Annotated in this window: 51 protein-coding genes (1 of these 51 running past the window's edge); 18 read left to right on the top strand and 33 right to left on the bottom strand. The window is 64.1% G+C overall.

Annotation, left to right across the window (positions count from 1 at the left end; genetic code table 11):
- The 3 genes in view from ACTHJ1_RS06790 to dsbG are tightly spaced (at most 19 nt apart) and all read left to right on the top strand, a layout consistent with a single transcriptional unit that may run on beyond the window.
- Positions 1-1,150, top strand: partial view of an ATP-binding protein gene (locus tag ACTHJ1_RS06790; RefSeq protein ID WP_440189610.1) — the 3' portion only. Its footprint begins 224 nt before the window's first position; 1,150 of the gene's 1,374 nt are visible here — the last part of the coding sequence; its start codon lies beyond the left edge, outside the window; the stop codon is at positions 1,148-1,150.
- Positions 1,147-2,418: an arsenic transporter gene (locus ACTHJ1_RS06785; RefSeq protein ID WP_440189607.1), complete on the top strand. Its 1,272-nt coding sequence runs from the start codon at positions 1,147-1,149 to the stop codon at positions 2,416-2,418. Before ACTHJ1_RS06790 ends, ACTHJ1_RS06785 begins: the two co-directional genes overlap by 4 nt.
- Positions 2,419-2,437: 19 nt before the next feature.
- Complete coding sequence (gene dsbG / locus ACTHJ1_RS06780) at positions 2,438-3,223, top strand: thiol:disulfide interchange protein DsbG (RefSeq protein ID WP_440189604.1); 786 nt, start codon at positions 2,438-2,440, stop codon at positions 3,221-3,223.
- 36 nt (positions 3,224-3,259) lie between these two features.
- On the opposite strand, the gene ACTHJ1_RS06775 is transcribed toward dsbG, so the two are convergent.
- From ACTHJ1_RS06775 to ACTHJ1_RS06765, 3 genes are read right to left on the bottom strand one after another with little or no spacing between them, the layout of a single operon-like run.
- A complete protein-coding gene (locus ACTHJ1_RS06775) occupies positions 3,260-3,862 on the bottom strand; it encodes a phosphatase PAP2 family protein (RefSeq protein WP_440189601.1) in 603 nt (200 codons plus the stop codon).
- A gap of 26 nt (positions 3,863-3,888) precedes the next feature.
- Positions 3,889-5,094, bottom strand: coding sequence for an MFS transporter (locus tag ACTHJ1_RS06770; protein WP_440189598.1), 1,206 nt, complete (start codon positions 5,092-5,094; stop codon positions 3,889-3,891).
- Between the two features lie 21 nt (positions 5,095-5,115).
- Complete coding sequence (locus ACTHJ1_RS06765) at positions 5,116-5,625, bottom strand: DUF2127 domain-containing protein (protein WP_440189595.1); 510 nt, start codon at positions 5,623-5,625, stop codon at positions 5,116-5,118.
- A gap of 257 nt (positions 5,626-5,882) precedes the next feature.
- Here ACTHJ1_RS06765 and ACTHJ1_RS06760 point away from each other — a divergent pair, with 257 nt between their 5' ends.
- Positions 5,883-6,452 (top strand): class I SAM-dependent methyltransferase, encoded by a 570-nt coding sequence (locus ACTHJ1_RS06760; protein WP_440189592.1) that lies wholly within the window; start codon positions 5,883-5,885, stop codon positions 6,450-6,452.
- On the opposite strand, the gene ACTHJ1_RS06755 is transcribed toward ACTHJ1_RS06760, so the two are convergent.
- The 4 genes from ACTHJ1_RS06755 to chrA all read right to left on the bottom strand — a co-directional run bounded on the left by ACTHJ1_RS06755 (position 6,437) and on the right by chrA (position 12,006).
- Positions 6,437-7,351, bottom strand: coding sequence for a bestrophin family protein (locus ACTHJ1_RS06755; RefSeq protein WP_440189590.1), 915 nt, complete (start codon positions 7,349-7,351; stop codon positions 6,437-6,439). The two genes, ACTHJ1_RS06760 and ACTHJ1_RS06755, sit on opposite strands and share 16 nt — an antisense overlap.
- Positions 7,352-7,373: 22 nt before the next feature.
- Positions 7,374-9,668 (bottom strand): FdhF/YdeP family oxidoreductase, encoded by a 2,295-nt coding sequence (locus ACTHJ1_RS06750; RefSeq protein WP_440189587.1) that lies wholly within the window; start codon positions 9,666-9,668, stop codon positions 7,374-7,376.
- Positions 9,669-9,770: 102 nt separating this feature from the next.
- Positions 9,771-10,685, bottom strand: a complete 915-nt coding sequence (locus ACTHJ1_RS06745) for a LysR family transcriptional regulator (protein ID WP_440189584.1) — start codon at positions 10,683-10,685, stop codon at positions 9,771-9,773.
- Between the two features lie 94 nt (positions 10,686-10,779).
- Complete coding sequence (chrA, locus tag ACTHJ1_RS06740; protein ID WP_440189581.1) at positions 10,780-12,006, bottom strand: chromate efflux transporter; 1,227 nt, start codon at positions 12,004-12,006, stop codon at positions 10,780-10,782.
- A gap of 156 nt (positions 12,007-12,162) precedes the next feature.
- Here chrA and ACTHJ1_RS06735 point away from each other — a divergent pair, with 156 nt between their 5' ends.
- On the top strand, positions 12,163-12,642 hold the full coding sequence (locus tag ACTHJ1_RS06735; RefSeq protein WP_440189578.1) for an SgcJ/EcaC family oxidoreductase: 480 nt from the start codon (positions 12,163-12,165) through the stop codon (positions 12,640-12,642).
- Between the two features lies 1 nt (position 12,643).
- Here the strand turns inward: ACTHJ1_RS06735 and pntB are convergent, their stop codons facing one another.
- From pntB to ACTHJ1_RS06685, 10 genes are all read right to left on the bottom strand, one after another.
- The gene (gene pntB / locus ACTHJ1_RS06730; RefSeq protein WP_440189575.1) at positions 12,644-14,065 is read right to left on the bottom strand and encodes a Re/Si-specific NAD(P)(+) transhydrogenase subunit beta; all 1,422 of its coding nucleotides are present in this window, start codon (positions 14,063-14,065) and stop codon (positions 12,644-12,646) included.
- Positions 14,066-14,085: 20 nt separating this feature from the next.
- Entirely contained in the window at positions 14,086-15,753 is a 1,668-nt protein-coding gene (locus ACTHJ1_RS06725; protein WP_440189572.1) for a Re/Si-specific NAD(P)(+) transhydrogenase subunit alpha, read from the bottom strand.
- Between the two features lie 130 nt (positions 15,754-15,883).
- Positions 15,884-17,236, bottom strand: coding sequence for a TRAP transporter large permease (locus ACTHJ1_RS06720; protein ID WP_440189569.1), 1,353 nt, complete (start codon positions 17,234-17,236; stop codon positions 15,884-15,886).
- Positions 17,237-17,242: 6 nt separating this feature from the next.
- Positions 17,243-17,713, bottom strand: coding sequence for a TRAP transporter small permease (locus tag ACTHJ1_RS06715; protein WP_440189820.1), 471 nt, complete (start codon positions 17,711-17,713; stop codon positions 17,243-17,245).
- Between the two features lie 74 nt (positions 17,714-17,787).
- On the bottom strand, positions 17,788-18,780 hold the full coding sequence (locus tag ACTHJ1_RS06710) for a TRAP transporter substrate-binding protein (protein ID WP_440189566.1): 993 nt from the start codon (positions 18,778-18,780) through the stop codon (positions 17,788-17,790).
- A 35-nt stretch (positions 18,781-18,815) separates the two neighbouring features.
- Positions 18,816-19,697, bottom strand: a complete 882-nt coding sequence (locus ACTHJ1_RS06705; RefSeq protein WP_440189563.1) for an SMP-30/gluconolactonase/LRE family protein — start codon at positions 19,695-19,697, stop codon at positions 18,816-18,818.
- Between the two features lie 7 nt (positions 19,698-19,704).
- Entirely contained in the window at positions 19,705-20,532 is an 828-nt protein-coding gene (locus tag ACTHJ1_RS06700; RefSeq protein WP_440189560.1) for an NAD-dependent epimerase/dehydratase family protein, read from the bottom strand.
- A 19-nt stretch (positions 20,533-20,551) separates the two neighbouring features.
- Entirely contained in the window at positions 20,552-21,475 is a 924-nt protein-coding gene (gene kdgD, locus ACTHJ1_RS06695; protein WP_440189557.1) for a 5-dehydro-4-deoxyglucarate dehydratase, read from the bottom strand.
- Positions 21,476-21,537: 62 nt separating this feature from the next.
- Positions 21,538-23,106, bottom strand: coding sequence for a galactarate dehydratase (gene garD / locus ACTHJ1_RS06690; RefSeq protein ID WP_440189554.1), 1,569 nt, complete (start codon positions 23,104-23,106; stop codon positions 21,538-21,540).
- Between the two features lie 24 nt (positions 23,107-23,130).
- Positions 23,131-24,090, bottom strand: coding sequence for a Bug family tripartite tricarboxylate transporter substrate binding protein (locus ACTHJ1_RS06685; RefSeq protein ID WP_440189551.1), 960 nt, complete (start codon positions 24,088-24,090; stop codon positions 23,131-23,133).
- A 173-nt stretch (positions 24,091-24,263) separates the two neighbouring features.
- Here ACTHJ1_RS06685 and ACTHJ1_RS06680 point away from each other — a divergent pair, with 173 nt between their 5' ends.
- The gene (locus ACTHJ1_RS06680; protein WP_440189548.1) at positions 24,264-25,274 is read left to right on the top strand and encodes a LacI family DNA-binding transcriptional regulator; all 1,011 of its coding nucleotides are present in this window, start codon (positions 24,264-24,266) and stop codon (positions 25,272-25,274) included.
- Positions 25,275-25,347: 73 nt separating this feature from the next.
- Here ACTHJ1_RS06680 and ACTHJ1_RS06675 read toward each other — a convergent pair whose 3' ends face one another.
- The 4 genes from ACTHJ1_RS06675 to ACTHJ1_RS06660 form a co-directional block, all read right to left on the bottom strand.
- Positions 25,348-26,301, bottom strand: a complete 954-nt coding sequence (locus ACTHJ1_RS06675) for a sensor domain-containing diguanylate cyclase (protein ID WP_440189545.1) — start codon at positions 26,299-26,301, stop codon at positions 25,348-25,350.
- Positions 26,298-26,921, bottom strand: coding sequence for a chemotaxis protein CheC (locus tag ACTHJ1_RS06670; RefSeq protein ID WP_440189542.1), 624 nt, complete (start codon positions 26,919-26,921; stop codon positions 26,298-26,300). The genes ACTHJ1_RS06675 and ACTHJ1_RS06670 overlap by 4 nt, the downstream gene beginning before the upstream one ends.
- Complete coding sequence (locus tag ACTHJ1_RS06665; RefSeq protein ID WP_440189539.1) at positions 26,914-27,282, bottom strand: response regulator; 369 nt, start codon at positions 27,280-27,282, stop codon at positions 26,914-26,916. The genes ACTHJ1_RS06670 and ACTHJ1_RS06665 overlap by 8 nt, the downstream gene beginning before the upstream one ends.
- A gap of 270 nt (positions 27,283-27,552) precedes the next feature.
- A complete protein-coding gene (locus ACTHJ1_RS06660) occupies positions 27,553-30,696 on the bottom strand; it encodes a diguanylate cyclase domain-containing protein (RefSeq protein WP_440189536.1) in 3,144 nt (1,047 codons plus the stop codon).
- Positions 30,697-30,949: 253 nt separating this feature from the next.
- Between ACTHJ1_RS06660 and ACTHJ1_RS06655 the strand changes: the two genes are divergently transcribed.
- The 4 genes from ACTHJ1_RS06655 to ACTHJ1_RS06640 all read left to right on the top strand — a co-directional run bounded on the left by ACTHJ1_RS06655 (position 30,950) and on the right by ACTHJ1_RS06640 (position 33,347).
- Positions 30,950-31,627, top strand: a complete 678-nt coding sequence (locus ACTHJ1_RS06655; protein WP_440189534.1) for a peptidoglycan DD-metalloendopeptidase family protein — start codon at positions 30,950-30,952, stop codon at positions 31,625-31,627.
- 55 nt (positions 31,628-31,682) lie between these two features.
- Positions 31,683-32,165: a YajQ family cyclic di-GMP-binding protein gene (locus ACTHJ1_RS06650; protein ID WP_440189531.1), complete on the top strand. Its 483-nt coding sequence runs from the start codon at positions 31,683-31,685 to the stop codon at positions 32,163-32,165.
- Between the two features lie 82 nt (positions 32,166-32,247).
- Positions 32,248-32,820 (top strand): chromate transporter, encoded by a 573-nt coding sequence (locus tag ACTHJ1_RS06645; protein WP_440189528.1) that lies wholly within the window; start codon positions 32,248-32,250, stop codon positions 32,818-32,820.
- Positions 32,817-33,347, top strand: a complete 531-nt coding sequence (locus tag ACTHJ1_RS06640; protein WP_440189525.1) for a chromate transporter — start codon at positions 32,817-32,819, stop codon at positions 33,345-33,347. The genes ACTHJ1_RS06645 and ACTHJ1_RS06640 overlap by 4 nt, the downstream gene beginning before the upstream one ends.
- Positions 33,348-33,369: 22 nt before the next feature.
- On the opposite strand, the gene ACTHJ1_RS06635 is transcribed toward ACTHJ1_RS06640, so the two are convergent.
- Positions 33,370-34,512 (bottom strand): glycerate kinase, encoded by a 1,143-nt coding sequence (locus ACTHJ1_RS06635; protein ID WP_440189818.1) that lies wholly within the window; start codon positions 34,510-34,512, stop codon positions 33,370-33,372.
- A gap of 118 nt (positions 34,513-34,630) precedes the next feature.
- On the opposite strand from ACTHJ1_RS06635, the gene ACTHJ1_RS06630 reads away from it, so the two are divergent.
- Complete coding sequence (locus ACTHJ1_RS06630; protein ID WP_440189522.1) at positions 34,631-35,326, top strand: TIGR00266 family protein; 696 nt, start codon at positions 34,631-34,633, stop codon at positions 35,324-35,326.
- A 90-nt stretch (positions 35,327-35,416) separates the two neighbouring features.
- Here the strand turns inward: ACTHJ1_RS06630 and def are convergent, their stop codons facing one another.
- The 3 genes from def to ACTHJ1_RS06615 all read right to left on the bottom strand — a co-directional run bounded on the left by def (position 35,417) and on the right by ACTHJ1_RS06615 (position 37,319).
- Positions 35,417-35,950 (bottom strand): peptide deformylase, encoded by a 534-nt coding sequence (gene def / locus ACTHJ1_RS06625; protein WP_440189519.1) that lies wholly within the window; start codon positions 35,948-35,950, stop codon positions 35,417-35,419.
- A gap of 26 nt (positions 35,951-35,976) precedes the next feature.
- Complete coding sequence (gloA, locus tag ACTHJ1_RS06620) at positions 35,977-36,372, bottom strand: lactoylglutathione lyase (RefSeq protein WP_440189516.1); 396 nt, start codon at positions 36,370-36,372, stop codon at positions 35,977-35,979.
- Between the two features lie 62 nt (positions 36,373-36,434).
- A complete protein-coding gene (locus ACTHJ1_RS06615) occupies positions 36,435-37,319 on the bottom strand; it encodes a LysR family transcriptional regulator (protein WP_440189513.1) in 885 nt (294 codons plus the stop codon).
- Between the two features lie 102 nt (positions 37,320-37,421).
- On the opposite strand from ACTHJ1_RS06615, the gene ACTHJ1_RS06610 reads away from it, so the two are divergent.
- Complete coding sequence (locus tag ACTHJ1_RS06610; protein WP_440189510.1) at positions 37,422-38,210, top strand: enoyl-CoA hydratase; 789 nt, start codon at positions 37,422-37,424, stop codon at positions 38,208-38,210.
- 116 nt (positions 38,211-38,326) lie between these two features.
- Entirely contained in the window at positions 38,327-39,247 is a 921-nt protein-coding gene (gene argC, locus ACTHJ1_RS06605; RefSeq protein WP_440189507.1) for an N-acetyl-gamma-glutamyl-phosphate reductase, read from the top strand.
- A 19-nt stretch (positions 39,248-39,266) separates the two neighbouring features.
- Here the strand turns inward: argC and ACTHJ1_RS06600 are convergent, their stop codons facing one another.
- From ACTHJ1_RS06600 to ACTHJ1_RS06575, 6 genes are all read right to left on the bottom strand, one after another.
- Positions 39,267-40,208: a M48 family metallopeptidase gene (locus tag ACTHJ1_RS06600; protein WP_440189504.1), complete on the bottom strand. Its 942-nt coding sequence runs from the start codon at positions 40,206-40,208 to the stop codon at positions 39,267-39,269.
- On the bottom strand, positions 40,195-40,923 hold the full coding sequence (locus tag ACTHJ1_RS06595) for a lysophospholipid acyltransferase family protein (protein WP_440189501.1): 729 nt from the start codon (positions 40,921-40,923) through the stop codon (positions 40,195-40,197). The genes ACTHJ1_RS06600 and ACTHJ1_RS06595 overlap by 14 nt, the downstream gene beginning before the upstream one ends.
- A 5-nt stretch (positions 40,924-40,928) precedes the next feature.
- Positions 40,929-41,495: a D-glycero-beta-D-manno-heptose 1,7-bisphosphate 7-phosphatase gene (gene gmhB, locus ACTHJ1_RS06590; protein ID WP_440189498.1), complete on the bottom strand. Its 567-nt coding sequence runs from the start codon at positions 41,493-41,495 to the stop codon at positions 40,929-40,931.
- Between the two features lie 17 nt (positions 41,496-41,512).
- Positions 41,513-43,618, bottom strand: a complete 2,106-nt coding sequence (glyS, locus tag ACTHJ1_RS06585) for a glycine--tRNA ligase subunit beta (protein WP_440189495.1) — start codon at positions 43,616-43,618, stop codon at positions 41,513-41,515.
- 8 nt (positions 43,619-43,626) lie between these two features.
- Positions 43,627-44,544: a glycine--tRNA ligase subunit alpha gene (gene glyQ, locus ACTHJ1_RS06580; protein WP_440189492.1), complete on the bottom strand. Its 918-nt coding sequence runs from the start codon at positions 44,542-44,544 to the stop codon at positions 43,627-43,629.
- 466 nt (positions 44,545-45,010) lie between these two features.
- Positions 45,011-45,592 (bottom strand): NADPH-dependent FMN reductase, encoded by a 582-nt coding sequence (locus ACTHJ1_RS06575; protein ID WP_440189489.1) that lies wholly within the window; start codon positions 45,590-45,592, stop codon positions 45,011-45,013.
- 269 nt (positions 45,593-45,861) lie between these two features.
- Between ACTHJ1_RS06575 and ACTHJ1_RS06570 the strand changes: the two genes are divergently transcribed.
- Positions 45,862-46,899 (top strand): VPS10 domain-containing protein, encoded by a 1,038-nt coding sequence (locus tag ACTHJ1_RS06570; RefSeq protein ID WP_440189486.1) that lies wholly within the window; start codon positions 45,862-45,864, stop codon positions 46,897-46,899.
- A 321-nt stretch (positions 46,900-47,220) separates the two neighbouring features.
- On the opposite strand, the gene ACTHJ1_RS06565 is transcribed toward ACTHJ1_RS06570, so the two are convergent.
- Entirely contained in the window at positions 47,221-47,445 is a 225-nt protein-coding gene (locus tag ACTHJ1_RS06565; protein WP_440189823.1) for a hypothetical protein, read from the bottom strand.
- Here ACTHJ1_RS06565 and ACTHJ1_RS06560 point away from each other — a divergent pair.
- From ACTHJ1_RS06560 to ACTHJ1_RS06550, 3 genes are read left to right on the top strand one after another with little or no spacing between them, the layout of a single operon-like run.
- Complete coding sequence (locus ACTHJ1_RS06560) at positions 47,381-48,442, top strand: ABC transporter substrate-binding protein (protein WP_440189815.1); 1,062 nt, start codon at positions 47,381-47,383, stop codon at positions 48,440-48,442. The two genes, ACTHJ1_RS06565 and ACTHJ1_RS06560, sit on opposite strands and share 65 nt — an antisense overlap.
- 46 nt (positions 48,443-48,488) lie before the next feature.
- Positions 48,489-51,371 carry an ABC transporter permease subunit gene (locus tag ACTHJ1_RS06555; RefSeq protein ID WP_440189483.1) on the top strand — a complete coding sequence of 961 codons (2,883 nt, stop codon included), beginning with the start codon at positions 48,489-48,491 and terminating at the stop codon, positions 51,369-51,371.
- Positions 51,368-52,105 carry an ABC transporter ATP-binding protein gene (locus ACTHJ1_RS06550; RefSeq protein WP_440189480.1) on the top strand — a complete coding sequence of 246 codons (738 nt, stop codon included), beginning with the start codon at positions 51,368-51,370 and terminating at the stop codon, positions 52,103-52,105. The genes ACTHJ1_RS06555 and ACTHJ1_RS06550 overlap by 4 nt, the downstream gene beginning before the upstream one ends.
- 107 nt (positions 52,106-52,212) lie before the next feature.
- Here ACTHJ1_RS06550 and ACTHJ1_RS06545 read toward each other — a convergent pair whose 3' ends face one another.
- Positions 52,213-52,947, bottom strand: coding sequence for an IclR family transcriptional regulator (locus tag ACTHJ1_RS06545; protein ID WP_440189477.1), 735 nt, complete (start codon positions 52,945-52,947; stop codon positions 52,213-52,215).
- A 213-nt stretch (positions 52,948-53,160) separates the two neighbouring features.
- Between ACTHJ1_RS06545 and ACTHJ1_RS06540 the strand changes: the two genes are divergently transcribed.
- On the top strand, positions 53,161-54,723 hold the full coding sequence (locus tag ACTHJ1_RS06540) for an acetolactate synthase large subunit (RefSeq protein WP_440189474.1): 1,563 nt from the start codon (positions 53,161-53,163) through the stop codon (positions 54,721-54,723).
- Positions 54,724-54,737: the final 14 nt, after the last annotated feature.

Genomic DNA, 54,737 nt, shown 5'->3' with positions numbered 1-54,737 from the left:
ATCGCGCGTGATCGTCCAGCGGCTGGGCGCGGGCCTGCACTCGTCCGTGGGCGTGGATGCCGGCGGGCCCGTCGCGTTGCCGCTCACGCTGCCCGACGGCCTGCAAACCCTGCGGGTCGGCAACGAGACTTTCCGCGTCCTGGTCGAGACGACGTCCGCGGGCGACCGGATCGCGGTGGCCCAGGAGTCCGGATTCCGCGACGAAATCGCCCGCGGCAGCGCGCTGCGCACTGTGACGCCGTTCCTGATTCTGGTGCCGGTGCTGCTGTGGATCGTCGCCGATCTGGTACGCAAGATGTTCAGGCCTATTGTCTCGCTGTCGCTGGAAATCGATCGGCGCTCGGAGCAGGAGCTTCATCCCATCGAGGACGAACGGGTGCCCGGCGAGATACGTCCGTTCGTGGTGGCGATCAACCGCCTGCTGGCCCGCGTGTCCCGTTCGATGGAGAGCCAGCGCCGTTTTGTCGCGGACGCGGCGCACGAGCTGCGCTCGCCGTTGACGGCCTTGTCGCTGCAGGCGGAACGGCTGGCGGATGCCGACATGTCCGGTCTGGCGTGCGAGCGGCTGGCGATGCTGCGTCAGGGAATAGAGCGCGGCCGAAAGCTGCTCGATCAACTGTTGAGTCTGGCACGGGCGCAGGCGGCCACGGCGCCGGCATTGCCGATATCCGTCCAGAGCGTTTATCGCCGCGTGCTGGAAGATCTCATGCCTCTGGCACAGGCCAAAAGCATCGACATCGGCGTCGAGGGCGAGCAGGACGCCCAGGTATGCTGCAGCGAATTGGATATGATCGCCCTGGTCAGGAATCTGGTCGACAATGCCATTCGCTATACGCCGGAGGGCGGCCGGGTCGATCTGTCGGTGCGCCGGTCGCGAGAATGCGCCGTGCTGCGCATCCAGGACACGGGGCCGGGCATCGCGCCGCACGAGCGAGAGCGCGTATTCGACTCTTTCTATCGCGCGCTCGGCAGCGAACAGCTGGGCTCGGGCCTGGGTCTGGCGATCGTCAAGGCGATAATCGACCGTGTCGGCGCGCAGGTCCGGCTCGAATTCTCCGACGAGACGAAGCAGACCGGACTGCGTGTCGAGATCCGGATGCCGCTCGCCGACAGATCCGCAACCAAGCAAACCTACGACATTACCGAATGAACGCTGTCTTCAATTCTGCATTTCCGGTCTGGGCCATTGCGGCCCTTGCCGCCCTGGGCGTCATTGCGCGGCCGTTCCGCCTGCCGGAGGCAGTCTGGGCCGTGCTCGGCGCGCTGCTGCTTTGCGTCCTGGGCGAGCTGCCGTGGGTGCAGGCGCTGCATGCGGTGGGCAAGGGCACCGATGTTTATCTGTTTCTGGCCGGCATGATGCTGGCCTCGGAACTCGCACGCAAGGAAGGACTGTTCGACTATATGGCGGTGCTCGCGGCGCGCCGGGCCGACGGCTCGGCGCGCCGGCTGTTCTTTCTGCTGTATTGCGTCGGCACCGTCGTGACCATCACGATGTCCAACGACGCGACCGCCGTGGTGCTGACGCCGGCCGTGCTGGCCGTGGCGCGCGCGGTCAAGGCCAAGCAGCCCCTGCCGTATCTGTATGCCTGCGCGTTCGTGGCGAACGCGGCAAGTTTCGTGCTGCCCATTTCCAATCCTGCGAACCTGGTCATTTTCGGCGAGCATATGCCGACATTGAGCCAGTGGCTCGCGCGCTTTTTGCTGCCTTCGGCGCTGTCCATCGTCCTGACCTATCTGATCTTGCGTGTTCTGCAGCGCGACGCGCTGGCTCAGAAGATCGAAAAGGAGGCGGAAATTCCCGTGCTGTCCGCTGCGGGCAAGGCGACGGGTTGGGGCATAGCCCTGATGGCCGTCGTGATGCTGACCGCCTCGGCGTTGGGCATCTCTCTCGGATGGCCGACTTTCGCGGCGGGCCTGGCCGTCTTTTTGGGTCTTTGCATGCAGAAGCGGCGGTTCCTTTGGCATTATCTCGCCGAGATTTCTTGGTCGGTGCTGCCGCTGGTCGCCGGCCTCTTCGTCCTGGTCGAAGGCCTCGCGCGCATAGGCGTCATAGATCGTCTCGCCCATGCGGTGAGCGAACTGTCGGCGCACTCGGCGTCGCATGCGGGCCTGTTGTCCGGGGTGTCGGTCGCGCTTGCTAGCAATCTGATCAACAACCTGCCGGCCGGCCTGATCGCAGGCAATACGGTCGCCGCGGCGCATGCGCCTGCCCAGGTATTGAACGCGGTGCTGGTGGGCATCGACCTGGGGCCCAATCTGTCGGTGACCGGATCGCTGGCCACCATACTCTGGCTGGCGGCGCTGAGGCGGGAAGGGATCGAGGTCAAGGCGGTCGCGTTTCTCAAGTTGGGTATTGCGACCATGCTTCCGACTTTGCTGGTTGCGTTGGCCGCGTTGGCGGTTACGGGCGCATATTGAACGTTCATGGAGTTCTGAAATGAAGACAATTTACCGGGCCCTGCGGGTGGCAAACACCGCCATGCTGGCCGCTGCCCTCATGTCGGCCACGGGTCTGGCGCGGGCCGATGATGCGGCCCGGCCGCCGGTCATCAAGGCGCTGGAAAGCCGCGGGCTGATGATTACGAAAGAGTTCAAGGTCGGAGGCGGCCTGCGCGCATTCGCCGGCATCGCGAACAATCAACCGGTCGCGGCCTACGTGACCGCCGACGGCAACGCCATCATCGGAATACGCGTCGGCCCCGACGGCAAGCCGCTCGACGAGGCAGCGCTGCACGCATCGGCCGCCAAGCCGGTCAGCGACAAGGAATGGTCGCAATTGGCGGCGACGACCTGGGTGCTGGACGGCAAAGCGCAAGCGCCGCGCATCGTCTACGTGTTCGCCGACGCCGACTGCGTCTACTGCCATCGCTTCTGGGAGGCCGCCCGCCCCTGGGTGGATTCGGGCAAGGTGCAGATGCGGGACATTCTCGTGGGCATCATCGACAAAGACAGCCCGGCGAAGGCCGCTGCGATCCTCGGCGCGGCCGACCCCTCTGCAGCCCTGCTGGAAAATGAAAAGAACTTCGGTCAGGGCGGAATCGCGCCCGCCAAGCGCGTTCCGGCCGACGTGGAAAAGATGCTGGCCGGCAATCTGAAACTCATGCTGTCGATGGGGTTCCAGGGCACGCCGGGCATCGTTGTTCTCGACGAAAACGGCCTGGTCAAGAAATACAACGGCATGCCGCAGCAAAGCGCATTGGCCGAGGTGCTGGGCCCGCGCTGATCCGATGGATGTCGGCGGCCCGGCGTCGCTCGAATGCTAGGGCCTGAGCCATCCGCGCTTGATCGGCAGCATCAGCAGCCTGCGATACAGCGCGATCGACGCCTGAGTTACGAGGGGGCCGCCGACCGCCCAGAGCGGCTTTACCAGCATGCCGGCGAGCCACGCGATGATCGCTCCGCCGAGCATGTCGAAGGGAAAATGCACGCCGATGAAGACGCGGGCCCAGGCGACGGCCAGGTCCACGATCAGCACGAACAGGCCCAGCAGTCTCCTTCCGCCGTAGAAAAACGTGAACGAGAGCGCCGAAAGCAGGGTGGCGTGATCGCTCGGGAACGACGAATCGGGCACGTGCGCGAGAAAGGTGTGGCCCAGCCCGATGGCGAAGGGACGCGGGTGATACCAGGCCAGACCGATCAGCTGGTTGATGCCCAGGGCCAGAAAGCCGACGGCACACGCCCTCAGAGCCAGCTCCCGCCGCGTGTCGCCGCCCATCAGCCATAGGCAGACCAGCACGATCGGAGCGAGCAGAATGGCGTCGTTTGCGATGAACAGGCTGGCGGCGACAAGGCCGTGCGGGGTTTCGGGCGTGGCATTGATGGCGAGAAAAAGGGCTCGATTGATGGCTTCGATTGCTTGCATGAAATGCTTTCCGTGGAAGGAGTCTGTCAGTGTTTTTGCTTTGCCAAGCGTGGCGCGAAGCGGCACATGGCCAGCGGTATGACGGCCAGGACGGCGCCGGCATAAAAGGTGGCCGGCGCACCGTGGCGGTCCCACAGCCAGCCTGCGATCACGCTGGCGAGCAGCATGAAGACGCCGCTGAATAGGTTGAAGAGGCCGAATGCATTGCCGCGCAGTGTCTGCGGCGCCGTTTCGGCAACCATCGCGGCGAGAATGCCCTGCGTGAATCCCATGTGCAGGCCCCATAAAGCTACGCCGGCAAGCACCGAGACGACCGAGGTGCTTGCGCCCAGCATCAAATCCGATGCGATCAGGATGATCAGCCCCAGGGCGAGGAGAACCCTGCGGTCGACGCGGTCGGACAGCACGCCGACGGGGTAGGCGGACAGCGAGTAGACAACACTCATGATCGCCATGGCGCCGGGAATCCACGCGATGTTCATTCCTGTCTGCTGCGCGCGCAAGACCAGAAATGCCTCGCTGAAGCGGGTCAGCGTGACAACGGCGCCGAGCACGACCACAAACCAGTAGCGCGCGGGGAACTCGCGCAGCGTCCGCCAGGCCAGCGGCGAACGGAAAGTGCCCGGCGAGCTCGCGCCGGCCGGCTCTTTGACGCCGAATGCGATCAGACCCACCGAGATGAACGCGGGCACGACGGCGAACCACAGCACGGCGCGAATGCTGTCTTGAAACCAGAACATCAGGGCAATCGCCGCGAGCGGTCCGGCGAACGCGCCGACCGTGTCCATCGATTGCCTGAGTCCGAAGCAGGCGCCGCGTATCGACGGCGGAGCCACGTCCGCAACGAGGGCATCGCGCGGCGCGCCGCGGATGCCCTTGCCCAGGCGGTCCACGAGCCTGGCGGCGATCACCACCGCGGGCGTGCCCGCAAGCGGAAATAGCGGCTTGGAAAGCGCGGCCACGCCGTAGCCCGCCAGCAAGAGCGCCTTGCGCCTGCCCAGCCAATCGCTGAGACTGCCGGAAAAAATCTTGACGATCATCGCGGTCGCCTCTGCCGCACCCTCGAGCACGCCCAGCGCGCTCACGCTCATGCCCATCGTCGTGACGAGGAAAATGGGCAGTAGCGCATGAATCAGTTCGGAGGAGAGATCCATGAAGAGGCTGACGAATCCGAGCATCCAGACGGTGCGGGGGATGCGGATCGGATCTGGGCCCGAGGCCTTGGACGTCATGATTCGTTTCCTTCGGTTCGATCAGGAGTGCAGCAGCGGCGTCTTGCGCACGTCACGAAGATATCGGTATTCGTTCCAGGTGACGGCGATGATGACGACGTCCAACGCCGTAATCAGCAGCAGCCAGACCGAGTGCGTAAAGGTGTAGCGATAGGCCTGATACACGATGAACAGGCCGAAGACCGCGATCGACAGAGGGAAATACCAAAGTCTTTCCCGCAGAAGGCCGACGCTGAGCCACAGCTTGACCACCCCGTGCGCGAGCAGATAGACGGCCGCGAACTTCTGCGCGCTGACGGACATGTTTTGCGCAGTATGCAGCAGAAAATTGGCGACGAGATCGTGTGGATCTTCGGCGAACTCTTTCTTCGTGACCCAAAGCACGAAGGTCAGAAAGAGCTGCTGCGGGACGAAGTAGGTGGCCAGCCCGGCAGCAATTTCCGATAGCGCGAAAATCGCTTTCAGCCATAGACTCCATTCGAACGCCAGGTGAATATATTTATGGTCGAGTAGTTTCTTCAGATCGGTCACGGAAATTGCTCCATGGTTCGCAGCGCAATTCGTGTTGGGCTCGTTTTCCCGCGGTAAGAGTGTATTCGCCGGATCATTAACGCACGGTTAAGGCAGAAGACCGGCTGCGATGCCTTGCGCCTTCATGCTGCCTTTAGCCTGGGATTCGTAGACTGCTTTGCATCGCGGCCGCTGCGCCGCTCGCTTCCACAAGGAGAACCCATGAGCAATCAAATCGAGGTCTGTAACGTGAAGGTGACCCGATAATGGAAACGTTCATGCATAGATCCCGCCTGTTTGCGCGGGAATGGGCCATTGCCCCCCGATCCGTCGGCGCCATCTGCCCCAGCTCGCGGCGGCTTTCCGCGCAGCTTGCGCGCGAGGTGCCTGCGGGCCACGGGGCTGTCATCGAGCTGGGCGGCGGGACAGGCGCGGTCACGCAGGCGCTGCTGGAAAACGGCGTGTCGTCCGGGCGGCTGATCGTAGTCGAACGTTCCGCGGCTTTTGTCCGGCATCTGCGCGTGCGTTTCTCGGATGTGCCGGTAATGCATGCCGACGCGGCTCACCTGGCGTACAGCCTGCCGCTGGATCTGCGCGTCGACGCCATCGTTTCTTGCCTGCCCTTGCGCTCGCTGCCGCGGGGGGAGGTCGAGGCGATCGTCGGCCAGTGGCGGCATGTCTTGCGCCCGGGGGGCGTCGTCATCCAGTTCTCTTACGACATTCGGCCCAATCTGGGCGCGGCCGACCCGGGAGGCGATTTTACGCTGCTGTCGAGCCGGATCGTCTGGGCGAATCTGCCGCCGGCCCGGATCGTGACCTTGCAGCGGCAGGGTCAGCGCAGCACGTAATCGCGGGAGGTCAGCGATGGCGGCAGGGGCCGCACGCCCAGGCCGTCGAGCAGGTCGATCTCGATGGTGCGCACGATGGCTCGCAGCGGCAGGCTGTTGTCCGACAGGCCGAAGGGTTCCTGCAGTTCATCGCCCAGCGCATCCAGGCCGAAGAAGGTGTAGGCCACGATGATCACCACCAGAGGCATGAACAGGCCCAGCGCGCCAACCAGCCCGAAGGGCAGCAGCAGGCAGAACAGCCAGGCCGTGCGGTGCAGCAGCAGGGAATAGGCAAACGGTGCGGGTGTGTTGTGGATGCGCTCGCATGCGGCCTGTACCGCCGCGCAATGGGCGACGTGCTGCAGCAGGCCTTGATAGACGATGTCGCTCAGCAGGCCTCGGCGTAGCGCGTCGGCCAGGTCCGCGTTGATGGCGCGCAGCAGCGCATCCGAAACATTGGCCCGTTCGCCCAGCGCGCGTCCTTCGTCGGCGTCGACCCAGGGGCGGGCGGCAGCGGTCTCGTCTTCTGCGCGCAGCCGCGCCAGCAGCGCGTGCGCGAAACCGATGCAGCGGCGCGTCAGCGTTGCATGCAGCGCCGGTTCGGCCGCCAGCGCCGCCTGCGATTCGCGCGCCAGATTGCGCATCAGATAGAGCAGTTCGCCCCACTGCTTGCGCGCTTCCCACCAGCGGTCGTAGCAGATGTTGTTGCGAAAACCCAGGAACACCGAGAGCGCTAGGCCGAACAGCGAGAACGGCACTGCGTTCAGGTGCGTGCCCGCGAACCAGCCTCGCTGGTGCAGCCAGGCCACCGCGCAGGACAGCAGCAGGATGACGATCAACCGGCCCGCGATCAAGGGCACGATCGAGCCGCGCATGATGTAGAACAGGCCCAGGATGCCGGGACGAGGACGTACGATCATGATGTATGCGTGGCAGGTCGATTTATCGGTCGGCCGGGGCGCCTGCCTGGGCCGCTTTGCGGATGCGCACCGGAATCGACTTGTAGGAAGGCGTGCCGCACTCCTTGTCGATATAGTCCAGCGGAACCAGCACGTTGGCCTCGGGATAATAGGCCGCCACGGAGCCGCGGGCGATCTGGTATCGGATCGCAGTGATGTTCTCCAGACGCAGATTGCGGGTCGACGAGACCGTTTCGATGTCGATCAGGTCGCCGTGCTCGAGGCCGTGCGCAGCCAGATCTTGCGGGTGCATGAAGAGCACGTCGCGACGGCCGAACACGCCCCGGTACCGGTCGTCCAGGCCGTAGATGGTCGTGTTGTACTGGTCGTGGCTGCGGATCGTCACCAGCCGCAGCATATCGTCGGGCCAGGGTTCGTAGCGTTCGCGCACGCCCGGAAACACCGAAAACATGGCCTTGCCGGACGGCGTGTTCCATCTGCGCTCGGTAGGGGGCAGCGGCATGCGAAAGCCCCCAGGCACGCGAATGCGCCGGTTGTAGTCGTCGAAGCCCGGGATCGTGAGCTCGATCAGGTCGCGGATGCGGTCGTAGTCGGCCGCCAGCCCTGCCCAGTCCGTCGTGCTGTCGATCAGCGCCGCCCGGGCCATGCCGGCGACGATGGCCACTTCCGAACGCAGGTGCGTCGAGGCCGGCTTGAGCCGGCCAGCCGAGGCATGCACCATGGACATCGAATCTTCTACGGTGATCGATTGCGGTCCGTTCGCCTGAACGTCGATCTCGGTGCGACCCAGCACCGGCAAGAGAAAAGTCTCCTGGCCGACCAGCAGGTGCGAGCGGTTGAGTTTGGTGCCCAGATGCACGCTCAGACGCAGGTTTTTCATCGCCGCGAAGCAGAGCGCCGGGTCGGGCAAAGCCACGGCGAAATTGCCGCCCAGGCAGATCAAGGCCTTGGATTTTCCCTCGACCATGGCCTGCATGGCGTTGACTGCGTCATGGCCGTGATCTTGCGGCGGCGTGAAGCCGAACACCTGCTCCAGGCGCTTGAGGAAGTCCTCCGATGGCTTCTCGGTGATGCCAACCGTGCGGTTGCCCTGCACGTTGGAGTGACCTCGCAGCGGGCAGATGCCGGCGCCGGGTTTGCCGATATTGCCCCGCATGAGCAACAGGTCTGCGATCAGCCTCACATTGGCCGTGCCGGTGTTGTGCTGCGTGATGCCCATGCCGTACGTGACGATGGCTGCCCTGGATTTGGCATAGACTTGCGCCACGTGTTCCAGGTCGACGCGCGCCAGGCCGCTTTCCTGCTCGATGTCGGCCCAGCCGGTGGCTTGCAGATCGTCGGCCAGCGCCTCGAAGCCCTGCGTGTGCTCGGCGATGAAGTCGCGATCCAGAACGTTGCCGCGTTCGGCGTCGAGTTCCAGCAACGCCTTCATGATGCCTTTAAGCGCGGCCGCGTCGCCGCCGGCCCGTACCTGATAGTAGGTCGAGGCGATATTGGTCGAGCCGTAGGTCGCTATTTCCACGATGTTCTGAGGGTCGGCAAAGCGCTCCAGCGCCCGCTCGCGCATGGGGTTGAGCACGATGATGGGGACTTTGCGGCGCGCCACTTCGTGCAGCGTGCCCATCATGCGCGGATGGTTGGTACCCGGGTTGTGGCCGATGGAAAGCACGAAATCGGTCTGGTCGAAATCTTCCAACGCGACCGTGCCCTTGCCGATACCGATCGACTGAGGCAGGCCGACGCTGGTTGCCTCGTGGCACATGTTGGAGCAGTCGGGGAAATTGTTGGTGCCGAATTCGCGCGCGAAAAGCTGAAACAGATAAGCCGCTTCGTTGGAGGCGCGTCCGGACGTATAGAACTCGACTTCGTCCGGCGAGGCCAGGGCGCCCAGCGCCGCGCCGATGCGCGCGAAGGCCGCCTCCCATTCGATGGGAACGAATTTGTCTGTCGTCGCGTCATAGATCATCGGATGCGTCAGGCGGCCGAAATCCTCCAACTCGTAATCCGACAGCGCCAACAGCGACGATACCGTGTGCTGCGCGAAGAACTCGGGCGTCACGCGCTTGCTCGTCGCCTCCCAGGTGACGGCCTTGGCGCCGTTCTCGCAAAACTGGAAAGTGGAGCGGTGCTCTTTGTCGGGCCAGGCGCAGCCGGGGCAATCGAAACCCGCCGGCTGATTGGTGCGCAGAAGCACGACGGGCGCTTCGGTGAACTCCATCTGCTGCCGCACGGCCTGGGCTGTGGCCTTCAAGGCCCCCCAGCCGCCCGCCGGGCCGTCATAGGGGCGTATGCCGGGCACGTCGCGTTGTTCAGTCATGATCGGGTTCCTTGAGAGGCTTCAAGACACTGAGAGCAGGATGGCGCAGGTGACCCGGATCGGTCCAATCGTTTACTCGAAACTATTGATAACCTATATTTATCAAACTTTTTTGGCCGGAAGCGGGTTGAGAATCTCTTCCAGGTCCATCTGGCCTGCAATCTGCCAGGCGGCCTCGGACAAGGCGGTTTGTGCCTCGCGGCGCAGCCGCACCAGACACACATCCTCGGAATGCTCGGGCACGATCGGGTGAGCGGTCAGACCGGCGCCTTCGTATTGGGTCGGCAGTGCGCTCAGGGGCATGATGCTGAACGCACGCCCGCTCAGGCACTCGACAAGCAGCACGCGCAGGTCGTTGGTCTGCAGCACCACGCGCGGCGTTGCCTCGAGCTTCCTGAAAATCCCGTCCAGGGTCTGGCGGTTCTGCATGTCCCGGCTGAGCAGGCATAGCGGCAGTCCGGCGACCTCGCCCCAGTCGAGCTGATGCGGCAGGGCTGCCTGCTCGCTGGCGATCAGCACGTAGCGTTCGCAGAACAGGGGCAGCACATCATAGGCGTCGTCGTCGGCGATCGACCGGTCGTAGAGCATGCCGAGCTGAATCTCCTGCGACTTCAGGCGCTGGAGTATGTCGGGGGTGCTCAGCGAAGTGACCTCCAGCGTCAGCTGGGGCAGGATTTCGCGATATTGCGCGCTGAGCAGCGTGGCGGCATGGTTCGCCGTCGGAATCACGCCGATGGCCAGGTGACCGCGCGGCACGCTGCGGACCAGGTCGGCTTCCTGCTGCAGGCCTTCGAGCGAAGCGAGTACCTGGCGCACCCACTGGATGACCCTCTCGCCCTCGGGTGTGATGCCTTCGAACGTGCGGTTGCGCTTGACGATGGTGATGCCGAGCTCGCGTTCCAGTTCGCGTATCCCGTTGGACAGGGCCGGCTGCGAGACGTGGCAGCTCTCCGCCGCCCGCCTGAAATGCCGATGCTTGTCCAGCGCGATGAGATAGTTGAACTGGCGGATGAACATTCGGAGTCCTTCGCTGCGTGGCGGCCTAGACAGGCACGGCGCCGTCCGCCGAACATACCGCCGGCCAGGGCGCGATGTCCAATCGGGCGCATTCTTATGCGTGCGCGACGACGATTTCGGCCATGCCGGCGAGGGCGCAAAGCACGACCACCCAAAGCGGCGGGATTTTCCAACGCGTCAGCAGGAAGAAACCCACCGTCGCGATCGTGAAATCGACGCTCGAGCGAACTGCGCTGGTCCAGACCGGCGAATAGAGCGCGGCCGCAAGCAGGCCCACCACGGCGGCGTTCACGCCGGAGAGAATCGCAGCCATCGATGGGCGCGCGCGCAAAGCCTGCCAGAAAGGCAGCGTAGCCAGCACGAGCAGCAACCCGGGCAGAAAGATGCCTACGAGAGCCAGCAGCGCGCCGGCCCAATGACTCGGCACTTGAGTCATCCAGCCGAGAAAGGCGGCAAAGGTGAACAGCGGGCCCGGCACCGCCTGGGCAGCGCCGTACCCTGCCAGAAAATCGCCGGGTGCAACCCAACCCGTGGCGACGGTCTGCTGCTGCAAAAGCGGCAGCACCACATGCCCGCCGCCGAAGACGAGCGCTCCGGATCGGTAGAAGCCGTCGAAGACCTGGACGGCCTGGTTATTTGTGAGCTGCTCCAGAATCGGCAGCCCGAAGAGCAGGGCGCAGAAAAGCGCCAATGCGATCACGCCCACAATGCGCGGCACACGGAATTCATGGGCCGGCTGCGTCGTGCCGATCGTGCGTTCGGGCAGCTGCGCACGGCAATAGATCGAGCCCAGCACGGCGCCGCACGCAATCACGATGAGCTGCGCATAGACTGTGGTGAGGACGGCGAGGGCAGCCATGGCGGCAAGAGCGATTGCCGCGCGGCGGCGATCCGGGCAAAGGCGCCGCGCCATGTCCCAGACGGCCTGGGACACTACCGCAACCGCGACCAGCTTGAGGCCGTGAATCAGGCCGGCGCCGACCGGCCCGTCGAGATTCGGGGCGATAACGGCGAAAACGAGCAGGAGCAGGGCCGAAGGCAGCGTGAATCCGCACCAGGCCGCAAGCCCGCCCAGCCATCCGCCGCGGAGCAGTCCGATCGAAAAGCCGGTTTGGCTGCTCGCCGGGCCGGGCAGGAACTGGCACAACCCCACCAGGTCGGTAAACGCCGCGTCGTCCAGCCAGCGCCGCCGCTCGACGAATTCGCGCCGAAAATAGCCGATGTGAGCGACGGGGCCGCCGAAGCTGGTCAGCCCCAGCCTGAGAAAGATTGCAAAAACTTCGCAGGTGGCGCGGATTCTGGGCGAGAGCGTCGAGGGCATGATCAGGGCGAAAAGATTTCGGTGCGGGAGCGGCGACAACCCCGGGAGCATACGACGCGGGGCGCCGCCGCGCTATGATCGTCTCGTCCGGCAAAGGCCGGAGGGGGAAGTTGAAGACGACGAAGCAGTGCCAACAGCAAGCAAGGGAGACATGCCATGAAGAAGCATCTTGAAGCTGTATTGTTGTCGATCGCCGCGGCAGGCGTGCTGTCTGCTGCCGTGCCGGCCGGCGCGCAGACGGCCACCTCGGAGACCTGCCAGCCGATCACCAAACAGCAGGTCGCCGCCCTATTTACGCAGTGGAACGACGACCTGCGTACGGGCAATCCCGACAAGATCGCGGCCGATTACGCGCCGGACGCGGTGCTGCTGGCCACGGTGTCGAACAAGCCGCGGACCACGCCTGCCGAAATCCGCGATTATTTCGTCCATTTCATGGCGGGCAAGCCCAGCGGAACCATCGACCGCAGCTACATCCGAATCGGCTGCAATACCGCGCAGAACGTCGGTACCTACACCTTCAAGTTCGGCGACGGCAAGGTGGTGCACGCGCGCTACACCTACGTGTACCAATGGGAGAACGGCAAGTGGCTCATCGTCCACCACCATTCTTCCGCCATGCCGCAGAAGCATTGAATCAGCCTCTGAGCGCGCTCAGCACCTCGTCGAGCATTTTTTTGGCATCGCCGAACAGCATGCGGTTGTTGTCCTTGTAGAAAAGCGGGTTGTCGACGCCGGCGTAGCCCGAGGCCATGGAGCGTTTCATCACGATCGAGGTTCTGGATTTCCAGACCTCGAGCACCGGCATGCCCGCGATGGGGCTGGTCGGATCCTCGGCGGCGCTGGGGTTCACGATGTCGTTGGCGCCGATCACCATGGCCACATCGGTGTCGGGGAAGTCGGCGTTGATCTCGTCCATTTCCATCACGATGTCGTAGGGCACTTTGGCCTCGGCCAGCAGCACGTTCATGTGGCCGGGCATGCGGCCCGCCACCGGGTGGATGGCGAAGCGCACGTTCACGCCTTTTTCGCGCAGGGTCTTGGTGATCTCGAACACAGTGTGCTGAGCCTGCGCCACCGCCATGCCGTAGCCCGGCACGATGATCACGCTCTTGGCTTCGCGCAGCAGCTCGGCGGTTTCGGCAGCGCTGATGGGCGCCACCTCGCCTTGGGGCTGCGCCGCGGCGTCGGCCGCCGCGCCATCGCCTTTCTTGGCGGCGCCGGAGCCGAAGCCGCCAGCGATCACGCTGATGAAATTGCGGTTCATCGCGCTGCACATGATGTACGAGAGAATGGCGCCCGACGAGCCTACCAGCGCGCCGGTGACGATCAGCAGGTCGTTGTTGAGCATGAAACCCGTGGCCGCTGCGGCCCAGCCCGAGTAGCTGTTGAGCATGGAGATCACCACGGGCATGTCGGCGCCGCCGATTGCCATGACCATATGCACGCCGAAGAGCAGGGCGATCACGGTCATGACGACGAGCGCCGTCATGCCGGCGCCGCCGTCGTGCGCGTGCATGAACCGGCCGCCGAACCAGATCACCACCAGGAGCGCGACCAGGTTGAGCCAGTGGCGGGCGGGCAGCAACAGAGGTTTGCCGCCGATTTTTCCGCTGAGCTTGCCGAAGGCGATGAGCGAACCCGAGAAGGTGACCGCGCCGATCAGGATGCCGACGTAGATTTCCACCAGATGGATGGTTTCTTCCGTGCCCTGGAACTGCACCGAAGGATCCACGTAGCTGGCAAAGCCCACCAGGCAGGCTGCCAGGCCCACCAGGCTGTGCATGAGCGCGACCAGCTCGGGCATCTGGGTCATTTTGACGGTCTTGGCCGCGTACAGGCCGATGCCTGCGCCGACCGCCAGGGCCGCGACGATCCAGGCGATGCCTGCGGCGCCCACGCGCGGCCCGAAGATCGTGGCCAGCACGGCCAGCGCCATGCCCACCATGCCGAGCAGATTGCCCCGGCGCGAGGTTTCGGGATTGGACAGGCCGCCCAGGCTGAGGATGAAGAGAATGGCGGCGCCGAGATAGGCTGCCGTGGCGAGGCTTTGGGTCATGATGCGGTTTCCTCTTCTTCTTATTTACGGAACATGGCCAGCATGCGGCGCGTGACGGCGAAGCCGCCGAACATATTGATGCCGGTGAGCGCGATGGCGGCGATCGCCAGCCAGCGAATCAGCACTTCGGGCCGGCCCCCTGCCGCGGCGACCGACGCGGCAACTTCAGGCGGCGCGATCTGTACCAGAGCGCCGATGGCGATGATGCTGGAGATGGCGTTGGTGACGCTCATGAGCGGCGTGTGCAGCGCGGGCGTGACGTTCCACACCACCATGTAGCCGATGAAGCAGGCCAGCACGAACACGGTGAAGTGGCCGAGGAAGGCTGAGGGGGCATAAGCCCCGATGAACCAGAACACCACCGCGGCGACGGCGAACAGGATCGCCATCGTCCTGGCAGGCATCGGCGCACCGCCGCCATGGCCATGGCCGTTCTTTTTTTCCGCTGCGGGGGCGGCGGCAGGCTTGGGCGCGGGCGCTGCCGCGGGCTTGAGCGGCGGCGCGGGCCAGGTGACGGCACCGTCCTTGATCACCGTCAGGCCGCGCAGGGCGTCGTCTTCCATGTTGACGACGGCCATGCCGTCCTTGGCTTTGCACAATTCTTCCGCCAGGCGCAGCAGGTTGGTGGCGTATAGCGTGGAGGACTGTTTGGCCAGACGCGAGACCAGGTCGGTATAGCCGATGATGGTCACGCCGTGGCGTACTACGGCTTCGCCCGGCACGGTCAGCTCGCAGTTGCCGCCCTGTTCGCCGGCCATGTCCACGATCACGCTGCCCGGCTTCATGGACTGGACCATCTCGGCGGTAATGAGCTTGGGCGCCGGCTTGCCGGGAATCAGCGCGGTGGTGATGATGATGTCTGCATCCTTGGCCTGCTGCGCGTACATGGCGCGCTGCGCGGCCTGGAAGCCTTCGCTCATGACCTTGGCATAACCGCCGCCGCCCGAGCCTTCTTCTTCGTAGTCGACCTTGACGAACTCGCCGCCCAGGGACTTGACCTGGTCGGCGACCTCGGCGCGCGTATCGTTGGCGCGCACGACGGCGCCCAGGCCGGCGGCGGTGCCGATGGCCGCCAGGCCCGCCACGCCGGCGCCGGCGATGAACACTTTGGCGGGCGGCACCTTGCCTGCCGCCGTGATCTGTCCGTTGAAGTAGCGGCCGAAGGCGTTGGCGGCCTCGATGACGGCGCGGTAGCCGCTGACGCCGGCCATGGAGGTCAGCGCGTCCATCTTCTGCGCGCGGCTCAAGGTGCGCGGCAGGCAGTCGATGGCAAGCACCGTGGCCTTTTTCGCAGCGAGCTGCTGCATCAGGTCGGGATTCTGCGCCGGCCAGATGAAGCCGACCAAAATGCCGCCTTCGCGCATCAGCGCCACCTCTTGCGCGCTGGGCGGCCGCGCCTTGAAGACCAGGTCGGACGTGGCCCACAGGGTTGCGGCACTGTCCACGATATCGGCCCCGGCGGCGCGATAGGCGTCGTCGCTGAAATTGGCGGCATCGCCCGCGCCGGATTCGACGGCGACCGAAAAACCCAGCTTGACGAGCTTTTCGACGACATCGGGTACGGTGGCCACGCGCTTTTCGCCGGGAAAGGTTTCCCGCGGGACGCCGATGCGTTGGGTGCCATTGCGCGGTGCGTCGCCGTGCCGGGCGTCATCACTCGGGGCTGGCGAGGTGGAACTGGTTTGCATGAGATCTCCTGGGAGGCGTAATTGTTATACGAAGCCTTATTACCGCGCTACGAGGCCTTATAACGCAACGGCCCGCAAGTGCGCCACTTTGGCGTGCTTGCGGGCCGCGGCACGGCGGGTATCTTGCGCGCTAGAACACGGGATGTCCGCCGATCAGGCTGGGCAGCCAGGTGGAGAACGACGGCACGTAGGTGACGATATTGATCGCGCTGAAGATGGCCAGGTAATACGGCCAGGCTATCTTGGTCGTTTCCCCGATCGACACCTCGCCGATGGCGCAGCCGACGAACTGCACCGAGCCGATGGGCGGGTGCACCAGGCCGAGCGAGCAGTTCAGCAGAAGCATGATGCCGAATTGCACGGGGCCCACGCCATAGTGCATGGCCATCGGCAAAAATAGCGGCGTGGTGATCAGGATATGCGCCGCCATGTCGACGAAGGTGCCCAGGAACACCTGGATGACGTTGATGTACAGCAGCATCAGCCAGGGTATGGTCGTGGCGTCGCGCAGCATGTGCTCGATGGTGTCGGGAATCTCCAGGTAGGCCATCTGGAAGCGCAGCATGTTCGACACGCCGATCAGCAGCAGCACCACGCCGGTGGTCTTGACCGCGCGGGCCAGCGCCGTGAACAGTTTTTCGAACGTCATGCTGCGATAGACGATCGTGGTCAGCACCAGCGAGTAGCCCACCGCGATGGCGGCTGCCTCGGTCGCCGTGGCGACGCCTTTTGCCACGCAGCCCAGGATAATGAGGATGACGAACAGGCCCGGCAGCGCGCCGACGAAGGAGCGCGCCACGGCATACCAGCCGGGGAACTTCGTGACCGCGGTCGTGCCGTCGGCATGCTTGGGAAAGCCGAACTTTACGGCCTGCCAATAGGCGGCCACCAGCACCAGGCCCAGTACCCAGAGCACCGGGATCAGCCCCGAGAACAGCAGATCGCCGATGGACACGCCGTTGACCGAATGACCATGCACGGTGCCCGCAATGCCCTGCGCCGCGAGCGCGTAGATGATCATATTGGTCGAGGTGGGCATGAGCGCCCCGGCCAGCGACGAGTGCGTGGTGACGTTGACGGCGTAGGCCGCGCTGTAGCCTTCGCGCTTCATGAGCGGAATGACCACGCCGCCCATGGCCGAGGTATCGGCCGTGGGCGAGCCGGAAACGCCGCCGAACAGCGTGCAGGCCACGGCGTTGGCCAGACCCAGGCCGCCGCGGAAGTGGCCCACGGCGTTCTGAGCAAAGCGCAGAATGCGGTCGGCGATGCCGCCGTGCAGCATCAACTCGCCCGACAGGATGAAAAAGGGCACCGCGAGGAAGGAGAACGCGTTGATGCCGGACACCATGGACTGCATGGCCGTGGCGACGGGCAGACCTTCGTAGAAATAGGTCAGCACGCAGGACAGGCCCAGCGCGAACGAGACCGGAACCCCGAACGCCAGGAGGGCAAGAAAGCTTACGGTGAGAAGGGCGAGTTCCATGGATTCTTAGTCTTGTTTGTGGAAGAACATGTCCAGCAGGTGTTCCAGGCAGAACAGCACGATGCAGACGAAGGCCACGGCGGGAATGATGTAGCGTATGCCTTCGGACAGGCCGATGATGGGTATCGTGTCGCCCAGGGTGATCTGGGCCATCTGCACGCAACCGCTCAGGGCCGCCAGCGCAAAGACGATCAGGCACAGCTGCTGGAAGGCCTCCATGGCCAGCTTGCCTTTGGGCGGCAGGCGTTCGACCAGCGAGTCCAGCCCGATGTGGCCGCCGTCGCGCACGCGCAGCGCGGCGCCGAAGAAAGCAATGACCAGAACCATCAGCAAGGCGATGGGCTCGACGAAGTCGGCGGCACTATCGAAGATGTAGCGCATGATCACGCCGTAGAGCACGATCACGCACAGAATGACGAGGCTGATGGCCGAGACCCAGCTCATCGCGCCGGCGATGAATTTGTTGGGCAATTTCATGAAATTCATGATGGGCATCCCTAGCAGCGCCGGCGGCTGGGCCGCCGGCGCGATGGGTGATTCAGGCAGGGATCTTAGTGGACGGCTTCGATGTCGTCGACGATCTTTTTCATCGCCGGCGTCGACTCGTACTTGGCCCACACGGGCTGCATGGCCTTGACGAAAGCGGCACGATCGACTTCCTTGGCCGGGATCACCGTGGCGCCGTGCGCGAGGACGTACTGCTTGGCCTTCTCTTCCTGGGCGGTCCAGAGCTTCACGTAGTCGTCCTGGGACGCCTTGGCGGCCTTCTTGATGGCGGCTTGCTCTTCAGGCTTGAGCTTGTCCCAGATCTTCTTGGAGAAGAGCAGGACTTCCGGAACCATGGCGTGCTGGGTTTCCGAGTAGACCGTCGCGACTTCGTAGTGCTTGGTCTCGGCGTAGGACGAGTAGTTGTTCTCGGCCGCGTCGATCAGGCCGGTCTTCAGGCCGGTGTACACCTCGGCGAAGTCCATCGGCGTCGGGCTGCCGCCCATGGCCTTGATTTCGTCGGACATCAGATCGGAAGGCTGCACGCGCACCTTGACGCCCTTCATGTCTTCCGGCGAACGGATGGGCTTCTTGGCGTACATCGAACGGGTGCCGCTTTCGTAGAAAGTCAGAGCGACCATGCCCTTTTCCTGGAACAGGTCGAGCAGCTTCTGGCCTTCAGGACCGTACATGACCTTGCGGAAATGATCGACGTCGCGGAACAGGAAGGGCAGCGACGGGATCACCGATTCGGGCACGATGTTGTTCAGGGGGGCGGTGCTGACCCAGGCCATGTCGAGCGCGCCGGCGCGGACCTGGTTGATGGTGTCGTTCTCCGAACCCAGCATGCTGTTGCCGAAAACCTTGATCGTGTCCTTGCCGCCGGTTTCCTTGGACAGCTGCTCGCCCATGTACTTGAGCGCCAGTACGGTCGGGTAAGTGTCGTTGTGCACGTTGGCCACGCGGAAGGTGCGCGCCTGGACGTTGGCGGCGCCGAATGCGAGCAGAGTCGACGCTAGCAGCAGCGATATGCGGGGCAGGGCTTGTTTGACTTGCATGGTGTCTCCTTGGGGTGGTGGTGCTTTGTGAACGCTTATCCGACGTAAGTTGGCTCTTGCAGGCCGCGGATGCCGGGGCGTAGGGCGTACACCGCGCCGTCCTGCGCGTCGGGCGAGCAGGACGGTGGGCGGATCGTGGTGATGAAAAGCGTATCGAGGTCGGCGCCGCCGAAAGCGCACATGGCCGGCTTGGCCACGGGCAGCGCGATGCTGCGGTCCAGTCGGCCCGCAGGCGTGTAGCGGTAGAGCATGCCGGCGTCGTTGCCGCAGATCCAGTAGCAGCCGTCGGCGTCGACCGCTGCGCCGTCGGGACGGCCGGCGGGCAGCTTTTCGACAAAGACCCGCCGGCGCTCGGGCCGGCCGGCATCGACGTCGTAGTCGCAGGCCCAGACGATCTGGCGCGAGGGGTGGGAATCGGACAGGTACATGGTGCGCCCGTCGGGGCTGAAGCCCATGCCGTTGGGCGTGATGAACTCGCCGATGGCCGATGCGCGAAGCTCGCCTTGGGCGTAGCGGTAGAGGCGTCCTGCTGACCGAGCCAGCGACATGTCCTGCACCATGGTGCCGGCCCAGAAGCGGCCTTGCCGGTCGCAGCGACCGTCGTTAAAGCGCATACCCGGTTCGGCATGCTCCACGGCGGCCGCCAGGATCGGGTCGGCCGATTCGCCGGCGTCGGGCAGGCGGTCGAGCACGCCGATACCTCGTTCCATGGCCAGCAGCAGGCCGCCGGCGCGGCGCATGGCCAGACAACCGGCTTGTTCGGGCAAAGCCCAGCTCGCGGCCTTGCCGTCCGACGGATTCCAGCGCCACAGCATGCGCGCGGGGATGTCTGTCCAGTAGAGGGCTTGTTCGGCGGGATGCCAGACGGGGCTCTCGCCCACGCCGCACAGCATGGCGCCGATGCGTTCGATTTCCATGGGGGGATCAGTCGTTGAAAGGACCCGCTTTGACGAAACCGCCGCCCTGATATCGATTGGCGGGATCGGTCGGATCGGGTTCGGGCTGAGTTTCGACCTTGGCGCGGAACTGCTCGGAGCTGTCCTTGGGAGCGAAGCCCAGGTGCGTGGCACGGTTGTTGTCCCACCAGCTGTCGCGGTTGTCCGAAGCGCCGTAGACGATGGTGTGGCCGACGTTGGGCGTGAACAGCCCGCGCACGACGAGCTGCTCGAGATCGTCGTAGCTCAGCCAGGTGACCAGCATGCGGCGGTCTTTCGCTTCGGGAAAGGACGAGCCGATGCGTATGCACACGGTCTCGATGCCGTAGCGGTCGAAGTAGAAGCGCGAGAGGTTCTCGCCGAATACCTTGCTCAGCCCGTAGTAGCCGTCGGGGCGCGGCAGCACGTCCGCATCGATGACCTGGTTCTGGCGGTAGAAGCCGATGGTGTGGTTTGAGCTGGCGAAGATGACGCGGCGCACGCCGTGGCGGCGCGCGGCTTCGTACACGTTGTAGACGCCCTGGATATTGGCGGGCAGGATTTCCTCGAACGGACGTTCGACGGAGACGCCGCCCAAGTGGACGATGGCGTCGCAGCCTTGCACCAGCGTATCGACCGCGCCGTTGTCGGCCAGATCGCAGACCACGACCTCCTCGCCTGCTTGCGCGGAGTCCATGGCGCCGATGTCGGAAACGCGCAGCACATCCGCATAGGCCTTGAGACGAGGACGCAGGACTTTGCCCAGTCCGCCGGCAGCGCCGGTCAGCAGCAGCCTGCGGGCGCGGCCCTGGGGTAGGGGAGTCGGTGAAGTCGGCATGATCTTCGTCGGGTTCCGATCAGAGTTCTTGCGAGCCGAGTTGCTCGATGAGGGCGCGCAGGGCCTGGACTTCGTCGGGCTTGAGGTCGCTCAGGGGCGGGCGCACAGGGCCGGCGCTGTGGCCGACGACGGTCGCGCCTGCCTTGACGATGCTGACCGCATAGCCGGCGCTCTTGTTGCGGATGTCCAGGTAGGGCATGAAGAAGTTCTTGAGCAGTTCGTGCTGGGTCTTCATGTCGTCGTCGCGCACGGCTTCATAGAACTTCATCGCGGTCTTGGGAATGAAGTTGAAGACGGCCGAGGAATAGACCGGGGTGCCCAGCGCCTTGTAGGCCGCGGCATAGACTTCGGCGGTGGGCAGGCCGCCCAGGTAGCTGAAGCGGTCGCCCATTTTCTGGTAGACCGAGACCATGTATTCGATGTCGCCCACGCCGTCTTTGAAGCCGACGAGATTGGGGCAGCGCTCGGCCAGGCGGGCCAGGGTGTCGGGCTTGTACTTGGCCTGGGCGCGGTTGTAGACGATGACGCCGAAGTTGACGCTCTTGCAGATGGCCTCGACGTGCGCCGCCAGGCCTTCCTGGCTCGCTTCGGTGAGGTAGTGCGGCATCAGCAGAATGCCGTGCGCGCCGGCCTTTTCGGCGGCTTGCGCGTAAGCGATGGTCTGCCGGGTGGAGCCGCCGGCGCCGGCGCGGTTGGGTACCGTGCCGCGGCACACGTCCACGGCGGTCTTGATGATGTCGGGATATTCCTCAGGCGAGAGGGAGAAGAATTCGCCCGTGCCGCCGGCGGCGAACAGCGCGCTGGCGCCGTAGGGGGCGAGCCACTCCAGGCGCTTTGCGTAGCCCTTCTGATCGAACTCGAGATTGGTGCCGAAATCGGTCAGCGGGAACGAAAGCAGGCCGTCGCTGACGATGGTCTTGAGTTCCTGGGGGGTGTAGCTCATGGCGTGTCCTTGATAGAAAGCGGATGTGTGCGTAGGGGAATGGCGGTCTGGCCTGGCTTGCGTCAGGTCACCGGCGCGGGATTGAACAGCGTGAGCGAGTTGTGCAGCTTCCAGTGCTCTGCCCAGGTTTTCTTGCGGCCGCTGGCGACGTCCAGCATGAACTGGAACAGCTCCCAGCCCACGTCGGCGATGGTTTTCTCGCCGGTGGCGATAGTGCCGGCGTTGATGTCCATCAGATCGTGCCAGCGCTTGGCCAGATCGTCGCGGGTGGCGACCTTGATGACGGGCACGGCTGCCAGGCCGTAGGGTGTGCCGCGGCCGGTGGTGAAGACGTGCAGATTCATGCCGGCGGCCAGCTGCAGCGTGCCGCAGATGAAATCGCTGGCGGGGGTGGCGGCGTAGATCAGGCCTTTTCGCGTGAGCTTTTCGCCCGGCGAGAGCACGCCCGAGATGGGAGAGCTGCCCGACTTGACGATCGAACCCATGGCTTTTTCGACAATGTTGGACAGCCCGCCTTTTTTGTTGCCCGGCGTGGTGTTGGCGCTGCGGTCGACCTGGCCTCGTTTGAGATAGGCGTCGTACCAGGCCATTTCGCGGATCATGTCCTGCGCGACGTCGGACGTCGCCGCGCGCGATGTGAGCTGGTCGATGCCGTCGCGCACTTCGGTGACTTCGGAGAACATGACCGTGGCGCCGGCGCGCACCAGCAAGTCGGTGCAAAAGCCCACCGCCGGGTTGGCGGTGACGCCGCTGAAAGCATCGCTGCCGCCGCACTGCACGCCCACCACCAGTTCGCTGGCGGGCACCGTGACGCGCTGGCGCGCGTTCAGGCGCGCCAGGTGCGTTTCGGCCTGGCGCATGATGCTGTCTATCATCGACATGAAACCCACGTGCGCGGCATCTTGCAGGCACACGACGTCCAGCGCTGAACCGGCTTCGCGTTCGTCGGCGATGGCGATGCTGCCCGGAGGCAGCAGACGCTCGGGCTGCAGTTTTTCGCAGCCCAGGCTGACCACCATCACTTCGCCGCCGAAATTGGGGTTCATGCTGATGTTGCGCAGGGTGCGTATGGGCACGATGGCGTCGGGCGCATCGATGGCCACGCCGCAGCCGTAGGTGTGTTCCAGCGCGACCACATCGTCGACGTTGGGGTACTTGGGCAGCAGTTCGGATTTGATGCGTTGCACCGCGAATTCGGTCACGCCGGCTACGCACTGCACGGTTTGCGTAATGGCCAGGATGTTGCGGGTCCCCACCGAGCCGTCGGCGTTGCGATAGCCCTCGAAGGTGTAACCCTCGAGCGCCGGCTGGGCCGCGGGCTTGACCGTGGCGATGGGCAGACCTTCGAGTTCGCGCGCCGGCGGCATGCGCAGCAGCCCTTCATGCACCCAGCTGCCGGCGGGAATGGTCTTGAGCGCATAACCGATGGGCACGTTGTAGCGCCGGATGGCGTCGCCTTCGGCGAAGTCGACCAGGGCCACCTTGTGCGCCTGAGGCACTTTGTCCGTCAGCGTGATGCCGCCGTCGATCTGGGTGCCCGCGGGCAGGCCGCCATCGTTGGCGACGATGGCGACGTTGTCCAGCTCGTGCATCTTGATGAGCAAGGGCTTGGCGGCGATGGTCTCGGTCATGAGGCTTGCGTTCCGGGCAGGTGATTAGTGAATGGTGATGTGGCCGGCCTCGATCACGCTTTTCCAGCGCGCCGAGTCCTGCTGCATGAACGTGGTGAACTGGTCGGGCGTATCGGCGATGAGGTCGTAGCCCACCGATGTGAAGGGCGTCTTGACTTTGGGATCGTTCAAGGCCTTGACGAAGGCGGCGGCCACTTCGTCGCGCAGGCCCTTGGGCATGCCCTTGGGCGCGACGACGGCTTGCCAGGACGTGACGACCATGTTCTTGACGCCGGCTTCGGCCATGGTGGGGACGTCGGGCAGCAGGGGCGCGCGCGCGGCGCTGGTGATGCCCAGGGCGTGCATGCGTCCGGCCTGGATGTACGGCAGTACGGTGTTCAAATTCTGGAACGAAGCGTCGACCTGCCCGCCCATGAGATCGGTCTGGGCCGGCCCGCCGCCCTGATAGGGGACGTGGATGCCGGTCGTGCCGCTGCGCTGCCAGAACAGGGCGGCCGAGAGGTGGTCGCTCGACCCCACGCCCGACGAGGCGAAGGTCACCCGGTTCGGGTGGGCTTTTTCGTAGGCGACGATGTCGGCCACACTCTTGAACTTCGAGTTGCCGGGCACGACCAGCACGTTGGGCGAAGATACGGCGACCGTGATCGGCGTGAAGTCTTTCAGAGGATCGAAAGGCAGGTTCTTCATCAGGTGCGGCACGATCACCAGCGGGCCGAGCGAGGTCACCAGGAAGGTGTAGCCGTCGGGCTTGGCGCGCGCGACGAAGCCTGCGCCGATGGTGCCGGTGGCTCCTGCGCGGTTTTCGACAATGAAGTTCTGATGGAGCTTTTGCCCCATGTCGGCCGCCAGCGCGCGTGCCACTTGGTCGGTGGAGCCGCCGGGCGGGAAGGGGACGATGAGCGTGACGGGCCTATCGGGCCAAGCGGCGGCATGCGCGCTCAGGCTCACCACACCCAGGATCAGGGCTAGCAGCGTTTTCTTCATTTTTGTCTCCATCAAAATGATACCGTTATCATTTTTAAGCGAATTACATCGCTTTTTTAGTTTTACAGGGGAAAACCCTGGCCTTTCTTGAAATATGTCGCGCTGGAATTTTTAGAATGATATCGTTATCAAATTCCAAGTCAATATAATTCAAGCAAGGGAAAACCCCAATCTTGAAGCAGAAACCCGCAACTCTACGCGACGTCTCCCGGGCGGCCGGCGTGTCTTTGATCACGGCGTCGCGCGCCCTGAGCAATCCGGACATCGTGTCCGCCAAGTCCCGGGAAAAAGTCCAGCAGGCCGTCGAGGCGACGGGCTACATCCCCAATATGCTTGCTGGCGGCCTGAAGTCCAAGCGCAGTTTGACGATAGCCGGCGTGTTCCCCGCGCTGGCCGTGACGGAATTCCTGCCGATCATGCAGGCCCTGTCGTCGACACTCGCTCGCGAAGGCTATCAACTGCTCCTGGGTGAAACCGGATACGACCCCGCGCGAGAAGCGGCGGTGCTCGACACCATGATCAGTCGCCAGCCCGACGGCATCGTGGTGGTGGGCCTGGTGCAGACCCAGCGCGCCCGCGACAGGCTGCGCCGCAGCGGCCTGCCCGTGGTGGAGCTATGGGAGCTGAGCGATCGGCCCGTGGATATGTCCGTGGGTTTTTCCCATTTGAAGGTCGGCAGCACGCTGGGAGGATATTTCCTCTCCAAGGGCTGGAAGCATGTCGGCGCGGTGACCGGGGCCGACCCTCGGGCCAGGCTGCGTACCGACGGCTTCAGAACCACGTATGGCGGCGACGTACCGATCGCCGTGGTGCAGCCGCCGAGCAATCTGGAGCGCGGGCGGCGGGCGCTGACCGAGCTGCTGGAAAAATCTCCCAAGCTGGAAGCGGTGTGCTGCACGTCGGACATGCTGGCCAACGGTGTGCTGACGGAGGCGCGGGCGCGTGGAATGCGCGTACCGGAAGATCTGGCGGTGTGCGGGTTCGGCAACACCGACTTCAGCGAGTACACGGTCCCTTCGATCACGACGGTGCACGTGGACGGTTCGGGTATGGGGCGGCTGGCCGCCCAGCTCATCATGGATCGATGCCGCGGCAAAGTGGAGGAGCAGTCGATCATCGATGTCGGTTTTCGCCTGATCGAACGCGAGTCGACGGGCGCCGCCACATCCGGCCGGTCGAGCTAGGGTTCGACGATAAGACATCGGCCGCGAATGCGCTGTCGTCGCGCGGCTGCCGTCGACGGGTCGCAGACGCAGATCAGGCGAACCGCACCGAGCGATTGCGCCCCTCGCGCTTGGCGGCATAGAGCGCGGCGTCCGCGTCGTTGACCAGCGATACGCAGTCGTCGTTTTGCGCGCGTGCCGCCGCGGCGCCGCAGCTGGCCGTCACTGCAATGCGCACGCCGTCGACCTCTACCGGATCGGCGCCGATGGTGAGCCGCACCTTCTCGGCGACGATCATGGCTTCGTCGAGCGTGGTGGCGGGCAGCAGCAGCGCGAATTCCTCGCCGCCGAAGCGTCCGAAAGTGTATTCCGGGCAGATTACGGCCGATACCCGCTGCGCTGTGGCGCGCAGCACGGCATCGCCCGCCACATGGCCGAACTCGTCGTTGATTTTCTTGAAGTGGTCCAGGTCGAACAGCAACATCGACAGTTCGCCGCCTTGGCGCTGCCAGCGCTTGAACTCGTCGCGCATCCGCGCTTCGAAGTAGCGCCGGTTGGTAATGCCGGTCAAACCGTCGTGATTCGCGTATTCACGCAGTTTGGCAAGCGCCTCTTCGCGCTCGCGCTGCACGATGCTCACGTCTGTCGCGTCGGTGATCGTCACGCACACCGCCACCACTTCGCGGCCGCGCGTCAGCGGCATGAACGTGCAGTTTTGCTGCATGTAGTCGATTCCGCCGGTAATCGGCCGGTCGTGCTCGAAACGGAAAAGGTAGGGCCGCTGTTCCCATGAGCTGAACGCGAAGCTGCCGAGCACAAAAACGCTTTTCACCTTGCGCGTCAACCACTCGCGGGGCAGATCGGGGAAACTGTCGAAGAGCGATCGCCCGATGACCTGCTGTGCGGACAGCCCGCTGTGCTCGTGCATGAAGCGGTTCCACATCTGCACGTTCAGATCGCGGTCGACGACGAAGATGCCCAGGCCTACTCGTTCCACTACCAACTCGGACAGCGACGGATCCAATGCCTGTCCTGCCGTATCGTTCATGTCTCGCCCAGCAGCGCGTCCAGCGCGTCGCGCACGATGCGGATCGACTCCTGTGCCATGAGCATGACCAGGTGCACGCGGAAATTCCGGTCTTCGAGCGAGAAATTGACTTCGAGCAGCAGCGCCATGTCCCAGGTCAGCACGTCGGGCCGAAATACTTCATCGAGGGACATGCCACCGCCGATCAGACCCGGCGGCGAGAACACGGGCGTCGTGCCGAGCTGGTCGAGGATCGACGACACGCAGGCGCCCGTGACCACGTTGGCGATGTCGAACACCAGTTCGTTTTCGCCCATCGTTTCGTGCGAGGACTCTCCATCCAGGCTTTGCGCAAGCATCGCGAGATCGGCGATCTCGCCGCTGCGGCAGATGACGAGTGCCTCGCCCTTGATGCCGGAGCGAAAGCTTTGCCGCACCGCGGTGACGGCGCCGTCCAGGCCCGTCATCTCGCGCAGCGCGTGCGCAGCCTCGCCGATCGCAACGCTGCGCACGCGCGGTACTGACAGTTCGATGAACGCGTCAAGCAGTTCGGACAGCCCTTTCGCCGCAGTCCCCATCGCGAGATTGGAGATTTCCTGCAGCGCGTCGCGCTGCATCTCGGTGAAAAAAGACTCAGTCATACAGCCCGTGTTCCTTGAGAACCGGCAGCAGCGTCTCGGGCATGACGGGCTTTGCGATGAACTCCAATGCGCCGAGCGCAAGCACGCGCTCGCGCGCGATCGGCTGTACGTCGGCTGACACGACGATGACGGACGAATTCAGGTCTTCTTGCTGCATGGCTTCGAGCACCTGGAATCCGGTCATGTCGGGCATGGTGAGATCCAGAAACATGACCGAGGCCTTGCCCGCCCGGCAGGCATCGAGCGCCTCGCGCCCGTTGGTCGCATAGGTAATTTCTATATCCCAGCCCGACGGCAACGCTTTGGTCATGACTTTGCGGGCCAGCAACGAATCATCAGCAATAACAACGGGCAAAGGCATAGTCGGGTGGATATTCGGGAGGTTTGCGGTGTCGAAAAACGCCAGCCTGAGCGAGGCTCATGAAGTGGGCCGCAGGCTCGGGCGCGGCGGGAGGTATCCGGCAAGTGCAACAGCCGCCAGGGCAAGAAATGACGTATCGATCGCGCTCCAGGCTGTGCGGGGCATTTTCAGTTGCAGCAACGGCTTATTGGTCGCGTAATTTTCGAAGCAAATGCAAGAAATTGCAATCTGCTTATAAGCAAAAAAGAGGAATCGAACGCTTGTTAGCAATCAAAGTTTTATTCCGCGCGCCTGATCCCGCATCAACAGCGCCACCATGCGCTCGCGCGCCGCGAGATACTCCCTGTCGTGCAGACCGCTGCGCTGGGCGTATTGAACGAGATCGGCGCGCAGAAAGCGCTCTTCCGGAGACGAGGCGGGCTTGTTCAGCATACCGGCGTACATTTCTTCCAGCATGGCCGCCTTGGCGGCGAAGTCCGGGATTTCCTTGTGAATCACGTGCAAGCCTTCTTCCCAGATCAGCGCGTCGGCCAGGCGGGACAGCGCATCACTCTCGCTTGGCGCAAGAGGCGCCGCGTAATGCCACTCGCCGAGCCATTGCGGAAACATCGAAGCGGGCATCGGCTTGGCAATGGCGAATCCTTGAACATAGTTGGGCCCTAACTGCGCCACCGCGTCCAACAGCGCGGCATCTTCCACGCCCTCGACGATGACCTGCTTGCCCAGGCTGTGTCCGAGCCGGGTCAGCTGGTAGACAAAGCGCAGGGTGTTGTAGGGGTCTTTGTCGGCCTGGCTGATGATGCTGCGGTCGATCTTGATGAAATCGAAAGGCATTTCACGCAGGCGCGTCAGCGTGCTGTAGCCCGATCCCAGATCGTCTTCCGCCAGGCAGACGCCCAGTTGCTTATAGGCTTCCAGGGCGCCCAGCAGGTCGATGCTGGGCGAGATCTCCTCGGTTTCCAGCAATTCCAGGGTAAGCGTGCCGGGCGGGCAGCCGTGCAGGCTCAAGGCCTGCTTCGCGGCTTCGACATAGCGCGGGTTGCCCAGGGCGGAGGTGGGCAGGTTGAGCGTGATATCCAGTTGGATTTTGTTCTGCGCGATCCACTCGGCGCGTTGCCGCAGCGCCTGGTTCAGGCCCTGCTCGAAAATGATGTAGAAATCTTCGGACGACAGGGCCGGGAAGAAGTCGCCGGGCGCGAGGACTCTGTCGCCGTCGCACAGCCGGGCAAGCGCCTCGACTTTTTTGACTTGCCGGGTGTGCGGATTGACGATGGGCTGGTAATACATCTGCAGCCCTCCGTTGCGCAGCAGGTCCTGCCAGCGCTTTCGGGTCGAATGGGGGATCGAGATGGCCGAGCCCTTGAAGGCTTCGAGCTTGCTGATGCCGAAGGTGAGCAGGGTCTTGATCTGGATGAAGAAGGCATCTTGCTCGAGCGAGGAAAAGCCGCCGGGCAGCGCGCTGTAGATGACGAGCACGGCCGTGGGGTCGCGGCCGTTGATCGGCACCAGCGGCAGGTTGATGTTGGACCGGTAGCCCGCCTGCATGGCCGATTCCCGCCAGGCCGCGACTTTCGGGTCGGTGGTGTAGTTCAGGCAGCGTTCGATGTGGCCGCTTTTCCAGGCCGACACCGTAGAGCCCGGCTGCATGGGCTCCTTGCCTTCCTGGATCCATTTTTTTTGCAGGGCTTCCCCGCGCGCGAGCAGGTTGGCCACTTCCGCTCCGGCCAGGGCCTCGGCCCTGAGAATGCCGTGCGCATCCGGGCGCATGAAGACGCATCCGGCAATGCCGTCCAGTTCGATCAGCAGATCGGCGGTCTTGGTGATGAGGTCGGTGTAGTTCTCGGCGTTCCAGCACAGGTCGCTGATCTTGAGCAGAATCTTGTGGCGCGCAAGCTGCAGAGATTGCGCGGCGGCCATCTGCCATGCCAGGTCGCGAATCAGGCGCCGGGCCAGCACTGCCAGCGCTGCGCCGTGCCGCGCGGCGTCCACGTGTTCGCGCAAAATGGTGTAGAGGATGTCGTAGCTGGTGATGACCTGTTCGCTCGACAGGCCGGTGACGGCATGAATGCGACCGGTCTTGAGTGCCATATCCTCGTGCTGCTCGTCGGTCAGGTCGGGTGAGCACAGTTCCGTCAGATTTCGCACCTGCTGCCGCTTCAGATGCCGCCGTTCGTCGGGAGACAGGCAATTGATCAGATGCTTGTGACCCGGCAATACGACGATCTGATCGTAGAACTGATCGACGATGCTATCGATGACTGAAGGAATGTCTCGCGACAAGGCCGCCATGTCGGCGTTTACCGACGGGCCGTAGCGCGTGTCCTGCGCGTTGCCGCCGGCGGCCAGGATGGCCGCGGGGGCGGCGTCTGCATTTGCCGGGGCCTGCATGCGCGGCGCGGTGGGCGTCTGGAAGAACGAGGCGAGGTTTTTGCCTGCGTTCTTGGACTTGTACATCGCCGTGTCGGCGTTGTTCAGCAGCGTATCGATGTCGCGGCCGTCTTTGGGATAAAAGCTCACCCCCAGACTGGCCGAAATCTGGACGATGGCGGCGTGTTCGCCGGTGATGGCCAGGGGCTTGTGCAGCAATGCCAGAATGCGCTGGACGATGGCGTTGACCTGGCTCGAGTCGCCGTCGTGGATGACCGCCAGGAACTCGTCGCCGCCCAGCCGCCCCACGAGATCCTGCTCGCGCGTGCAGTCCTGCAGCCGGCGGGCGGTCTGGCAGAGAACTTCGTCGCCGGCAAGATGGCCGTGGTTGTCGTTGACCTCTTTGAAGTTGTCCAGGTCGATGAACACCAGGGCGAAAGAGGCGGCGGCGCGCTGCGCGTCCGACAGCATGCGCTTGAGTTCCCTGCGCAGCATCGTGCGGTTGGGCAGGCCGGTCAGCGTGTCGAAATAGGCGAGCTTCTGAATGTTGTGCTGCGCTTCTTCGTGCTCGAAGGCAAGGGTGCACAGATTGAGGCTGACCTTGGCCAGCGACTCATGAAATTCCGAGGGCCGGGTGGGTTCCCTGAAGTAGAAGGCCAGGCTCCCCAGAACCCGTCCGTCGCGGCGCGTGATGGGGTTGGACCAGCATGCGCGCAGTTGCAGCGGCTCGACGGCGTACCGGTATTCGGTCCAGTTCGGATCCTGCTCGATATCGTAGGTCAGGTGCGGCCTGGCATAGGTCATGGCCACGCCGCACGTGCCGACGGTAGGGGAATTGGGCAGCCCCTCCAGCGCCTGGCTGTAGTGGTCCGGCAGGCTGGGCGATGCCAGCGGACGTATCCGCTTGTTTTCGTCCAGGGCCAGGATGCAGGCGACGATCTCGGGCGCGACGCGCTCGATTTCGCGGCACAGCGAATCCATGATCTTGCCGAGCGGCGCATCGCTGCTGAGCGCGGACAGCAAGTCTTGCAGGGCCAGGAGTGACATGATTTGGCGAGGCTATTGTTGGGGCGCAACGTCAGAGAAAGTACCAGATTGAGTCAAGATAATCCTAAATTCAACCTGTTCCGGGCCGTCGGACGACTTTCCAGTGCGGACTTCCTGCTACTCTTAGCCCGCTTCCCGTTAACGAAAACTCTCTGTGCCCGCCATTACGCTTCGACTCTCGCCACGCCTTCTTTTCAAGGCACGCCCCTGGATTCTATGGGGACGGCGCGCCATCGGCGCCGCCTTACTCGTCATGCTGGCCGCCTGCGCCGCAACGTTCAACTCGACTGCGCCGGCCAACTCCGCCGCGTACTACCGGGTGAAGGAGGGCGATACGCTGCTGCATATCTCGCGCCGCTTCGGACAGAGCACCTACGACCTGATCCGCTGGAACAAGCTCTCCAATGCCAACGAAATCTCGGCTGGCATGCTCCTGCGGGTGCAGCCCCCGTTTCACGACGCCAGCACCAAGGGCCGCGAAGCCCCCTCGCACGGCGACAATCGCGGCGTGGCAAAGCCTGCGCCCTACATAGGCGCAGCCGCATCGGCCTCGGCGCCGGTGCATGGCATTTCGCTGATCTGGCCGGCCCGGGGCAAGCTGTTGGCGAGCTACAACGGCTCCAGTTCCCGCGGACTGGTCATCACGGGTGAAACCGGTTCGCCCGTGATGGCGGCGGCGGCCGGCACCGTGGCCTATGCCAACAGCGGGCTGCGCGGTTACGGCAAGATGGTGATCATTCGGCACGATCGCGATTTCCTGACCATCTACGCGCACAACAGCAAGCTGTTGGTCAAGCAGGGCGAGCACGTCAGGCAGGGGCAGCGTATCGCCGAAATGGGCAATACGGACGCGCGCCGGGTGGAGCTGTATTTCGAGTTGCGCCACGGCGGGCAGCCGGTCAATCCCTTGGGCGTGCTGCCCCGGCGGTGAACGCGGCGGGGCGGTTAAACTTGTTTCTCCGCCATTTGCCATCAGGATTTGCGCCATGCCCAGCTTCGACGTCGTGTCCGAGGTCGATAAACACGAACTGACCAATGCGGTAGACCAGGCCAATCGCGAGCTGGCCACGCGCTTCGATTTCAAGGGCGTGCAGGCCAGCTTCGAGCTCGAGGGCTACGTGGTCACCCTCGTGGCCGCCTCCGCTTTCCAGGTCAAGCAGATGCTCGACATCCTGCGCGGGCGCCTGTCGGCCCGCAGCATCGACGTGCGCTGCGTGGATCCGGGCGAGATGCTCGAGAATCTGGGCGGCGCCCGCCAGAAGGTCACCATCAAGCAGGGCATCGAGCAGGCCGTGGCCAAAAAGCTGGTGGCCGCGATCAAAGGCAGCAAAATCAAGGTGGAAAGCCAGATCAACGGCGACAAGCTGCGGGTCACGGGCAAAAAGCGCGACGATCTGCAGGCGGCCATCGCTTTGTTGCGCAAGACCGACGTGGAACTGCCCCTGCAGTTCCAGAATTTCCGCGATTGACCCGGAAAGATCGACATAAGTCTTATATAAGAGTAGCCTGACGCTGATTCGTGTAAACCCGAATACAGCGAGTGCCTACTCCATGGCTTCTGTCGTCGCATCCACCGCGCTGGATTCCGCGCGCCGGCCTACCAGCCGCGAAATTTTCATGGGCTTTTTCCGCCTGGGCATGATCTCGTTCGGCGGCGCACTGCCTCTGTCGCGCCGCATGCTGGTCGAGCGCGAGGGCTGGCTCACCGGCGAGGAGTTCACCGAGCTGCTCGGCTTGTGCCAGTTCCTGCCGGGCGGCAACATCATCAACATGTCGGTAGCGGTGGGCATGAAGTTCCGCGGCCCCAGGGGCGCCCTGGCGGGGCTCCTGGGCATGATCACGATGCCTGCGATCGTGGTGGTCTTTCTGGGCATGATCTACGACCATTTCCGTGACGACGCTCATGTGCAGCACCTGTTCGCCGGCTTGGCCGCAGCGGCTTCCGGGCTGATGATCGCGATGGGCATCAAGGTCGCCAGGCCGCTGCTTCGCGACAGGCCGGCCCTGGGCATGGCCTGCCTGAGTTTCGTCGTGATCGCTCTGGCGCGGGTTCCCCTGCTGTACGGCATGGCGGGCCTGACATTGGCGAGCGCCGTCCTGGTGATCTGGCGGAGGATCAAATGACCGGTATCCTCGCAACCCTGCTCGGGATCTTTGCGCAGTTGTCGGTGCTGGCTTTCGGGGGCGGCAATACCATTCTGCCCGAGATGCAGCGCCAGGTCGTTTCGGTGCATCACTGGATGTCGGCGGCGGATTTCAACGCGCTGTTCGCGCTGAGTCAGGCCGCGCCCGGACCGAACATGATGATCGTTGCGCTATTGGGCTGGCATGTTGCCGGGCTGCCGGGACTGCTTGCGTCGGTCGTCGGCATGTTCCTGCCCTCTTATTGCATCACCTTGATCGCCATGGGGCTTTGGGAGCGCTTCAAGGACAGGCCCTGGCGCAGCGTGGTGCAGTCGGCCCTGATTCCCGTGACGGCCGGCCTGTTCATCGCCAGCGCCTGGCTGATCACCAAGGTGGCGGCGCACGGTTTCGTTCTGGCGTGCATTGTGCTTGCTGCAGCGTCGATATCGGTATTCGCCAAGAAAGTGCATCCGCTGTGGATACTGTTCGGCGGCGCGGCGATCGGATTGGTGTCGGGCTTTTTCTAGGCCGGCCTGCAAGATTCGGCCTCTAGAGCCGCCGCTTACCCGCCGCCAGCCAAAGGCGGGTCGCATCGCAGGCGCGCTGGGCCAGCAGGGTCGGCGCCTGCCTGACGGCGTCGGCCAGGCTGATCGGGCCGCCGGCCAGGCTGAAGGCGGCGGTGATGCCGATATCGTGCAGGGCTTCGTAGCCTTCGCCCAGCGAGCCGGCCAGGGCTACGACGGGCACGCCCAACTTGCGCGCGATGCGCGCCACGCCGGCTGGCGTCTTGCCGTGCAGAGTCTGTGCGTCCATGCGACCCTCGCCGGTATAGGCCAGGGCCGCGCCCTCCAGAGCCTGTTCCAATCCGCTGATTTCGGCCACCAGTTCCACGCCGGGATGGAAGCGCGCGCCGAGAAAGGCCAGCGCCGCATAGCCCAGGCCGCCGGCCGCGCCGGCCCCGGGCAGATCGCGCGCATCATGCGGCAGATGGCGCGCGCAGACATCGGCGTAGTGCGACAGATTGCGGTCGAGTTCCGACACCTGTTCGGGCGTGGCGCCTTTCTGGGGTCCGAAAATGTGCGCGGCGCCCTTGGGGCCGCACAATGGATTGTCGACGTCGCAGGCAACGTCGAAGCGCGTCTGCTTCAGGCGCGGATCCAGGCCCGATAGATCCAGCGAGGCCAGCGCGCCCAGCGCGCCGCCCCCGCCGGCAAGCTCACGGCCCTGCGCGTCGAGCAGGCGCGCGCCCAGCGCCGCGAGCATGCCGGCGCCGCCGTCGTTGGTGGACGAGCCGCCCAGGCCCAGAATGATGCGGGTGGCGCCCGCGTCGAGCGCGGCGCGCACCAGCTGGCCCACGCCGTAGCTGCTGGCGCGCAGGGGCCGGCGTTCATCGGGCGCGATGAGCTCCAGGCCGGCGGCCGTGGCCATTTCGATGACGGCGCTGCCCGCGCCCAGCCAGCCCCAGCCGGCCTGGCGCGGTTCGTCCAGCGCGCCACGCACTTCGGTTTCGCGCCACTGCCCGCCGGTGGCGGCCAGCACGGCCTGCACCGTGCCTTCGCCGCCGTCGGCCATGGGCACGCAAACGACCTGCGCGTGCGGCGCGGCCTTGAGCACGCCTTGCGCGATGGCTTGCGCCACGGCGGGTGCGGTCAGGCTTTCTTTGAACGAGTCGGGAGCGATGACGATTTTCACGTGGACGTCTTCAGGGTGCGTTATAAGTCCGGGAACCGCCGGCGAGGGCAGGGCCGTTCGATGATACATGCTGGCGCCGGCGATACGTATCGCCCCATCCGCTTCAAAGGAGGTAGCCATGCAAGCCGAAATCTCCGGCAGCACCATGCCGGTTCTGCAACTGACCCTGGAGCCGGGCGAACAGATCATCTCCGAGCCCGCGCAGTTTTCCTGGATGTCCGCCAATGTCGAGCTGCAGACCAAGATGGGGGCCGGCGGCGCCAAGGGCATTTTCGGCGCGATCGGACGCGCCTTGTCGGGCGGCGGGCTGTTCCTCAATACCTACGAGGCGTCGTCGGGTCAGGGCATGGTGGCTTTCGCTTCCAAGATGCCGGGCCAGATCGTGCAGGTCGAGTTGAATCCGCAGTCCAACTACATGGTGCATCGCCACGGCTTTCTGTGCGGCACGCGGGATGTCGAGCTGTCGATCGGATTCCAGCGGTCGCTGGGCGCCGGGATTTTCGGCGGGGAAGGCTTCATCATGCAGAAACTGGGCGGCAGCGGGCAGGCCTGGGTGGAGCTGGGCGGAGACGTGGTTTTCTACGATCTGGCGCCGGGCGAGTCGCTGCGCGTGCATCCGGGGCATATCGGGATGTTCGAGGCCGGCGTGGGCTTCGACATGACGCTGATGAAGGGCATCAAGAACGTGCTCTTCGGCGGGGACGGCTTGTTCGTGGCGAATCTGTCGGGGCCGGGGAAGGTGTGGCTGCAAAGCCTGGCCGTGCCGAATATTGCACACGCCATCATTCCTTATCTGCCGGCGCCGCAGAAGTAAGGGCGATTGTTTTCGAGCTCTTGCCGGCATGCTCGCGGCGGGGTGCAGGCCCTCTCGGGATTGAACAGCGATCGAACACGGATTGATTGATCAATCGTCGCTATTCGGATCCATGCCGGGAAAGAGCACCTCGGTAAAGCCGAAGCGCGCGAAGTCGCGGATGCGGGAGGGGTAGAGGCGGCCGATCAGGTGGTCGCATTCGTGCTGCACCACGCGCGCGTGAAAGCCTTCGGCTTCGCGTTCGATGGGCTTGCCCTGGGGGTCGACGCCGCTGTAGCGGATGCGGCGGTAGCGCGGGACTTCGCCGCGCATGCCGGGCACCGAGAGGCAGCCTTCCCAGCCGTCTTCCGTCTCGTCGGACAGGGGCGTGATGACGGGGTTGCATAGCACCGTGAGCGGAACGGCGGGCGCGTCGGGGTAGCGCTCGTTGTGCTCGAAGCCGAAGATCACCAGTTGCTGGTCCACGCCGATCTGCGGCGCGGCCAGGCCTACGCCATGGGCGGCGACCATGGTCTCGAACATGTCGGCGATCAGCGCTTCGAGCTCGGGCGAACCGAAGTTGTCGACGGGGGCGGCCACGCGCAGCAGTCGCGGATCGCCCATTTTGAGGATGGGGTGAATCATGGATGGGGTCTTCGTGCGAGAGGGGTTCAGCTCTGCTGCGTCTTGCGCTGGATGAACTCGATCTTGTAGCCGTCGGGGTCTTCGACGAAGGCGATGACGGTGGTGCCGTGCTTCATGGGGCCGGCTTCGCGCGTGACCTTGCCGCCCTTGGCCTTGACCTTGGCGCAGGCATCGTAGGCGTCGTCGACCTGCAGGGCGATGTGGCCATAGCCCGTGCCCAGGTCGTACTTGTCGGTGTCCCAGTTGTGGGTGAGCTCGATGACGGCGCCTTCGCTCTCTTCCTGGTAGCCGACGAAGGCCAGGGTGAATTTGCCTTCGGGGTAGTCGTTGCGGCGCAGGACGCGCATGCCCAGGACGTTGGTGTAGAAATCGATGGATTTGTCGAGATTGCCGACGCGCAGCATGGTGTGCAGCAGACGCATGATGATCTTCCTTGCAGGCAGAGATAATCGTCAATCGTAGCAAGAAATAGTCGCCGGGCTTTTTATTGTGCGGCCATGCCGCGCAGCACCTCCAGTACGTGCCGCGTTGCCCGCTCGACGTCGCCCGCGCGATGAGCGACGCCCAACTGGCGCCACAAGGCCGGGCGCAGGGGGCGCATGGCGACCCGCGGTCCGGGTTCGGGGGCTGCCGCCTCGTGCGGCAGCAGGGCCGCGCCGTAGCCGGCCGCCACCAGGCTCTTGATGGCGTCGTTGTAATTGAGCTCGATGCGCGGTTCGGGGTGCGCGCCCGCCGCGGCGAACCATTCCATGGTCTGGCGCGAAAGCCGTGTGCTGGCGTCGTTGAGAATGAGCGGCTGCTGCGCCAGCCAGCGCGGCGTGATGCGGGCAGGGCTCGACCAGTGCGACGGCAGGAAAGCCATGACCGGATCGCGCCGCCAGGCCTGGATGCGCAGTCCGGCCACCGGCGGCTGCGGCATGGCGATCAGGCCCACGTCCAGTGTGCCCTGGCGCAGTCCGGAAAGTGTTTCCTGCGAGGTCAGCACGGCAACCTGGACATCGATGCCGGGGTGGTCGCGCCTGAGCGTTTCCAGGGCCTGAGGCAGCAGATGCGCGATGGCGCCGGTGGAGGCGCCCAGCCGCACGCGGCCCGAAAGGCCCTGCACCTGGCGGTGCACGTCGTCCAGCGCCTGGCTGGCGTCGATCAGGAGGCGCCGCGCTCGCTCGATCAGCGCCTCGCCGATGGCGGTGGGCCGCACCTGGCCGCGCTTGCGCGTCAGAAGGGGCGCGCCGACGCGGGCTTCGAGTTCGGCGATGTGCAGGCTGACGGTGGGCGGCGCCAGGTGCAGCAGGCGCGCGGCCTCGGCGAAAGAACCGTGATCGGCGATGCTGACGAGGGTGCGCAGGCGGTCCAGGCTGATTTCACGCATTGGTTTCTTACGCCTTTTATCCGTTTTTCTACGTATTCTTGAGCTCGGCTACTTTAATCTCTACCGTTGCGGGTTTGGCACTTTTAGCTAGGGAGCAAGACGATGACCACAGAAATTTCCTCCGCTGTTCTGCTCAGGGAAGACATGGGCGGCGTGGTGGCGTTGCACCTGAACCGGCCGCAGCAGTTCAATGCCTTGTCCGACGAGCTGCTCGATGCCCTGCAGCGCGAATTCGCCGCGATCAGCATGGATGCGCAGGCGCGTTGCGTGGTGCTGTCGGGCGCCGGCAAGGCCTTTTGCGCCGGGCACGACCTGCGCGAGATGCGCGGCAGGCCTCGCCTGGACTACTACCGGGAGTTGTTCGCCAAATGCGGCCGCGTGATGCAGGCGATCCAGGCTTTGCCCATACCCGTGATCGCGCGCGTTCACGGCGTGGCCACGGCGGCGGGCTGCCAGCTCGTGGCCAGCTGCGATCTAGCGATCGCGGCGGAGTCGGCGCGCTTTGCCGTCTCGGGCATCAATGTGGGACTGTTCTGTTCGACGCCGGCCGTGGCTCTGTCGCGCAACGTCTCGGCCAAGCGGGCCTTCGACATGCTTGCAACCGGGCGCTTCATCGACGCGGCCACGGCGGCCGATTGGGGGCTGGTCAACGAGGCGGTGCCCGACGACGATCTGGACGACGCCGTGACGCGCAAGACGGCCGAGATTCTGCGCAAGAGCCCCGTGGCCATACGTTACGGCAAGGCCATGTTCTACAAGCAGAAGCAAATGGCTCTGGCCGATGCCTATGTTTACGCGGGCGACGTCATGGCGCACAACATGATGGAGGAGGATGCCTGCGAGGGCATCGACGCTTTCATCGAAAAGCGTCAACCTCAATGGAAACCGTAGTAGTTTCAACATTCATGAAAACTGAATCATGAAGTCATAAGATTCAACTTTTCATATCTTGTCTTTGGGCCGAAGATGACGACTCGCGCCATTCACATCGAGAGTCGGAAATCATCATGTCGGCACCCATAGTCTTCATCGACGGCGACCAGGGCACCACCGGTCTGCAGATCCACGAACGCCTGCAGGGACGCACGGACATCCGCGTCGTCACTCTGGCCGCCGCCGAGCGCAAGAACGCCGAGCGCCGCGCAGCGGCCATCAACGATTGCGACATCGCCATTCTGTGCCTGCCCGACGCGGCCGCGCGCGAGGCGGCGCAGTCGGTCGTCAACCCGGCGGTGCGTGTGATCGACGCCAGTTCGGCGCACCGCACCGTGCCGGGTTGGGTCTACGGCTTTCCCGAGATGACGCAGGGGCAGGGCGAACGCGTCGCAGCCGCCAGGCGGGTGACCAATCCCGGTTGCTATCCCACCGGCGCGATCGGTCTGCTGCGGCCTTTGCGCGAGGCGGGCCTGCTGCCCGGCGACTATCCGGTGACCGTTCACGCGGTGTCGGGTTACTCGGGCGGCGGCCGCGCCGGGGTCGATCAATACGAAGGCCCGGACGCGGCGACAGCGCCAGCCTTCCAGGTCTATGGCCTGGGTCTGGCGCACAAACATGTGCCCGAGATGCAGGCCCACATCGGGCTATCGCGCCGGCCTTTCTTCATGCCGGCCTACGGCGCCTACCGGCAGGGCATCGTGTTGACGGTGCCGCTGGATCTGAAGTCGCTGGGCGCGAACGCCGAAACCCTGCACACCTGCCTGGCCCGTCACTACGCCGGTTCCCGCCACGTGCAGGTGCTGCCGCTGGGGCAGACGAGCGTCATGGGCAGCCTCGATCCCGAGGTGCTCAACGGCACCAACGATATGTGGCTGGGCGTGTTCCACAACGCCGAGCATGGCCAGGCCGTGCTGGCGGCGGTGTTCGACAATCTGGGCAAGGGCGCTTCGGGCGCGGCGGTGCAGAACCTGGATCTGATGCTGGCGGCCTGACCCGCGGGTGCCGTGGCTGTCAGGGCAGGCTTGCCGGATCGTGGCGGCGCAGCGCCTGCTTGGCCTGTTCGAAGTCGGGCAGTATGTGGCCGACTTCGGCCCAGAAGTCGTGGCTGTGGTTCATTTCGCGCAGATGCGCGAGCTCGTGCGCGATGACGTAGTCGATGATGTCGGGCGCGAAGTGGATCAGGCGCCAGTTGAGCATGATGGTGCCGTCGCTGGTGCAGGAGCCCCAGCGCGTGGCGGCCGACGACAGGCGCCAGCGGCGAATGGTGAGGCCGGTGCGCTGCAGAAAGTGCGCCAGGCGCGCACCGAAGCGGTCGCTGGCGCGCTGTTGCAGCCAGGCCTGCGCGGCATCTCGTACGCGGGTCTGATCGGCGCTGGGCGCCAACGGCAGCCAGAGCGTGTCGCTGTCCTGCGGGGCCTGGGCCTGACCCGAGAAAAAGGCCTGCCGACGGTCGGCGGCCAGGCCCAGCACAATGCGCTTGCCCAGATACGGCAGCTCGCCGCCGTCGACCCAGCGCGTACCGCCGAGCGCGAGTTTTTCTTTGCGTTCTTGCCATTCGCGCAGCTTGGCCAGGATCCACTTGGCCTTCTCGCGCACGGCGTCGTCGACTTGCCCCAGGGTGACCCAGTTGGGCGCGGTGATGCGCAGGCCGTCGTCGGCGATGACGAAGCCGATGCTGCGCCGGCGCGAGCGCTGCAGCACGAAGCCTATGGTCTGTTGGGGCGTTTCGACCTCGCGCCAGCGCGAGCCTTCGGGCAGCTGGGCGGGGCGGGGTATGGGTACGCGAGCGTCGGGCGCGGCCTGCGCTGGCGTGAGAACCAGCGTGGGCGCATCATCCGGTGCGATGCGCGCCGGCGCCGGAGCGGCAACGGCAGGCGTTGCGACAGCATGGCTGCCGTCCGGTTCGGACGGGCCGAAATCGAACGACAGCGCAAGCTGATCAGGTGGTGCCATAGCGTTCCGGGTTGAGGACGCGCATTTCGCGGTCTATCCAGTCGTATGCCTTGGCGTTGAGTTCGTCGCCGGTCAGGCCTTTGGATTCTATCGCCGGGCCGATCGACACGGTGATGAGGCCAGGGCGCTTGACGAAGGCGTTGCGGCGCCAGCATTCGCCCGAGTTGAGCGCGATCGGGATTACCGGCGTCTCGGTGCGCACGGCCAGCATGGCGCCACCTGCCTTGAAGCGTCCCATCTTGCCGGGCGCCACCCGCGTGCCTTCGGGAAACACCATGGGCCATCGGCCTTCGTCCAGACGCTGCCTGCCCACGCTCACGACTTGGTCAAAGGCGTCGCGCCCCTTGCTGCGGTCGATGGGAATCATGGAAAGCAGAGCCAGTCCCCAGCCGAAAAAGGGCACGCGATGCAGCTCGCGTTTGTAGATGAAGCAGAGCTGGCGCGGCATGTGCGACGGCAGGAACAGCGTTTCCCAGGCGGACTGGTGTTTGGCCAGCAGCACGGCGGGACCGTCGGGCAGGTTCTCCCAGCCCTTGACCTGCCAGCGTATGCCGCAGATGACGCGCGCACCCCAGACAGCCAGGCGCGGCCAACCCACAGTGAGCCGATAGCGCCACGTCGCCGGCAGGGGAGCCCAGAGCAGACAGGCGAAAGCGTAGGGAATGACGGTGACGATCAGGAAGACGGCATAGATGAAAGATCGTAGCCAGGCCATGTTCTTCATGCTCCGGTGTTGCGTGCGGTTCTGCCGTCGCTGGCCAGCAGTATGTCGACGAAGGCGGGAAGGTCGTCGCAGATCTGCGTGCCGGGCGGCAAACCGCCTCGTTCGAGCGTCTTGATGCCGTTGCCGGTGAGCGCCAGCCAGGGCGAACAGCCCGCAGCGTGGGCGGCCTGCAGATCGCGCAGCGAGTCGCCCAGTGACGGTACGCCAGCCAGGTCCACGTCGTAGCGGCGGCCTATTTCAAAGTACATGCCCGGCAGCGGTTTGCGGCAGGTGCAGCCTTCGCCGGGGCCGTGCGGGCACATGAAGATGGCGTCGATCACGCCGCCCACCTGGGCCAGCTCCTGATGCATTTTCGAGTGAATGGCGTTGAGCGCCGAAACATCGAACAGGCCTCGCGCCAGGCCCGACTGATTGGTGGCGACCACCACGGTCCAATCGGCCTGCGTCAGGCGCGCGATAGCCTGCAGGCTGCCCGGCAGGGCGATCCATTCGTCGGGGTTTTTGACGAAGGCGTCGCTCTCGTGATTGATGACGCCGTCGCGGTCGAGAATGACGAGCTTCATGATCTTGTGACCCGTGCTCACGACGCGAGGCGCGACAGATCGGCCACGCGGTTCATCGCGGCGTGCAACGAGGCGAGCAGCCCCAGGCGATTGGCGCGCAGGGCCGGGTCCTCGGCATTGACCATCACGCCGTCGAAGAACGCGTCGACCGGGCCCTTGAGCGCGGCCAGCTCGCGCAGCGAACCGGCGTATTCGCCCGCGTCGAACAGCGTGTCGGACGCGGCGCGCACCTCGGTCAACACGCCTGCCAGTTTCTGCTCGGCGGCTTCCGTAAGCAGCGCGGCGTCGATGCGTTCCTGCGCCTGGCCGTCGGCCTTCTTCAGGATATTGCCTACGCGCTTGTTGGCCGCGGCGAGCGCGGCGGCTTCGGGCAACGCGGCGAAGGCGCGCACCGCCGCCAGCCGCTTGGCCACGTCGCCCAGGCGCTGCGGACGCAGGGCCAGCACGGCGTCGATTTCCTGCGCGCTGTAGCCTTGCTCGCGCAGCAGGCCGGCGAGGCGGTCGTAGATGAAGTCGGCCAGCGCGGCGCCGGCGTCCTGGATCTTGTCGCCGAAAGCGGGCGTCGCGATCTGGCCCAGCAGCACGTCCAGATCCAGCGGCAGGTCTTTTTCGATCAGCATGCGCACCACGCCCAGCGCGTGGCGGCGCAGTGCGAACGGGTCCTTGTCGCCGCTGGGCAGGTTACCGATGCCGAACATGCCGGTGAGCGTCTCGAGCTTGTCGGCCAGCGCCACAGCCACGCCGACCTGCCCGCGCGGCAGCTCGTCGCCTGCGAATCGCGGCTTGTAGTGGTCCTCGATGGCATCGGCCACGTCCGCCGCCAGGCCGTCGTTGAGGGCGTAGTAGCGGCCCATGATGCCCTGCAGCTCGGGGAACTCGCCCACCATGTCGGTCAGCAGGTCGGCCTTGGCCAGTTGTGCGGCCTGGTCGGCAAGCTGCGCGTCGATGCCCAGCTTGCCGGCGATGGCCTTGGCGATCGCGCGCACGCGTTCGACGCGCTCGCCCTGCGTGCCCAGCTTGTTGTGATAGACCACCTTGGACAGGCCCGGCACGCGGCTTGCCAGCGTCTTCTTGCGGTCTTGGTCGAAGAAGAACTTGGCGTCGGCCAGGCGCGGGCGCACCACGCGCTCGTTGCCGCCGGTCACGGCGCCAGCGTCGGCGGGACTGATGTTGCTGACGACCAGGAATTTGTTGGTGAGCTTGCCCTGCGCGTCCAGCAGCGGGAAGTACTTCTGGTTGGCCTTCATCGTGAGGATGAGGCACTCCTGCGGCACGGTGAGGAATTCCTGCTCGAACTGGCAGACCAGCACGTTGGGCCGTTCGACCAGTGCCGTCACTTCGTCAAGCAGGGCGTCGTCGTCGATGGGTTTGACGCCGCCGCCGACCTGCGCCGCGGCCGCATCGAGCTGGCGGCGGATCTGCGCGCGGCGCGCGTCGAAGCCGGGTATCACCGCGCCGCTTTCCTGCAGCGTGGCGGCATAGCTGTCGGCGTCCTTGATGACGATGGGATCGGCGGTCGCTTCAAAGCGGTGGCCGTGCGTGGCGTTGCTCGCCGTCAGACCCAAAGCCGAGACGGGCACTACCTGCGCGCCGTGCAGCGCGACCAGGCCGTGCGCCGGGCGCACGAACTTCACGTCGGTCCAGCCGTCGGTCAGTTGGTAGGTCATGACCTTGGGAATGGGCAGCCTGGCGATGGCTTCGTCCAGCGCCTTCTGCAGGCCGTCGGCCAGCAGTGCGCCCCTGGCGGTGCTTTCGTAGAACAGGGCTTCGGCCTTGCCGTCGGGCGCGCGCTTGAGATTCGGCACCACCGACGCATCCGCGCCCAGCGCGGCGAGTTTCTTGAGCAGCGCGGGCGTGGGCTGGCCCGAGGCGTCCAGGCCCACGCTCACGGGCATGAGCTTTTGCGACACGGCGCGGTCGGCGGCCTGCGCGGCCACCGCGGTCAGGTGCGCGCCCAGGCGGCGCGGCGAGGCATAGGCCGTGAGCGTGGAGTCCGCGCCCGCCAGGCCCTGCGCCTTGAGTTGCTCGGCCAGCACGCCGGCGAAGGCGTCGCCCAGCTTCTTGAGCGCCTTGGGCGGCAGTTCTTCGACGAACAGTTCTACGAGAAGATTTTGATTGCTCATGGTTGTTATCAAGCTACTTTCTTGTCGAGCTTGGCCAGCGTTTCTTCGGCCCAGTTCCTGGGCGCCATGGGAAAGCCCAGGCGCGCGCGGCTGTCCAGGTAGCTTTGCGCCACGCTGCGGGCCAGGTTGCGGATGCGGCCGATGTAAGCGGCGCGCTCGGTGACGCTGATGGCGCCGCGCGCATCGAGCAGATTGAAGCTGTGCGCGGCCTTGAGCACCTGTTCGTAGGCCGGCAGCGCAAGCTGCGCTTGCATCAGGTGCAGGGCCTGGCGCTCGTGCGCGCCGAAGGCGGTGAAGAGAAAGTCGGCGTCGCTGTGCTCGAAGTTGTAGGCCGACTGCTCTTTTTCGTTCTGCAGATAGACGTCGCCGTAGCTGAGACCTTCCGTCCATGTCAGGTCGTAGACGTTTTCCACGCCCTGCAGGTACATGGCCAGGCGCTCCAGGCCGTAGGTGATTTCGCCGGTGGCCGGCTTGCAGTCGATGCCGCCGACCTGCTGGAAGTAGGTGAACTGGGTGACTTCCATGCCGTTGAGCCACACCTCCCAGCCCAGGCCCCAGGCGCCGAGCGTGGGGTTCTCCCAGTCGTCCTCGACGAAGCGGATGTCGTTCTTCTTCAGGTCGAAGCCCAGGGCCTGCAGGCTGCCCAGGTACAGCTCCAGGATGTCGGCCGGCGCGGGCTTGAGGACGACCTGGAATTGGTAATAGTGCTGCAGGCGGTTGGGGTTCTCGCCGTAGCGGCCGTCCTTGGGGCGGCGCGAGGGCTGGACGTAAGCGGCCTTCCAGGGCTCGGGACCGATGGCGCGCAGGAAGGTGGCGGTATGCGAGGTGCCCGCGCCGACTTCCATGTCGTAGGGCTGCAGGAGGGCGCAGCCTTGCTTGTCCCAGTAGTTCTGGAGGGTGAGGATGATTTGCTGAAAGGTAAGCATTTTGCCGGCGAGATGGGCGGGAAACCGGGCATTTTAACTTCCTTCCTCGGGTTCCCAAGCCAGTGAGCCGGAGGGCTCTGGACTGGTCTGGGTTCTTGAAGTGCCTTGGTTGAGCTCTTGAGCCGCCGGCTTGGGTTCACTGAGGGACTGGTTTGAGTTGCTAAGGCGCCTTCGACAGGCCTGCGGGAGTTCCGGCGCTCGCCCGGTGGGCTGCGGTTGACCGCCGTCGCGGATCTGCAGAGGCTGCCCCCCGCACTGTTCATAAAAAGGCCGCCCGGACTCCGCGCACCGGCATTGCAAGAGAGGAAACAAGCAGCACCCGCGGGCAGCCATGCGCCTGAATGAAGCGTGGTGCAAGTCATGCCCCATCGCGAGTTGTGTAATCGCAATGATTTGATCGGTTGGAGGCAGTGGGATTGCCGCGGTGTGCTGGTACGACGCCTATGCCGTAAAGAGCAAGAGATTTTTAACCCTGGACTCCTGGGCCGCTTTCGAGAAAGTTCGCGATCCAGGCGGCAAATGCCTGCATGAAGCTTTGCAGGAATTTTTGCGAATCTTCATTGACCAGTGTGCCGTCGGCGTCGAACAGCTTGTCAGCGCCGCCGATGTAGGCTTCCGGTTGCTGCATTGCCAGGATATTGAGGAACGTCAGCGACTGACGCAGATGGTGATTCGCTCCAAATGCGGCGATGGCTCCGGGAGACACGCTGACTATGGCACCGGGCTTGGCATTCCAGACGCTGCGGCCATAGGGTCGAGAACCCACGTCGATGGCGTTCTTGAGAACGGCCGGCACGCTGCGGTTGTATTCCGGCGTGACGAACAGGACAGCATCGGCGCGCGCTACCCGCTGGCGAAAGTCTTTCCAGGCGGGAGGCGCGGCTTCTGCTTCGAGGTCCTGGTTGTAGAACGGCAACTGGCCGATCTCGACAATGTCCAGCTTCAGTTCGGGCGGTGCCAGCGCCTCGAGCGCGTTTGCCATCTTACGGTTGAGAGAGTCTTTGCGCAGACTGCCTACCAGCACTACGACGTCGCGTGCCTTGCTCATATCACACTCCTTGCCATTGGCAATTGAAATTCATCGTCTTGGTAACGCTAGCCGAGCCGGCCGCGACAGCGGGCGCCCGGGCCACGCGCGAGGACGACCGCCGCGCCTCGTTCTTGCACGCGAGGACCGGATCCGGCATCTAGCGGCATCAGCATCGCTGATGTCTGGCTATTTTATGCTGAATTACTGTAATATGAAATTTATATAAAAAATTAGTGTAATAATTAAGCTGTTTGATGCATCCTATACTCATATATTGGGAGAATTGCATGGGTAACGGCACGCTTTTCGTGGCAACGGCCGGACAGGCCATTCTGCGCAGCGCCGACGACGGCTTGACCTGGCACCGCCAGGGCCTTGGGCAAATCCTGGAGTTCGACGGCACGGTGCGTTCGCTGAGCGCCAGCCCGATCTCGGCCGAGACGGTCTATGCTGGCACCGATGTCGGCCTGTGCGTCAGCCACGACACGGGCAATGTCTGGGAAAGGGTGGACAGTCCATTCAACGGCCAGACTGTCTGGAAGGTGGCAGTCGATCCTCGAGACGCCAATCGCATTTTTGTCGGCACCGGGGCACCCTCGCGCGCGGTGCTGTGGCGCACGCTGGACGCAGGCAAGAGCTGGACGCGCGCGCCTGTCGAGATCCCCGAGTTTTGCGCAGGTGTAAGCCGGCCGCGCTTGCTCGCGTTCGCCTTCGATCCCACCGACCGTAGCCAACTCTGGTTCGGCCTGGAAGAGGGCGGGCTGTTTCACAGCCGCGATGGCGGCGACAACTGGGAGCGCGTCGACGACCGCCTGCTGTACGACTTTCACACCGATATTCACAACATCGCGGTACTGCCCAATCGAGGCAAAAAAGTCGTCGTCGTGGTCTGCGTGAACGCCGTATACCGCAGCGAAGACGAGGGCCAGACCTGGACCGGCCTGCTGGCCAAGGAGGCCTGGGGTCTGTACTACATACGGGCCCTGGGCGTGCCCGCGGGCACCGATGACACGCTCTACATCAGCATTTCCGACGGCACGCCAGGCGCCACCAGCAAGGTGCTCATCACGCAGGATGCGGCAAAAACCTGGGAGCTCCAGCCGTTTCCACAGCAGCCCAACTCATGCATCTGGGCCATCGGCATCAACCCGGCGAACACCGCCCAGATGATTGCAGGCGCCAAATACGGCGACCTGTTCACATCCACCAATAGCGGCAATATGTGGAAGAAAGAATGGCGCGAGTTCAGCGAAATCACCGACGTATTGTGGACGTCGGCGGTGGCACGGATGAGGCCGGCCCACCAATCGATCGCCAAAAAGTGAGCGGGCAGGGCCTGCGCCAGGCCTGATACCGGAGAACGGCGGCAGGGTCTCACCTTCGGTGAGGGGGGCGCTCTGTCACGGTCCGCCTTTGAAAAGCCAAAATTCTCATATTAAGAGAAATTAGAAAAATTAGATCCGGGGCTTTTCGCCAGTCGGCCTTGCCGGGCATGGTTCTTCCCACTTCAAGCGCCTGAAACAGGCGCAAGGGTCTTGCCTGCGCCTGACTTTTCACCAACCAAAAGATGTCTCAAAACGATATTGTAAGAATAGGTGTTTCCCCGCAGTTTATTTTATGGCTGTTTTTATAACAATATTATCAAATTACAGTAATTCAACATTTATCAGCCGACCGAACGTTACCGAGGAGACTTTCATGTCAGTCATCAAGCACCGAGCACTCATTTCGGCCTCCGTCGCAGCAGCCATTTCCATGGCCACGGCGCCGTGCCTCGCAGCGACCACTCCCATCAAGATCGGTTTCATGGTTTCCAGCACCGGGCCGGCTGCCGTCATCGGCATCCCGCAGCGCAACTCGGCGCTGCTCATGCCCAAAGAAATCGACGGCACGCCTGTGCAGATCACGGTGCTCGACGACGGCGGCAACGCGACGAACGCCGTGAACAACGTCAAGAAGCTCATCAGCGAAGACCACGTCGATGCGCTGATCGGCCCGTCGATTTCTCCCAATGCCATGGCGATCCTGAACTTCGTGGCCGAATCGAAAACGCCGCTCATCGCTGCCGTCGGAACCGACGCCGTCATCCAGCCGGTGGATGCTGTCCGCAAATGGGTCTTCAAGACCGCACAGGCCAACTCGCTGATTTTGCAGGCCGAGGTCGGGAACATGGTCAAGGGCGGGATCAAGACGCTCGGTCTCCTGCGCCTAAACGACGCTCTCGGCGAGGAATGGGCCACCACCCTCAAGCCCATTATCGATAAAGCCGGCATCAAGCTCGTGGCCGACGAGCGTTTCCAGCGCAGCGACAGCAGTATTGCGGCGCAAACCATCCATCTCGTGGCAGCAAACCCCGACGCCATTCTGGTGGCGGCGGCCGGCGGCACTTCGGCGCTCGGCCAGCAGTCGCTGGTTTCGCGCGGCTATCGCGGCAAAATCTACCAGACCGAGGGCGCCGCCACCGACGACTTCGTGCGCCTTGCCAAAAAGTCGGCGGAAGGGGCGTTGATGGCCGCGGGCCCACTGCAGGTCGTGAATCAGCTCGACAATAGCAATCCCATCAAGAAGGTTGCTCTGGGCTACATCGCCGAGTACGAAAAGGCACAAGGCACCAAACCGTCCACCTTCGGTTCCAATGTCTATGACGCCGAAATCCTTCTGAAAAATGCCGTCCCCGTGGCGCTGAAAAAGGCGCAACCGGGTACGGAACAATTCCGCAGTGCGCTGCGAGATGCGTTGGAAAACAGCAAGGACGTGGTCGGAACGCAGGGCGTGTTCAACATGACGCCCGAAAACCACAACGGGATGGACAAGCGCTCCGCGCTCATGATGGTCGTGAAAAACGGCAAATGGGTCCTCCTGAAATAAAACCTTTCGACAGATTGGGTTTTCTCATCACCACGATGGCAGCCTCATGGACTTCACTGTCGCATTCTCTCTTTTGCAAGACGGGCTCACTAACGGCGCTGCGTATGGGCTGATAGCGCTGGCGCTCGTTCTGGCGTTTTCAGTCACACGCGTGATCATGGTGCAGGCCGGCGAGTTCGTCTCGTTCGGCGCGCTCACCATCTATACGCTGCAAAACGGCCAGACCCCCATGACAGTGTGGTTCATGCTGGCTGCCTGCTGCGTTGCCGGCGTCATGGAACTGATCCGGTTGCGCTGCGCGCACGCTCCTGCCGCGCGGTACTTGCGTCCCGTCGTCTGGTGGGTCGCCGTGCCGGCCGTCATCGCAGCCGTTACGGTCGCGGTGCCGAAAGCCCACGCACCTATGGCGCTTCAGGTTCTGCTCACGCTCGCCATCGTCGTGCCCATCGGTTCGGCCATGTATCGGGTCGTCTACCAGCCGATCGCGAATGCCTCGATCCTGGTTCTGCTCATCGTCTCGGTAGCCGCCCATTTCGTTCTCGACGGGCTGGCCTTGGCGGCGTTTGGTCCTGACGGCGCGCGCACGGCTGCGTTCACCGACACTCGCTTCGAGGTCGCCGGACAAAGCGTTGCGCTGCAAAACCTGCTCGTGCTGGTCGCGAGTGCCGCGCTCATGGGCATGTTGTACTGGTTCTCTCAAAAGACCGCCCACGGGCGTGCGCTTCGCGCCACAGCCAGCAACCGGCGCGGCGCGCTCCTCATGGGCATCAGCGCAGACATGGCCGGTTTGACGAGCTTCGGGCTGACTGCGCTCATTTGCGCCATCGCGGGCATTCTCATCGCGCCCTTCGTCACCATTTACTACAACTCGGGTTTTCTTGTCAGTCTGAAAGCTTTCGTAGGAGCCACGGTCGGCGCCATGGTCAGTTATCCCTTGGCCGCGCTGGGGGCTTTGTCGATCGGCGTGTTCGAAAGCTTTGCCGCGTTTTGGTCGAGCGGCTACAAAGACGCTCTGGTATTTGCCCTGATGGTGCCGATCCTGCTGGGCTGCTCGATGTTCTCCAGTCACATTATCGACGAAGAAGAAGAAAAGGCGGGGGGCGGCATGCGCACGGTTCCGCGCTTCATCAAAGCGCTGCGCGACGCGGCGTGGCGCGTGCCCGGCAAGCTTTGGCTCATCGCGCTGCTTGTGTTCATCGCCGTGCTGCCCTTTGGGCTGTCGCACTACTACGTCACGCTCACCTGCTACATCTATCTATACGCCATCGTCTGCCTCGGCGTCATTCTCCTGACGGGCGTGGCGGGCCAGGTGTCGTTCGGGCAGGCCGCTTTCGTCGGGGTGGGCGCCTATGCCAGCGCCGTGCTCACGAAAGCCTGGCTGATTTCCCCCTGGCTGGCCCTGCCTCTCGTTCTGCTCGCCACGGCGCTGTGCTCCTGGATTCTCGGCGCCGTGACCTTGCGCATGCGCAGCCACTACCTGCCCATCGCCACCATCGCTTGGGCGGTCAGTATTTTCTACGTGTTCTCCAATACCGACAGCATCGGCGCCTCCACGGGCATGACCGATCTTCCGCCCATTCCGTTGCCCACGTTCGGATTTGTTCAGAGCTACGAGCTGCGCATCTATTACTTGGTCGCACTCGTGCTGGTCATCCTGGCCCTGGCGAGCCGGAACCTGCTCGATTCCCGCACCGGCCGGGCAATACGATCGCTCAAGAGCAAGGCGCTCATGGCGGAAAGCATGGGCGTGAACGTCCCGCTCCTGAAAATCAAGGTGTTCGTCCTCGCCGCTGTTCTCGCCGGGATTTCGGGGTGGCTTTATGCGCATATGCAGCGCTTCATCAATCCCTCGTCTTTCGGCCTGGAAATGGGAGTGCAGTACATCTTCACGGCGGTGATCGGCGGCATTGGGCAACTGTCCGGCGCCATCGTCGGGTCGGCGGTGGTCGGCGCGATCAGCGATTGGCTGCAAAGCATCCTGCAGATGAATGTCCTGCAGAAATTCGGCAACCTACAGCAGGTAATCTTTGGCGTGCTTATCGTTTTGCTGCTGCAACGCACGCAGCACGGCATCGCCTACCTGTTCACGGCGTTCATCCGGCCGCGCAAAGTGCCCGAGGGCGGCGATGCGCTGTTGACGATGTATGCGGGCCCGGCGCCGGAGGCCGGCAAGCCGATTCTGCGTGTGAACCGCGCCACCAAGCGGTTCGGCGGGCTGACCGCCGTGTCGGATGTCAGTTTCGATGTCGCGCCCGGGGAAATCATGGCCATGATCGGTCCCAACGGAGCGGGAAAATCGACCATGTTCAACCTGATCTCGGGCGCGCTCAAGCCCACGTCCGGCGAAATCATCTTCGCCGGAAAGCGGATCAACGATCTGACCGGCCACTCCATCGCCGACACCGGCCTGTCGCGTACGTTCCAGCATGTGAAGCTGCTGGGCGAGCTGTCCGCCATCGATAATGCGGCGCTTGGGGCCTACCGCCACGGGCGGTGCGGGATGCTCGCAACCATGCTCAGGCTGGATCGCCACGAAGAGAGACAAGCCATGGAAGCCGCCGCCACGGCCCTCGAGCGCACCGGGCTTGCCGAAGTTGCCAACCAGCCCGCCGGCTCCCTTCCTCTCGGAAAGCAGCGTATTCTGGAAGTAGCCCGCGCGCTCGTCGCCCGTCCGCAAATGCTGTTGCTCGACGAACCCGCCGCAGGCCTGCGAGCCGGCGAAAAAGACGAATTGGCCGAGTTGCTCAAGCGGCTGCAATCAGAAGGCATGACCATTTTGCTCGTCGAGCACGACATGGCGTTCGTCATGAATCTGGCCGACCGCGTCATTGTTCAGAATTTTGGGTGCACGTTGACTATCGGCACTCCCGCCCAGGTTCAGTCGCATCCCGATGTCATCGCCGCTTACCTCGGAGGGGTGGCATCATGAAAGCCGAGTCCGCAACTCCGATCCTGCAGGTCGACAACCTGTCGGTCTGCTACGGCGCGATAGAAACCGTACGAAATGTGAACCTGACCCTGTTCGAAGGCGAGGTGGTCACCATTCTCGGCCCGAACGGCGCGGGCAAGACCACCACCATGGAAGCCCTGATGGGCATGTTGCCTTTCTCGGGCGGCGCACGCTATTGCGGCGAGAGCATCGAACATTGGACCACCACCGAGCGGGTGCGCCGCGGGCTCACCTTGGTACCCGAATCGCGCGACTTGTTTTCCGACATGAGCGTGCGCGAGAACCTCGTGCTCGGCGCGTTCAGCCGCCGCTTTCACGGCAGACGCGACTTACAGGACGAACTCGACGGCGTCTACAGCGTCTTCCCGCGGCTGAAAGAGCGCGCGAGTCAGCTTGCGGGCACGTTGTCGGGCGGCGAGCGCCAAATGCTGGCTATCGGCCGCGCTCTGATGCTCAAGCCCAGGCTGCTCATGCTTGACGAACCGAGCCTCGGCCTCGCTCCACGCATTGTGACGGAAGTCTTCAACATCATCGGTCGGCTGCAATCACACGGTGTTTCGGTGCTGCTGGTCGAGCAGAACGCGCGGGCTGCGCTTGCCATCGCGGACCGCGCCTACGTTCTCGAAACGGGCAGCATCGTCCAGGAAGGCCCGGCCGAGCTGCTCGGCCGAGACCACCGATTGACGCGAATTTATCTGGGTTTGAAGTCCTGAATCGTATGCCTGGATAGCGCAGCGGATCCAGGTATCGATCCGACGAGGGCCAGCTCCCGAGGCGCGCAACCGGAATCCGGCAGGCGCCTTTGATGGCGTATTGTCCGTCAACTTGCGATGCGCGCTGCGATTTCGTTGGCAGCGCCGCAAATCAAGGTGGCGAGGAATTCGCGATTGAAGGCGTTGAAGCGGTCTGAACTGCCGGCAAGCGTGATGCTGCCAAGGATTCGATGCTTTTCATCGAAGATGGGGGCGGCAATGCCGCTGTTGTGCGGGCTGAGTTCATGTTCGCTGATGCAGTAGCCGTCCTTGCGGATGCGCAGCATGGCTTTCGAGAATTCTTTCCAGGTGCCCAGGGCCGCGCCGCTCTCTTCCGGCGGCGTTTGATCGTACAGGCGCCGCAATTGTCTAGGCAGCAGATAGGCAAGCACCACGCGAGCGGTCGCGCTGCGGAACAGGTTTATGGGCGAACCTCGGCCGAAATCCAGCGCGGAGGTGTCGCTGGCCGATTTCTGCAAAATGTTGATGACCTTGGACCCGTACCACTCGCTGATGAGCAGATCGAGGCTGGTTTTGCGCACCAGATCGTCGACGATATCGCGGCTGACCGACAGCACGGGATCGAAACGGGTCATGTGCCGGTCGAGTTCGATGATGCGCGGGCCCACGGCATAGCCGCGCGGCAGTCGCACCAGCAGGCCGGCGCCGGCCAGTTCGCGCACGTAGCGGTAAGCGCTCGAAGCGGGATAGCCGAGTTCCTTGCTGATGACGTCGATGTCGATGACGGGCTGGTCGTCCCGGAACAGGGACAGGACCTCGAGCATGCGTTGAAGGCTGTTCATGGATATTTCGCGGTTTTCTGCGTGCGTTCGCAACAGTGTGCGAGTGTGGGGCAAAAGCGATATTTACGCAAAAAGGTAATTCTGCAATAAGAACTTCATTCTTCCCCGAAAATTTCGTCTATGTATTGCTGATTTACTATAATTTGATAAAATAACAAATATGAAAAGCAAATCAGCCACGCTTGCCAGGCGTATGACGGTGAGGAGGAGTCCATGGCTAGGATGACGGGAGCGCAAGCTCTATGGGCGGCGTTGGCTGCGAAGGGAGTGGACACGTGTTTCGCCAACCCCGGGACGACCGAGCTGGATATGGTGCGTGGACTCGAGCTGCGCAACGATGTGCGCTGCGTCCTGGGCCTGCAGGAAAATATCTGCACCGGGGGCGCCGACGGATATGGCCGCATGACCGGCCGCGCCGCCGCGACCTTGCTGCATCTGGGGCCTGGGTTCGCGAACGGCATTGCGAATCTGCACAATGCGCGCCGCGCGCACACGCCCATTGTCAATGTGATCGGGGATCACACCAGTTGGCACCTGAAGTACGATGCGCCGCTGACTTCCGATATCGAGTCGCTTGCCCGTCCCGTTTCCGGCTGGGTGCATCGTATAGCCGACCCTGGCGACATCGTGCCGGCGGCCCACGCCGCGGTTGCCGGCAGTCGGGCGCGCGGTGGCCAAGGGGCTACGCTCATTTTCCCGGCGGATTTCCAGGCCGAGCTGCAGGATGCGCCGGCAGATACTGCCGCGGCCGGCGAGTCGCTGGCCGACGAGGCATCCGCATCGATTGACCTGGCTGCCGCAGTAAGCAGGCTGCGCGCCGCTTCCCATATTGTTTTCCTGCTTGGCGGGGGCGGCGAGCACAGCGCGCTCGGCGCGCGGGGCCAATGCGAGGTCGCCCGTCTCTGCGAAGCGCTGGGGGCCACCGCATATGCCGAGACGTTCCCGTCTCGCAGCGAGCGCGGCCAAGGGCTTCCCGCGTTCGGGCGTCTGCCTTATTTTCCCGAGCCGGCCCGCGACGTACTCGACCGCGCCGATCTGGTGGTGCTGATAGGCGCAAGCGCCCCGATTACCTATTTTGGTTACGCCGGGCACCCCAGCGCGCTGGTCGAGACCGAACGCCTGTTGGTGCTGAGCCGGCCAGGCGAGGCGGTGGCCACGCAGCTCGAGCAGCTTGCCGACGCCATGCAGGCCCCGGCATATCGGGCGCAAAGCGTTGCGTTGCCGGAAGTCGCTCCTGGGCCTTTGACCCCGGCTTCCATCTCCTCCGCGCTGGCGCGCGCGCTGCCCAAGGGAGCCATTGTTTCCGTCGAAGGCGGCACTTGCGGCTACCCGTTCTATGCCGTATCCGCCGCGGCCGAAACGCACACGACGCTGACCAATACCGGCGGGGCCATCGGGCAGGGCTTGCCCGTTGCCATGGGGGCGGCCATAGCCTGTCCCGAACGCACGGTTGTCGGCCTGCTTTCCGATGGCAGTACCCAATATACCGTCCAGGCGCTTTGGACAATCGCGCATGAAAACCTCGATGTCGTGGTTTTGATTGCGGCAAATCATCAGTACGGCATCCTGCGCAACGAGTTGCGCCGTGACGGCAAACCATTGGGAGCGCGCGCCGAGACGCTGACGTCTCTCGCAAATCCATGTATCGATTGGGTCGGACTGGCTCGCGCATATGGGGTCGAGGCTTCGCGCGCGCAAACCGGTGAAGAACTCGTGGCGCAGCTCGAGCATGCATTCTCGCGGCGCGGTCCGTTCCTCATTGAAATGTCTCTGTAAGGCATACACCAGTC

Source organism: Bordetella sp., assembly GCF_051960075.1.
In the GTDB taxonomy this organism is placed as follows: domain Bacteria; phylum Pseudomonadota; class Gammaproteobacteria; order Burkholderiales; family Burkholderiaceae_B; genus Bordetella.
This window is presented reverse-complemented; position numbering and strand designations above follow the sequence as displayed.

What these genes read in the sequence shown, in the direction of transcription:
- ACTHJ1_RS06785 (WP_440189607.1), top strand. Translation starts at nt 1,147, where the DNA reads ATGAACGCTGTCTTCAATTCTGCATTTCCGGTCTGGGCCATTGCGGCC.
- dsbG (WP_440189604.1), top strand. Translation starts at nt 2,438, where the DNA reads ATGAAGACAATTTACCGGGCCCTGCGGGTGGCAAACACCGCCATGCTG.
- ACTHJ1_RS06775 (WP_440189601.1), bottom strand. Translation starts at nt 3,862, where the DNA reads ATGCAAGCAATCGAAGCCATCAATCGAGCCCTTTTTCTCGCCATCAAT.
- ACTHJ1_RS06770 (WP_440189598.1), bottom strand. Translation starts at nt 5,094, where the DNA reads ATGACGTCCAAGGCCTCGGGCCCAGATCCGATCCGCATCCCCCGCACC.
- ACTHJ1_RS06760 (WP_440189592.1), top strand. Translation starts at nt 5,883, where the DNA reads ATGCATAGATCCCGCCTGTTTGCGCGGGAATGGGCCATTGCCCCCCGA.
- ACTHJ1_RS06755 (WP_440189590.1), bottom strand. Translation starts at nt 7,351, where the DNA reads ATGATCGTACGTCCTCGTCCCGGCATCCTGGGCCTGTTCTACATCATG.
- ACTHJ1_RS06750 (WP_440189587.1), bottom strand. Translation starts at nt 9,668, where the DNA reads ATGACTGAACAACGCGACGTGCCCGGCATACGCCCCTATGACGGCCCG.
- ACTHJ1_RS06745 (WP_440189584.1), bottom strand. Translation starts at nt 10,685, where the DNA reads ATGTTCATCCGCCAGTTCAACTATCTCATCGCGCTGGACAAGCATCGG.
- chrA (WP_440189581.1), bottom strand. Translation starts at nt 12,006, where the DNA reads ATGCCCTCGACGCTCTCGCCCAGAATCCGCGCCACCTGCGAAGTTTTT.
- ACTHJ1_RS06735 (WP_440189578.1), top strand. Translation starts at nt 12,163, where the DNA reads ATGAAGAAGCATCTTGAAGCTGTATTGTTGTCGATCGCCGCGGCAGGC.
- pntB (WP_440189575.1), bottom strand. Translation starts at nt 14,065, where the DNA reads ATGACCCAAAGCCTCGCCACGGCAGCCTATCTCGGCGCCGCCATTCTC.
- ACTHJ1_RS06725 (WP_440189572.1), bottom strand. Translation starts at nt 15,753, where the DNA reads ATGCAAACCAGTTCCACCTCGCCAGCCCCGAGTGATGACGCCCGGCAC.
- ACTHJ1_RS06720 (WP_440189569.1), bottom strand. Translation starts at nt 17,236, where the DNA reads ATGGAACTCGCCCTTCTCACCGTAAGCTTTCTTGCCCTCCTGGCGTTC.
- ACTHJ1_RS06715 (WP_440189820.1), bottom strand. Translation starts at nt 17,713, where the DNA reads ATGAAATTGCCCAACAAATTCATCGCCGGCGCGATGAGCTGGGTCTCG.
- ACTHJ1_RS06710 (WP_440189566.1), bottom strand. Translation starts at nt 18,780, where the DNA reads ATGCAAGTCAAACAAGCCCTGCCCCGCATATCGCTGCTGCTAGCGTCG.
- ACTHJ1_RS06705 (WP_440189563.1), bottom strand. Translation starts at nt 19,697, where the DNA reads ATGGAAATCGAACGCATCGGCGCCATGCTGTGCGGCGTGGGCGAGAGC.
- ACTHJ1_RS06700 (WP_440189560.1), bottom strand. Translation starts at nt 20,532, where the DNA reads ATGCCGACTTCACCGACTCCCCTACCCCAGGGCCGCGCCCGCAGGCTG.
- kdgD (WP_440189557.1), bottom strand. Translation starts at nt 21,475, where the DNA reads ATGAGCTACACCCCCCAGGAACTCAAGACCATCGTCAGCGACGGCCTG.
- garD (WP_440189554.1), bottom strand. Translation starts at nt 23,106, where the DNA reads ATGACCGAGACCATCGCCGCCAAGCCCTTGCTCATCAAGATGCACGAG.
- ACTHJ1_RS06685 (WP_440189551.1), bottom strand. Translation starts at nt 24,090, where the DNA reads ATGAAGAAAACGCTGCTAGCCCTGATCCTGGGTGTGGTGAGCCTGAGC.
- ACTHJ1_RS06675 (WP_440189545.1), bottom strand. Translation starts at nt 26,301, where the DNA reads ATGAACGATACGGCAGGACAGGCATTGGATCCGTCGCTGTCCGAGTTG.
- ACTHJ1_RS06670 (WP_440189542.1), bottom strand. Translation starts at nt 26,921, where the DNA reads ATGACTGAGTCTTTTTTCACCGAGATGCAGCGCGACGCGCTGCAGGAA.
- ACTHJ1_RS06665 (WP_440189539.1), bottom strand. Translation starts at nt 27,282, where the DNA reads ATGCCTTTGCCCGTTGTTATTGCTGATGATTCGTTGCTGGCCCGCAAA.
- ACTHJ1_RS06660 (WP_440189536.1), bottom strand. Translation starts at nt 30,696, where the DNA reads ATGTCACTCCTGGCCCTGCAAGACTTGCTGTCCGCGCTCAGCAGCGAT.
- ACTHJ1_RS06655 (WP_440189534.1), top strand. Translation starts at nt 30,950, where the DNA reads ATGCTGGCCGCCTGCGCCGCAACGTTCAACTCGACTGCGCCGGCCAAC.
- ACTHJ1_RS06650 (WP_440189531.1), top strand. Translation starts at nt 31,683, where the DNA reads ATGCCCAGCTTCGACGTCGTGTCCGAGGTCGATAAACACGAACTGACC.
- ACTHJ1_RS06645 (WP_440189528.1), top strand. Translation starts at nt 32,248, where the DNA reads ATGGCTTCTGTCGTCGCATCCACCGCGCTGGATTCCGCGCGCCGGCCT.
- ACTHJ1_RS06640 (WP_440189525.1), top strand. Translation starts at nt 32,817, where the DNA reads ATGACCGGTATCCTCGCAACCCTGCTCGGGATCTTTGCGCAGTTGTCG.
- ACTHJ1_RS06630 (WP_440189522.1), top strand. Translation starts at nt 34,631, where the DNA reads ATGCAAGCCGAAATCTCCGGCAGCACCATGCCGGTTCTGCAACTGACC.
- def (WP_440189519.1), bottom strand. Translation starts at nt 35,950, where the DNA reads ATGATTCACCCCATCCTCAAAATGGGCGATCCGCGACTGCTGCGCGTG.
- gloA (WP_440189516.1), bottom strand. Translation starts at nt 36,372, where the DNA reads ATGCGTCTGCTGCACACCATGCTGCGCGTCGGCAATCTCGACAAATCC.
- ACTHJ1_RS06615 (WP_440189513.1), bottom strand. Translation starts at nt 37,319, where the DNA reads ATGCGTGAAATCAGCCTGGACCGCCTGCGCACCCTCGTCAGCATCGCC.
- ACTHJ1_RS06610 (WP_440189510.1), top strand. Translation starts at nt 37,422, where the DNA reads ATGACCACAGAAATTTCCTCCGCTGTTCTGCTCAGGGAAGACATGGGC.
- argC (WP_440189507.1), top strand. Translation starts at nt 38,327, where the DNA reads ATGTCGGCACCCATAGTCTTCATCGACGGCGACCAGGGCACCACCGGT.
- ACTHJ1_RS06600 (WP_440189504.1), bottom strand. Translation starts at nt 40,208, where the DNA reads ATGGCACCACCTGATCAGCTTGCGCTGTCGTTCGATTTCGGCCCGTCC.
- ACTHJ1_RS06595 (WP_440189501.1), bottom strand. Translation starts at nt 40,923, where the DNA reads ATGGCCTGGCTACGATCTTTCATCTATGCCGTCTTCCTGATCGTCACC.
- gmhB (WP_440189498.1), bottom strand. Translation starts at nt 41,495, where the DNA reads ATGAAGCTCGTCATTCTCGACCGCGACGGCGTCATCAATCACGAGAGC.
- glyS (WP_440189495.1), bottom strand. Translation starts at nt 43,618, where the DNA reads ATGAGCAATCAAAATCTTCTCGTAGAACTGTTCGTCGAAGAACTGCCG.
- glyQ (WP_440189492.1), bottom strand. Translation starts at nt 44,544, where the DNA reads ATGCTTACCTTTCAGCAAATCATCCTCACCCTCCAGAACTACTGGGAC.
- ACTHJ1_RS06575 (WP_440189489.1), bottom strand. Translation starts at nt 45,592, where the DNA reads ATGAGCAAGGCACGCGACGTCGTAGTGCTGGTAGGCAGTCTGCGCAAA.
- ACTHJ1_RS06570 (WP_440189486.1), top strand. Translation starts at nt 45,862, where the DNA reads ATGGGTAACGGCACGCTTTTCGTGGCAACGGCCGGACAGGCCATTCTG.
- ACTHJ1_RS06560 (WP_440189815.1), top strand. Translation starts at nt 47,381, where the DNA reads ATGGTTTCCAGCACCGGGCCGGCTGCCGTCATCGGCATCCCGCAGCGC.
- ACTHJ1_RS06565 (WP_440189823.1), bottom strand. Translation starts at nt 47,445, where the DNA reads ATGAGCAGCGCCGAGTTGCGCTGCGGGATGCCGATGACGGCAGCCGGC.
- ACTHJ1_RS06555 (WP_440189483.1), top strand. Translation starts at nt 48,489, where the DNA reads ATGGACTTCACTGTCGCATTCTCTCTTTTGCAAGACGGGCTCACTAAC.
- ACTHJ1_RS06550 (WP_440189480.1), top strand. Translation starts at nt 51,368, where the DNA reads ATGAAAGCCGAGTCCGCAACTCCGATCCTGCAGGTCGACAACCTGTCG.
- ACTHJ1_RS06545 (WP_440189477.1), bottom strand. Translation starts at nt 52,947, where the DNA reads ATGAACAGCCTTCAACGCATGCTCGAGGTCCTGTCCCTGTTCCGGGAC.
- ACTHJ1_RS06540 (WP_440189474.1), top strand. Translation starts at nt 53,161, where the DNA reads ATGGCTAGGATGACGGGAGCGCAAGCTCTATGGGCGGCGTTGGCTGCG.